Below are 57,396 nucleotides of genomic sequence, written 5' to 3' on the forward strand. Positions count from 1 at the left end.
ACGCGCCGCTGAGCGCGGCGTAGACGGTGAACGTGGTGAGGTTCGCGCCGGTGAACTGCCGCGAGGCGAACAGGTTCAGCGGCAGGATCGGGTCCCGGGTGCGGCGTTCGATCAGCGGGAACGCGACGAGCCCGGCGACACCGGCGGCCAGCGCGAGGACGGTGAGCGGGTTCCAGCCGCGCGCGGGCAGTTCGATGAGCGCGTAGATCGCACCGGCGAGTCCGAGCGTGACGCTGCCCGCCCCGGCCAGGTCGGGTGTTCCCGCGCGACCGCTGCGCGTCTCCGGCACGTGCTTGGCGGTGACGAACAGGGCGACCGCGGCCAGCGGCACGTTGATGAAGAACACCCAGCGCCAGGACACCGCGTCGACGAGCCAGCCCCCGACGAACGGTCCCAGCGCCGAGGACACCCCGGTCAGCCCGGCCCAGGTGCCCACGGCGCGGCCCCGGTCGTTGGCGGCGATGGTGGAGTTGATCAGCGCGAGGCTGCCGGGGACCAGCAGTGCACCGCCGACGCCCTGCACCAGTCGCGCCACGATCAGCGCCTCCCCGCTGGGCGCGAGCCCGCAGCCGAGGGAGGCGGCGGTGAACACGACCAGCCCGGCCTGGAACACCCGGCGGCGGCCGTAGCGGTCCCCGAGCGCGCCGCCGAGCAGCAGCAGCGAACTCAGCGTGAGCAGGTAGGCGTCGAGCACCCACTGCAGGACGGCGAACCCGCCGCCGGTGTCGCGCCCGATGGCGGGCAGCGCCACGTTCACCACCGAGCCGTCCAGGAACGCCACTCCGGAACCGAGGATGGTGCCGACGATGATCCACCGGCCGGCGCTGCTGGCCAGCGGGATGGACGCGGTGGGATCCGGGCTGCTCATGCGGTCCTCTCCAGGAGCTGGACTGGAACCTCCTCGACCCACCGAGAATAGGTGTCCGCACTCTTACCGGCACTGTTCTTGGCCTGGGTAGGGGTCGGGTGGCGGAACCTCAGTTGCTTCCTCGCTGCGGGATCTTTTTCCCAAGTGGCTCCGCCACGAGGGAAAAAGCTGTCCTCGCGAGGAAGCAACTGAGAACCCGCTGGTGGTCGGCTTGCTCTGGCTGGTCGCTGCTCAGCGGCTTCGCCGCTGACAGGACAAAGACAACAACGTCGCTCCCAGGGCAAGATCAACGATAGGCGGGTTTCGCCATCCGGCCGCCCGGGCGAGCCGTGTTTATCCATTGTGGACGATTGACGGCGGGCGTGGTGGTGCGTAGAACACTGGGCGATGACCGGTGGGGCGATGTGCTGGAGTGGCCGATGACCGGAATCCGCCCGGAGAACCCGCGCATCGACGGGCGGCCGGGGCCGCTGCTCGGCGTCGACGACCTCGCGCCGGTGCTCAGCTGGTCCTTCGTACCGGAGGACGACGAACCCGGCGGCGTGCAGACCGCCTGCCACGTGGTGGTCACCGATCCGGACGGCGCGGTCTGGTGGGACACCGGGATCGTCGAGTCCGGCCTCGCCCAGGTCCGCTACGCCGGGCCGGAACCCGGCGCCCGGCAACGGCTCCGCTGGCGGGTGCGGGTCCGCGACGAGCACGACCGCTGGTCGACGTGGAGCGCTTGGTCCCACTGGGAGCTGGGGCTGCTCACCCGGTGCGACTGGGCCGAGGCGAGCTGGATCGCCCACCCCGAACGGGAACCCGGTGATCCGCTGCCGATCTTCGCGCGGTCGTTCACCGCGCGGGCGCCGGTGAGCCGGGCGCGGCTGCACGTGTGCGGGCTCGGCGTCCACGTCGTCACCCTCAACGGGCGGCCCGTCACCGACGAGGTGCTGGCGCCGGGCAACTCGAACTACCAGCGCTCCGCGGAACACCGGGTGCACGACGTGACGGAGCTGCTGCACGACGGCGAGAACACCCTGGGCGTCGCGCTCGGCCACGGCACCGCGCACGTGCACCGGCACGGCACCAACGGCGGCGCGCGCGACCCCTACTCGTGGTGGACGAGCGAGGAACCCGCCACGGGTGCGCTGCTGGTGCCGGTGCACCCGGGAGCCGACCGGATCCGAGTGGCCGAACCCGCGGCGCACCACGTCGGGAGCTCCGTCACCGTCGGTACCCGGCAGTGCTGGGAGAGCAGGCAGATCGCGGCGGTCGACGCCCGCGGGCTGATCATCACCCCGCCGCTGGAGCACGGGCATCCGGCGGGTGCCCCGGTGGTGGGCTCCGGCGATCCGGTCGCGGAGTGGGAACCGACCGCGGGCGCGGCGGTCTCGCCCCGGCTGCTCGCCAGGCTGGAGATCACCGGCCCGGACGGGTGCAGCGCGGTGGTCAGCGGGCCGGACTGGCGCGTCGCGCTGGGGCCGGTGGTGACCGACAACTGGTTCTCCGGCACCGACCACGACGCTCGCCGCGAACAGCCCGGCTGGGACCTGCCGGGCGCCGATCATTCCGCGTCCGCGCCGCGCCGCGACGGCACGCCCACGGGCTGGGTCGACGCGGTCCGCACCACCCCGCCGAACGGCACCACGGAACTCGTGTGGCGCCAGGCCCCGCCGGTCCGCGTGGTCCGCGAGTGGCGGCCGGTCGCGGTGCACGAGGTGTCGCCCGGCCGCTGGGTGTTCGACCTCGGGCAGAACATCGCGGGCTGGCCGCAGCTGCGGCTGCCGCCGGTGCCGCCGGGCACGGTGGTGACGCTGCGGCCCGGCGAGTCGCTGCACCCGGACGGCACCGTGGACCAGACCTCGATCCGCAACGATCAGCGCGGCACCGACGTGTTGCACACCTACACGGCGTGCGGCCTGCCGCGCGGGGAGCGGTGGCGCCCGTCGTTCCAGTACTTCGCGATGAGGTTCGTCGAGGTCACGGCTCCGGTGCGGCCCGAGGTGCTGGGCTTGCAGCTGCGGGCGGACGCGCCGCGCGCCGGAGCGGTCCGCACCTCCGACGAACGCCTCGACCGGTTGCACCGGATGGCGCACTTCTCGGTGGCGTCCAACCTGATGTCGGTGCTCACCGACTGCCCGGGACGGGAGAAGCTGGCCTACGGCGCCGACTACACGCATCCGATGGGGGTGCTGTCGCGGCACTTCGACCTCGCCGCGTACCTGCCGACGATGCAGCGCCACCTCGCCGAGGGCCAAGCGGGCCGCGGGCCGGACGTCGGCAACGTGGCGCTGAAGGCCCCCGTCTACGACTGGGGCTACCAGGGCGCGTTCGGCGACGAGGTGAACTGGGGCAACGCGATCGTGCTGGTGCCGTGGCTGCTGCACCGCATCTACGGCGACACCCGCACGATGGCGGACCACTACCCGAACATGACGGGCTTCCTCGACTACCTGCGCCGTCGCAAGGCGCACGCGAACCTGGTGACGGGGGAGCTGGGAGACTGGGTCGCCGCGGAGGAGACCTCCGGTGAACTGACCGGAACGTGGGGTTATCACGCCACGGCCCGATCGCTGGCCGAGATGGCGCGAATTCTGGGGAATCACGCGGATTCCCGGGAATTCGGGGAGCTCGCCGACGAGATCGCCGCGGCGTTCCACCGGCGGTTCTACGTCCCGGAGCTCGGCCGCTACAGCGGGGACGGCACCGAGGCGGGCGCGACGCAAGCGGCGCAGGCGATGCCGCTGGACGCCGGTATCGTGCCTTCGGCCGAACGCGAGCGGGTGCTTGCGGCCCTGGTCGAACGGATCCGCACGCCGGACGGCCCGCACCTGCGCGCAGGGCACCTCGGGCTCGGCCCGGTGGTGCGGGCGCTGCGCGACGCCGACCGCGACGACGTGCTGTGGGAGGTGTCCCGGCAGGACGCGGAACCGAGCTACGGGGCGTTCCTGCGGGACACCGCGGCGAATCCGGGCGGGCTCACGACGATCCCGGAGCAGTGGGACATGCGGAACTCGCTCAACCACATGATCCTCACGCAGCTCGACGAGTGGTTCCACACCGGACTCGCCGGGATCACCCAGGCGGCGGGGTCCGCCGGGTTCCGGACGCTGCGCATTCGGCCGAAGGTGGTGGGCGAACTGCGCTGGGTCGAGGGCCACTACACCACTCCGGCCGGGCGCGTCGAGTCCCGTTGGCGCCGCGACGGCCGGGAATTCACCCTCACCGTGCGGATTCCGCCGAACACCACGGCGCAGGTGCACGTGCCCGGCCGGATCGCCGGGGCGAGCCGGATTCGGGACGGCCGCGGGATCTTCGAGGTGGGGCCGGGGGTGCGCACGTTCCGCTCGACGCTCCCGCGCGCGGACGCGGGGGAGGAGCGGTGAATTTCGCGAGCAATGCCGGAATTCACCCGCAGTTGCGGTGGAATTGATCCAACCGTGGTGGGAATAACGCGATCTGGCGAGAAATGGTCACCGGGGTTCTCCCGCACGGTCGTCTCGGCCACGGTATGGATCCAGTCGGCCCCGAACAGCGGACAGAGGTGCGTGTGAGCGCGAACAGAGCGGAGCCTGAATGTTCGGACGACCTCGCCGAGGACGTGACGGTCCTCGGCTGGGTGCCCGAACCCGCTGAGCTGTCCGATGTGGAACTGCTGCTCGACGGTGCTTTCCCGCCGCTGGGCGGATTCCTGGACGCGGCCGAGGCCGAATCGGTGCGCACCCGGCGGCGGTTGAGCGACGGGACGCCGTGGCCCGCGCCGATCACGCTGCCGGTCCCTGCCGAGGTCGCCACCGCCGACGAGATCGAACTGCGCGACGCCGAGGGCGCCCCGGTCGCGCTGCTGCGCAACATCGCCCCCTGGTCCGACGGCACCACCTGCCACGTCTCCGGTCCGCTGCGCCCGGCCGCCGCACCCGGTGGAGCGCTGCGCCGGATGCGCCCCCCGGCCGCGGAGGTCCGGGCGGGACTGCCCGCGGGCCCGGTGCTCGGGCTGGTGGCGGACGAGCCGCTGCACCATCGGGAACTCGCGCAGGTCCGCGAACTCGCCGCCGAACTCGACGCGCACGTGCTGCTGCTGCCGCGGATGACGGGGCCGCGACCGGAGATCCTGGTGCAGGCCCTGCTCGCCGCCCGCCCGCACCTCCCGGCGGGCACCACGATCGTGCCGGTCCCGCTGGCGCGCCGCGCCGACCCGGACGGCGATGCGGCGCTGGCCGCCCAGGTCGCCGCCGCCTACGGCGCGACCCACCTGATCACCGAGCGGCAGGTGGACGGCTGCCCGATCCCCGTGGTCGAACCGCCCGAGATGCTCCGGGACTCCGAGGACCGCTGGACCCGCGCCGGCATCGGGCCCGGCAGCGGCGGCCTGAGCACCGCCGAACTGCGCGCCCGCCTGGACGACGGTGCCCCGCTGCCGTCCTGGTTCACCACCCCGGAGATCGCCGAGCAGCAGCGGCGGCTGCACCCGCCGCTGAACCGGCGCGGGTTCACGGTGCTGTTCACCGGGCTCTCCGGCGCGGGCAAGTCCACCTTGGCCCGCGCGCTGCGCGACGAGCTCAGCCAGCACGACCACCGGGCGGTGACGCTGCTCGACGGGGACGTCGTGCGCCGGACCCTGTGCGAGGGCCTCGGGTTCTCCGCCGCCGATCGCAGCCGCAACGTGCGGCGCATCGGCTTCGTGGCCTCCGAGGTGACCCGCCACGGCGGCGCCGCGATCTGCGCGCCCATCGCGCCCTACGAGGACGACCGGGACGCGGTGCGCCGGATGGTCGCCGAGTGCGGCGGGTTCGTGCTGGTGTACGTGGCGACCCCGCTCGGCGAGTGCGAACGCCGCGACCGCAAGGGCCTGTACCGCAAGGCCCGCGCCGGTGCGCTGCCCGAGTTCACCGGGGTGTCGGCGCCCTACGAGGCACCCGCCGACGCCGACCTGGTGCTCGACACCTCCGGACTGTCCCAGGACGAAGCCGTCGGCCGGGTCGTGGCGTTGCTGCGGGAGCGGGGCTGGGTGGGGTCGTGGACCTGGGAGTGACCCTGACCGGTCTGCTGACCGGGTTGCTGGTCGGACTGACCGGGATGGGCGGCGGAGCTCTCACCATGCCGCTGCTGACGCTGGTGTTCGGCGTGCCGCCGCTGGCCGCGGTGTCCACGGACCTGGTCGCGAGCGCCGTGATGAAACCGGTGGGCGCCGCGGTGCACCTGCGCCGCCGCACGGTGCACCTGCCGACGGTGGGGCTGCTGTGCCTCGGTTCGCTGCCCTGCGCGGCGGTCGGCTCGGTGCTGGCGGGATCGCTGGGCGCGGGCACCGGATCGGTGCTCAAGGCGGTCAGCGCCGTGGCGGTGCTGTTGGCCGCGGCGACCCTGGTGGTCCGGATGTACCTGGACCGCGGTCGTGGCAGCGCGAGCGGCGGGCCGCGGGTGCGGCCGGTGCCCACGGTGCTGCTGGGCGCGGTCGCGGGATTCATCGTCGGCACCACCTCGGTCGGCTCGGGTTCGATCGTCATCGTGTGCCTGCTGCTGCTCGACCGGGCGATGAGCTCGGCCCGGCTGGTCGGCACCGACCTCGTCCAGGCGGTCCCGCTGGTGCTGGTCGCGGCGCTCGGGCACCTGCTGCACGGTGAGGTCCACTTCGGACTCGTCGGGTCGTTGCTGGCCGGTTCGCTGCCGGGCGTGCTCGCCGGCGCACTGCTGTCGGCGCGCATCCCGGACCGGCCGGTGCGGGTGCTGCTGGGCGGGATGCTCGCGGTGACGGGCTCGATGCTGCTCGGACTGGGGGCGGTCCTGGCCGCCGCACTGGGGACGGTGGTCGCGTTGGCCGCGGCGATCACGACGTCCGGGAAGTTCTCCCGCGATCGGGCGCCGGCCCCGGCGGGAGACCGAATCGACGCCGGCGCAGAAGGAGGAACCGGGTGAAGGCGGACGATGATCACGAACTCGCCGCGCGGCTGGCGAACGAGGCGGGTCAGTGCCTCCTGGAGCTCCGCGAGCGCAGACAGTCCGAAGTGGACGGCAAAACCCTCGGCGACGAGGGCGACGCCGCCGCGCACGAACTGCTGGTGAACGCCCTAGCCGCGCAGCGCCCGCACGACGCGGTGCTCTCCGAGCACGGCGAAGCCGGGCCCGCGCGGGAACCCGCGGGCCGGGTGTGGATCGTGGACCCGCTCGACGGCACCAGGGAGTTCTCCGAGCCGGGCCGCACCGACTGGGCCGTGCACGTGGCGCTCGCCGAAGGCCACGACGTGCTCGCCTCCGCCGTCGCGCTGCCCGCCAGAGGGCTGGTCCTCGACACCGGCGCGCCGCCGAAGCCGCCCGCGCGGCGGGCCGGCGCGCCGCGCGTCGCGGTGAGCCGCAGCCGCCCGCCGGAGTTCGTCGGCGAGGTCGCCGCCGCCATCGGCGCGGAACAGGTGCCGATGGGCTCGGCGGGCGCGAAGATCGCCGCGGTGGTCCTCGGCGACGTCGACGCCTACGTGCACGCGGGCGGTCAGTACGAGTGGGACAGCGCCGCCCCCATCGGCGTCGCCCGCGCCGCCGGGCTGCACACCAGCCGCCTCGACGGTTCCCCGCTCGTCTACGACCGGCCCGACCCGTGGCTGCCGGACCTGCTGGTGTGCCGTGCGGAACTGGCCGAGCCGCTGCTGACGGCGTTGTCCCGCTCGGCCGCGACCCGTCCCGAGGGGAGCTCGTGATGCCCGCCGAACCCGCACTGTCCCGCTTGGACATCCTCGAATCCGAGGCGCTGCACCTGATCCGCGAGGTCGCGGCCGAGTTCGACCGGCCCACGCTGCTGTTCTCCGGTGGCAAGGACTCGGCCGTGCTGCTGCGCCTGGCGGAGAAGGCGTTCTGGCCCGCGCCGATCCCGTTCCCGGTGCTGCACGTCGACACCGGCCACAACTTCGACGAGGTGCTGGAGTTCCGGGACCGCCGGGCCGCGGAGCTCGGCGTGCGCCTGGTCGTGGCCTCCGTGCAGGACTCCATCGACGCCGGGCGCGTCGTGGAGCAGGAAGGCCGCGGCGCGAGCCGCAACCGCGCGCAGACGGTGACGCTGCTCGACGCCATCGGCGAGCACCGGTTCGACGCGCTGTTCGGCGGGGCCCGCCGCGACGAGGAACGGGCGCGGGCCAAGGAGCGGATGCTCTCGTTCCGGGACGCCTTCGGCCAGTGGGATCCGCGCAACCAGCGCCCGGAGCTGTGGAACCTCTACAACGGGCTGATCTCGCCGGGCGAGAACGTGCGCGCCTTCCCGCTGTCGAACTGGACCGAGCGAGACATCTGGACCTACATCGACCAGGACGGGGTGGAACTGCCCGGCCTGTACTTCGCCCACCGGCGCAAGGTCTTCGAACGCGACGGCATGTACCTCGCCGACAACCCGTTCGTGCACCGCGACCCGGACGAGCCGCTGGTGGAGAAGTCCGTGCGGTTCCGCACCATCGGCGACATGACCTGCACCGGCGCGGTGCCCTCCACGGCGGCCACGGTCGCCGAGGTGATCGCCGAGATCGCCGCCACGAAGGTCACCGAGCGCGGCCAGACCCGCGCCGACGACCGCGCGAGCGCCGCGTCGATGGAGGACCGCAAGCGAGAGGGATACTTCTGATGAGCCTGTCCACCGACGCCGAGCAGCAGGTCTTCGCGCCCGCCGACAGCCTGCTGCGGTTCGCCACCGCCGGTGCCGTCGACGACGGCAAGAGCACCCTGATCGGCAGGCTGCTGCACGATTCCCGCTCGCTGCTGGCCGACCAGCTGGAGATGCTGGAGCTGGCGGGCAAGGAACGCGGCGACGAGGTGCTCGACCTGGCGATGGTCACCGACGGGCTGCGTGCGGAACGCGAGCAGGGCATCACCATCGACGTGGCGCACCGCTACTTCGAGACCGCGCGCCGGGCGTTCATCATCGCCGACACCCCGGGCCACGCCCAGTACACCCGGAACATGGTCACCGGGGCGTCCACCGCGGACCTGGCGATCGTGCTCGTCGACGCCCGCAACGGGCTCACCGAGCAGAGCCGCCGCCACGCGGTGCTGGCCGGGTTGCTGCGGGTCCCGCGGCTGGTGCTGGCGGTGAACAAGATGGACCTCGTCGGCTACGACCAGGGCGTGTTCGACGAGATCACCGCGGAGTTCGCGCGCTTCACCGACGAACTGGAGCTGCGCGACGTCGCGGCCATCCCGATCTCGGCGCTGCGCGGCGACAACGTGGTGCACCGGTCCGCGGAGATGCCGTGGTACGACGGCCCGGCGCTGCTGGAGCACCTGGAGCAGGTGCACATCGACGATGACCGGTCGGCGGGCGACTTCCGGCTGCCGGTGCAGTACGTGATCCGCGCGCAGGGGCAGGACTACCGGGGCTACGCGGGGCAGATCAGCGGTGGCCGGGTGCACGAGGGCGCCGAGGTGCTGCACCTGCCCTCCGGGCTGCGCACCAGGGTGACCTCGGTGGACACCGCCGACGGCGCGCTGGCGGAGGCGCGGGCGCCGCAGTCGGTGTCGGTGCGGCTGGCCGACGAGATCGACGTGGGCCGCGGTGATCTGCTGTGCGCGCCGGACGCCGCGCCCGCCGCGGCCACCGAGCTGTCGGTGCGGGTGTGCTGGATGAGCGCGAAGTCCGCGCTGCGGCCGGGCGCGCGGCTGCTGCTCAAGCACACCACGCGAACCGTCAAGGCCGTGGTCACCGAGGTGCACCACCAGGTCGACGTCACCACGCTGCGGCGCGATCCGGCGCGGGAGCTCGGGCTCAACGACATCGGCGAGGTGGGGCTGCGGCTGGCGCAGCCGGTGTTCTGCGACCCCTACGAGCGCAACCGGCTCACCGGCGGGGGATTGCTGATCGACGAGTCCACGCACGCCACCGTCGGCGCGGTGATGATCACCGAGGCGCGCTGACCGCGCACTGGGAACAGCGGGAAGGCCCGACCGCTCGGGCGAGCACAACAAGGAGCAACACCATGGTGAAGATCATCGGGGCCGGGTTCGGCCGCACCGGAACGGCGTCGATCAAGTCGGCGCTGGAGCACCTCGGCTTCGGGCCGTGCTACCACATGTTCGAGGTCATCGCGGAACCCGAGCGGATGCAGGACTGGGCCCGCGCCCTGGACGGCCCGGTCGACTGGGACCAGGTCCTCGGCGGCTACAAGTCCACTGTGGACTGGCCTGGCTGTACGTTCTGGCGGGAACTGATGGCGGCCTACCCCGACGCCAAGGTCCTGCTGACCACGCGCGACCCGGAGCGCTGGTACGACAGCACCTACAACACGATCTACCAGTTCGTGCAGGACCCGCCCGGCGACGCCGACGACGCGTTCACCACGAAGCTGCGCCCCACCATCGAGCGGATGATCTGGAACGGCACCTTCGACGGCCGGTTCGAGGACCGCGCCCACGCCATCGAGGTCTTCGAACGGCACAACGCCGAGGTCCGCGCCGCCGTGCCCGCCGACCGGCTGCTGGAGTACCAGGTCGGCCAGGGCTGGGAGCCGCTGTGCGACTTCTTCGGCGTCGACGTGCCCGCCGAGGACTTCCCGCACATCAACGACAGCGCCTCGATCCGCGACCTCGCGGAGCAGGTGCAGTCCCAGGGCAGGTTCCCCTCACCGTTCACGACCGCCTGAGAAGGCTTCGAAACCTGGTCGCGCAGGGCAACGGGTAGCGCACGTCGGCCGCCTCCTCGCGGCGGAGCGATTTCACGAGCGGCGCCGCCGCACGAGGAATCGCCGCCCACGCGAGGAGGCGGCCGAGAACCCGCCAGTGCTCGTCACCGCGCGGCGGCCCCTCCGCTGCGACGACGGCACCCGCGTGCACCCTTCCCGCGCGGCCGGTTTTCAAGCACGTCACCGAAATTCCGAGGAGCCGACCGATGACGACCACCCCCGACCCCGCAGTGGGGCGGCGCAGCGTGCTGCGCATGATGGCCGCTGCAGCCGCCGTGCCCGCGCTCGTGAGCACCGGCACCGCCGCGGTCGCCGCCGCCGCGCCGCGCGCCGGGACCCTCGCGGGCCACACCTTCGTGAGCCGCCCCGACCTGAACCCGCCGCAGGTGGAGATCAGCACCCCCGCCGCCGGCGTCGAACCCGGCTACGTGCTGCTCACCCCGGCCGGGGCCAACAAGCTCAACGCGGCGGCCCCCGCCCCGCGAGCCGACTTCCAGCCCGGCGCGCTGATCATGGACGACCTCGGTCAGCCGGTGTGGTTCTCCCGGCCCGCCGAGGGCGTCATCGCCGACATGAAGGTCCAGCAGTACCAGGAGAAACCGGTGCTGACCTTCTGGGAGGGCGCGATCCACATCCCACCCGGCTTCGGAGAGGGCCGGTTCGTGGTGCTCGACGAGAACTACGAGCGCATCGCCGAGGTCAGCCCGGCCAACGGCCTGCAGGGCGACATGCACGAGTTCGTGATCACCCCGCGCGGCACCGCGCTGGTGATCGTCTACTCCGAGGTGCGCGCCGACACCACCCCCGTCGGCGGGGCGCCGGACTCGAAGGTCCTCGAAGGCGTCATCCAGGAGATCGACATCGCCACCGGCGACCTCGTGTTCGAGTGGCGCAGCCTGGAGCACGTGACGCTGGACGAATCCTTCTACCCCGTGCCGAAGGACCCGGAGGAGTGGTTCGACTACATCCACCTCAACGCGGTCTGCGAGGACGGTGACGCGCTGCTCGTCTCGGCCCGCTGCACGCACGCCGTGTACCGGATCGACCGCGCCACCGGCGAGGTCAACTGGCGGCTCAACGGCAAGAAGAGCGACTTCGTGATGGGGACCGACGCGCCCTTCGCCTGGCAGCACGACTGCCGGCGGCAGGCCGACGGCGTCATCAGCCTGTTCGACAACGCCGCCGCCGCACCCGGCCGCGGGAAGTCCCGCGCGCTCACCCTCGCCGTGGACGAGACGGCGCGCACCGCGGAAGTGGTGCGCAGCAACGAGAGCCCCGAAGGGCTGCTCGCGCCGAACCAGGGCAACACGCAGGTCCTCGCCAACGGTCACCTCTTCGTCGGATGGGGCGGCGAGCCGTACTTCACCGAGTTCGACGAGAACGGGACCGCGCTGTTCCACGGCAAGTTCGTCGATTCCATCACCTCCTACCGCTCGTTCCGGTCGGCGTGGGTCGGCAGGCCGCTCGACGCGCCCGCCGTGGCCGGGCAGGCAGGCGACGGCGTGACCAGCGTGTACGCCAGCTGGAACGGCGCGACCGAGGTCGCCGGCTGGCGGGTGCTGACCGGCCCGGACGAGGCGAACCTGACCCCGGTGCAGGACGCCGAGCGCGCCGGGTTCGAGACCAAGGTGGACGTCCCCGGCGGCGCCGCGTTCGTCGGCGTGCAGGCGCTCGACCGCGACGGCGCGGTGCTCGGCACCTCCCCCGCGGTCGCGGTCAGCTGACGCGGCGGTCCGCGACCCGGCCGGGGTGCGGCCGGGTCGCGGACCGGACGGCAGGCGGGAACGCGCCGACGACGCGGCTCATAAGGTGTGCGGGAGCCCGTCGACCCGCCCTACCGATCGTGAGCACGCGCATGCCCCATGCAGCCCCCGCGGGGACTCCCGCCTCCGAGGTCGTCATGAACGACCGCCTCACCGACCTCGTGTGCCTGCGCTGCGAACGGGCCTACCCGGTGGCCGACCACACCGCGGGCTGCCCGCGCTGCCTGGAGCAGGGCTTCCCGGCGAACCTGCGCTGCCGCTACGACGGCGACCCCGTCGGGCAACTCGCGCTGACCGGGGCGCGGACCCTCGGCGAAGGCGCCACGCCGCTGTTCCCGCTGCCCGCCGGGCTCGCCCCGGACGGCGTCGAGGTGTGGGTGAAGAACGAGTCCGCCAACCCCACCGGTTCGCACAAGGACCGCTTCAGCTGGGGAGCGGTGGGCCGTGCCGCCGCGGCCGGGTACGAGTCGGTGGTGGCGGCCTCCTCCGGCAACGCGGCCGTGTCGCTGGCCGCCTACGCCGCGGCCTACGGACTCGGCTGCGACCTCGCGGTCACCCGAGAGGTGCCCGCCGCGATCAGCGCTGCGGTGCGGGACACCGGCGCCCGGCTGCACGTGTTCGACAGCGCCGAGCAGCGCTGGGACTTCGTGCGCGACCACGGAGCCGACCCGGCGCGGCTGCCGGTGACGAACTACGCGCGCCCCGTCGTGGGCAGCAGCCCCTACGGCGTTGACGCGATGCGCCCCATCGGGTGGGAGATCGTCGACGAGCTGGGACGGGTCCCGGACCACGTGCTGCTGCCCACCGCACGCGGCGATCTCGCCTACGGGGCCTACCTCGGCCTGCGCGAGAGCGCGCGGCGCCACGACCGGCCCTGCCCGCGCATCCACCTGGTCGAACCGTTCCCGCGCCTGCGCGCGGTGCGCGCCGGGGCGGACGTGCGCAACTCCTTCGCGGGCGACGCCGCCGCGACCCCGTCCATCGGCGGCGACTCCACGACGCTGCAGGCGCTGCGGGTCCTGGAGGACACCGGGGGCGTCCCCGTCGTCGTCGACACCGGCGTCGAGCAGGCCCGGATCGGCTTGGCCCGCAACGGCATCCTGCTCGAAGGCGCCAGCGCGATCGTGCTGCCCGCACTGCACTCGCTGCACGAGCACATCGCCCCCGGCGAGACCGCGGTCCTGCTCGCCACGGCTCATCCCTTCAAGGGCCTCTGAGAATCCTTCTTTGTTCTGGCCCGGGTAGGGGTCGGGTGGCGGAACCTCAGCTGCTTCCTCGCTGCGGGATCATTTTTCCAAGTGGCTCCGCCACGAGGAAAAAGGCTGTCCTAGCGAGGAAGCAGCTGAGAACCCGCGGGTGGTCTTCTTGCTCAAGCTGGTCGCTGCTCAGCGGCTTCGCCGCTGACAGAACAACGACCACGAACGCTGCTCACGTCGAAGGGCGAGAGCAAAGGCAGGTGGTCAGCGGCGTTTTCGTTGCGGGATCGATTGTTCGTGCGTGTTCGACGCGCAGCGAATTCGCTGTTCTCGCGCGGAGGCCGCCGAGAACCCGCCGTGATGCCGGTTGCGCGTGATCACACCTCACCGGGAACGGGTCGTGTACACGCCGTGGGGGTGCTGGTGGTAGCCCTTGGCTCCGACGGCGCGGGCGAGCGGGCTGCGGATGTCCTCGTCGGCGCGGACCAGGTCGAGCACGTGGCGGAAGTCGAACCGGGGGGTCCAGCCGAGGTCGGCGCGGGCGCGGTCGTTGACGTACACCCGGTCCAGGCCGGGGAACATGCGCCAGCCGCGGCGGGCGAACTCCGCCACGTGGTCCGGGAACAGCCGCCGCACCACCGCGGGCGCGTCGGACCGCAGCTGAGCCAGGTCCTCCGGTGCGAACGGGGGAGTGGCGCTGACGATGTAGCGCCCGAACCCGAGCTGCGGCGCCCGCGCCAACGCGAGGCGGTGCGCGTCCACCGCGTCCTGCAGCTCGACGCGCCGGTACAGGAACTCGTTCACCTTCGTGTTGAGCCCGTCGTAGGCGGCGCGCACCTCGTCCCGGTCGTCGTCCTCCGGGAAGAACCGCGAGGTCCGCAGCACCACCACCGGCAACCCGAGCTCGTGGTGGAGCAGCTCGCAGACCTGCTCGGCGGCGATCTTGGTGACGCCGTAGATGTTGCGCGGCACCGGAACCACGTCCTCGGTGATCCAGGCGGCGGGTTCGTCCGCGGCGGGCGTCAGCGCACGGCCGAACGCGCTGGTGCTGCTGGTGAACACGAAGCTCCGCACCCCGGCCGCGGCCGATTCCTCCAGCAGCGCCAGGGTTCCGGAGACGTTGGTGTCCACGAACGCCTGCCGGTCGTGCGAGCTCACGTGCGGCTTGTGCAGCGTCGCGGCGTGCAGCACGCCCGTCACGCCGTCCAGGCAGCGGCGCAGCACCTCCCGGTCGGTGATCGACCCGGTGGCGGTGGTGAACCGCGAGTCCAGGACGTCGAGCCCGACCGCGTCGCGGCCCTCCGCGCGGATGCTCCGGACCAGCGCCTCGCCGAGGTGCCCGGCGCTACCGGTGACCAAGATCTTCTCATCGTTCACGGGCCACGACGCTAGTCGTCGTGCTCCGTCGGCGAAATCGAATTCGCCGCGCGCTCATTCGCGGACGATGACCACCGGGCACTTGGCGTGCACCGCGCACCGCTGGCTCACCGAACCGAGCAGGGTGCGGTAGAAGCCGCCGTGCCCGCGGCTGCCGACCACCAGCAACTGGGCGCCCTCGGCGGCTTCCAGCAGTGCCTGCGCCGAATGCCCGTGCACGACCACGCGTTCCACTTCGGCGCCGCCGCCGGTCACCACTTCCACGGCGTCGTTCATGTTGCGCTGCGCGGCGGCCTGGAAGTCGTCCGGCGGCATCGGGCCGCCCTCCCAGCTGTAGAACGCCGGGTACTCCCAGGCGACGACGGCGCGCACGGTGGCGCCGGTGAGCTCGGCCTGCCGCAGCGCCCAGCGCAGCGCCGCGCGGGACGGTTCGGAACCGTCGACTCCCACGATGATCGCGTTCTCGGTCGTGCTGCCCATGCGCCACCTCGACTGGTGTGGTCCGCCGCGCTCGGCGGCGGAAGGACGGCTTCGCACTCCGGTGCCCCGGTTCCTCCAGTGTGCGATGAACGCCGCGCCGGCCGGAACCCCCGGTTCACCCGTCCGGCGGCGCAGCGCCGCGAGCCGGACGGTGCACGGCGAACGGAACGTGATCGAGCAGGAACGGAACTCTCCGTGTCCGAGGCTCCGATCAGGGGTCACTCGGCACGGTGGGGTGGCGCGTTTTTCCGCTCGATAAAGGGAAATCCGGCCGCTGATCCACACACGACCGGCGTCTTGCCGTGACGGGTGTGGCGGGGGTTACCTCATGGGGCACGTTTCACCGAGAGCAAGGGGGCGATCATGACGACAGCCGCGAACGGAACCACGGGGCGCTACCTGGTCCTGCTGGAGGACGACGCGACCGTGCTCGGCGCCCGGGAACTCACCCGGCTCGCCGGGATCCGCACCGCCAGCACCGCCGACGCGGCCGGAGCCGGGCCCGGCGAACTCTTCAGCGGCGCGGGAGGCGTCGTCCTGCACGAACTCGGCGTCGCCCTCATCGACGCCGCCGAGGACCAGATCGCCGCGCTGCAGAACTCGGTGCGCGAACGCGGCACACCGCTGGTGGCCATCGAGGCCGAGCGCGAGGTGTTCGCCATCGGCTCACCGCAGCCACCGGCCGACGGCGAGGTCACCTGGGGCCTGCGGGCCGTCCGCGCCGACCGCAGCGCCCCCACCGGAGCCGGCATCCGGGTGGCCGTGCTCGACACCGGTTTCGACCAGGCGCACCCGGACTTCGCGGGCCGCGACATCGTCACCGCGTCCTTCGTGGACGGCCAGGACGTCCAGGACGGCCACGGCCACGGCACGCACTGCATCGGCACCGCGTGCGGACCGCGCAGCACCCAGGCCGGTCCGGGCTACGGCATCGCCTCCGAGGCCTCGATCTACGCGGGCAAGGTGCTCGGCGACGACGGTTCCGGCGGGGACAGCGGAATCCTCTCCGGCATCCAGTGGGCCATCTCCAACGGCTGTTCGGTCGTGTCGATGTCACTGGGCGCGGCGACCCAGCCGGGCCAGCCGTTCTCGGACGCGTTCGAGCGGGTCGCGCAACGAGCGATCCAGCGCGGCACCCTGATCGTCGCCGCGGCCGGCAACGAGAGCCAGCGCTCCGCAGGCAGCATCGCGCCCGTGGGCCACCCGGCGAACTGCCCGTCGATCCTCGCCGTCGGGGCCGTCGACGAGCAAGGCGCCATCGCTGACTTCTCCTCCGGGACGGTCGACCAGATCGGGCAGGTCGACGTCGTCGGACCCGGCGTCGACGTGTACTCCAGCTGGCCGGGCCAGGAGCGCTACCGCAAGATCAGCGGCACCAGCATGGCGACCCCGCACGTCGCGGGTGTCGCCGCGCTGCTGGCGCAGCAGCACCCGGAGCGGGCCTGGGGCCTGTGGGCCCGGCTCGCGCAGAGCGCGCGGCGGCTCCCGCTCCCGTCGACCGACATCGGCGCGGGCCTCGTGCAGGCCCCTTGATCCGCTCCCCGCGCTGAGCGCGTGATCCGGTAGGTGCGGCGAGTGCGCTCCGGCGTGCTCGCCGCATCGTCGTGCTCACGGCGGCACGTGTGTCGTTCCCCCGATCCGGGTAATCCTCGCGCAGCCGGTCAGGTGCGCTGAACCGGTCAAGCACGATGGGGTGATCGCTGGCGACGGTCGCACGCGATCGCTCGGGGGGACGGCACAGATGAGCACAGGCAACGCCACCGGGGGAGAAGGGGACCGGAACTCCGGACGACTCGGCAGAGGTGAACCGGGCCCGGCGCGGCGTCCGAGATCGACCGCGGCGGCGGTCGACGAGGCCGTCCGGGCTCGGGAGGAGATCGGCGGCGCGCTCGACGACGCGCAGCGCACCGGGGAGACCGCCATCCCGGGCGCCCGCGCCGAACCCGCCGTCGAGGCCGCGGACCTCTCCGCGCGGGACGCGCTGCTCGACGTCGCGGTCCGCGGCCACCGCCTCGCGCAGGTGCTCGACGGCCTCGCGCACCGCTACGCCACTCCGGGCACCGCCCGGCCCAACGACGCCCACGTGGCGCTGGACCAGGCCGCGGCGGCGGCCGAAGACCTGGGCAACTGCGCGAAAGCGGCCGCGGCCGCCATCGCGGAGCAGGCCGACCACCGCGACTGATCCGCCACGGCCCGCCGGTTCCTCGCGAGGAGGACGAGTCCCGCCGAAGAACCGGCCGAGGCCCGCTGGAGGCGTTCAGCTTCGCGACAGCGCGCGTTCCAGTTCGGCCTTGTTCATCTTCGAGCGGCCGTCGATCCCGGCCCGGCGCGCGTCCTGGTACAGCTGGGCCTTCGTCCGCCCGAGGGGACCGGTGCGGTTGCCGGAGCGCAGCCCGCCGCGGCGTTCCGGGGAGAGGTCGTGGACCGAGGTCCTGCTGCGCCGCTTCGCCTGGCCCTGCTGGGCCCGCTCCTTGTTCACGGTCCGGGCCGCGATCTCCTTCGCCCGGGCCTTGCTGCTGCCGTGCTGCTCGGCGTTGGACTTGATGTGCTCGTACTGCCGCTCCTGCTTGCGGTTCGCGCCTGCAGGCATGAGGCCTCCTCCGACGGGGTCGTTCCGGTTCCGCGTTACCCGGTTGCGGGCACCGGCACACTCGTTCGTCGTGATCCGGCGGGGTTCCGTTGCGCGATCGGTGGAATCGCGGCGCGCGGGCGGATCGGGAGCGGGCTCGCGGCGGTCGTTCGCGGCTACCCTGCACCGCTGGACGAAGGGGGAGCGTCATGACCGCTCAGGACCGACGGGCGTTCCGCGAGCGCTTGCCGCTGCGCCGGATCAGGGCGCCGCGGTGGGCCGAGCAGGAGGGGACCTGGCGGCAGGCTCGTCCGGAGCTCATCGACGCCGCGCTGCGGCGAGCGCTGGAACGGCCGTCGGGCAACTGGTTCGTGCTCGCCGCGAGCCGGGAGATCACCGGTGACCGCCCGTTCGGGCGCACCGTGGCGGGCGTGGAACTGGTGGCGTGGCGGGACGGGCGCGGAACGCTCCACATCGGACCGGGAGCCTGCCCGCACCTGGGCGCGCCGTTGAGCGAGGCGCGGGTGCACCGGGGCCGGCTGGTGTGCCGCTGGCACGGGATGTGCCTGGGCGAGAACTCCCCGCGGTGGCCGACGCTGCCCGCGCATGACGACGGGGTGCTCGCCTGGGTGCGGCTCGACGCCGTCGGCGGTGAGCCGCCGCTGCCCGCACCGGTGCTGCCGACGCGCCCCGCGCCGGAGCGGAGCATCCACGCGGTGGCCACGGCGATCGGGCAGTGCGAGGCGCAGGACGTCGTGGCGAACCGGCTCGACCCGTGGCACGGCTCGTGGTTCCACCCGTACTCGTTCGCGAACCTCACCGTGCTGCGCACGCCGGACCCGGATGCGGACGACGACTTCGAGGTGGCGGTGTCGTTCCGCCTGGCGCGGGGCATCGGGGTACCGGTGCGGGCCACGTTCAGCGTCCCGGAACCGCGCACGATCGTGATGCGGATCGTGGCGGGGGAGGGCGTGGGCAGCGTCGTGGAGACTCACGCGACGCCGCTGGGCCGGAACTCGGCGGGGCGCCCGACGACGGCGGTGGTCGAAGCGATCGCCGCGCACTCGGCACGACCCGGGTTCCGGGCGGCGCTCCCGGTCGCGGGCGCGGTCCGCCCGCTGATGCGGTGGGCGGCGCTGCGGTTGTGGCGCGACGACCTCGCCTACGCCGAGCGCCGCTACCGGCTGCGCACCCGCCCTCAGCCCTGATCCACGGCACGGCCCGAGCAGCGCCGGTGCGCGCCCGAATATGTTCCTGAATACTAGGGCTTCAGTGCGGAGTGAAATCAATGCTCTGAAAGCAAAGCCGACAACCGCTCGGACCAGGGAAGGGGCAACGTGGCGAACGGACCGCTCAGGCCCAGCGCGCGGCTGCCCGCAGCAGCGGGGAACGACCGCGCACGGGCACGCTCCACACGTCGTGCCCGCGCAGCCCCCACGAGTCCAGCAGCCGGTCCGCGGCGAGCATGCCGCTGGTCGCGGCGCGCTCCATCAGCGCCACCGGCAGATCGACCCGCACGTGGTCCCCGGCGAGCACCAGCGCCGGTTCCGGGGTGCTGATCGACGGTCGCAGCCCGAAACCGCCGGGCGGGAACAGGGGGCAGTCCGCGCGCAGTTCGTGGCGTTCGTCGACGATCTGGGCCGCGGCGGTCTCCGGGTACACCCGGTGCAGCTGTTCGAGGGCCTGCCCCCGCATCCCGTCCGCGGTGGTGTCGGCGGGCAGCGCGTAGCAGTGCACTTCCACCACCGAGCCGCCGTGCTCGCCGGCCCAGCGCGCCGCGCTGCGCTCGTAGCGCTCCAGCACGCTGATGTTGTCCACCGGCCCGAACCCGCTGGTGCCGAGGAACGCGTGCCGGTGCCCGGCCACCGGGCGGTCCAGCCAGAACCGCGAGACGAGGAACGCCGGCGCGGTGCGCGCGGACCCGATCCGCTCCCGCCAGTCGCGGTGGCCGAGCGCCGGAGAGCGCCGCACGATCCGCTGCGCCGAGCCGAGGTCCGCCGCGAGCACCACGGCGTCCGCGCCGATCGCCTCGCCGTCGTCGAGGTGCACCGCGAACTCGCGCGGCCCCTCGTGCGACACCGACTCCACGGTGGTGCCGAGGCGGAACCGCACGCCGCGCTCGTCGAGGTGGTCGCGCAGCGGGTCCCACAGGGCGGTGGGGAAGGAGTCCGCGGCCACGTCGAACAGCAGGCCCTCGCTGGAGCCTAGGAAGTACAGGTGGAACATCAGTGCCAGCTCGGCCGCCGACAGGTCGGTGGGCGGGGCGAAGAAGCTGCGGGAGAACACTTCGAACGCCAGGTGCCGCGCGGCTTCGGGGAACCCGATGCGGCGCAGGTACTCGGCGGCGTCGATCTCGTCGAGCCGTCCGTAGCCGCCGGGGATCCGCACGTCGGCCAGCGTCGCGGCCTCCCGCAGGTTCATCCGGGAGACGTCGCGCCAGCGGAAGGTGGGGCTGCGGGCGACGAATCCCAGCGCGTTCCACGGCGGTGACTGCGGCAGTCCGGCGAAGGTGTCGGTGCGGCCGTCCGCGCTCAGCAGCGGGTATTCGGGCAGCGCGACGAGCCCGGTGAGTTCCGGATCCGCGCGGCGCAGCAGGCCGCGCAGGTTGTAGTACTGGCGGAAGAACGCGTGGAAGCCCCGGTTCATCGGCACCTCGGAGCCGTCCCGCAGCGTCGTGCTCCAGCCGCCGACGCGTCCGCCGAGGTGGTGCTCGCGTTCCAGCAGCACCACGTCCACGGCCCGGTCACGCAGGCAGGCGGCGGCGGAGAGTCCGGCGATGCCGCCGCCGATCACGACGACGCGGGGCGTGGTGGTGGCGGGGCGGTCCGCGCCGGGGTGGCCGGGGTGGCGCACGGCTAGGGGGTCACGCATCGGGTCGGACTCCGAGGAAGGTGTGGGTGAGCGTGCGCTGCCACCCGGACATCGGTTCGCGGCGCACCCGGTCGAACCCCGCCTGCCGCAACCGTGCCTCGATCCGCGGTGGGGAGTCGAAGTCGAGCACGCTGCGCCACAGGTACCGGTACAGCGCGGCGTCGCCGGTGACGAGGCGACCGGCGGGGATGATCACCGTCCAGCAGACGGCGTGCCACAGCAGCCGGTCCGGCGTGCGGCGCGGCAGGGAGTAGTCGTGCACGGCCAGCGGGGCGCCGGGGCGGAGCAGGTCGTGCAGCAGTCGCAGTCCGGCGTCGGGTTCGGGCAGGTTGCGCACGAGGTAGGCGGCAAGGATTCCATCGAACGGGCCGTGCACTCCGGCTTCGGGCAGGCGGCGCGCGTCGGCGTGCACGAAGCGCACCGCGCTCGGCCAGGTCTTCTCGCGCGCTCGGGCCAGCATGCGCGCTGATCCGTCGACGGCGGTGATGGACGCGTCGGGGAACGCTTCGTGCAGCGCGCGGGTGGAGGCGCCGGTGCCGCAGCCGACGTCGAGCAGCCGCAGGCCCCGGCCGCCGTCGGGGAGTGCGAGCCGTCGCGCGGAGCGGGCGAGGTCGCGGTGGTAGCCGGGGTTGGCGGAGACCAGTGCGTCGTAGTCGCGTCCGCCTCGGTCGAACAGTGCGGTGACTTCGGTGTTCATCGCCGGTTCCTCCCGTGCGTGGTGGTGCGGGCTCGGGCGGCGCCCGCGGCCAGCAGTGCCGGGGTCGCGACCGCGAGGCGCCTGCCGGTGGGGACGGCGAGGCGCTCGCCGAACACCCGGTATCCGGACTCCACCACGCGGTCCAGGATCTCGCCGTAGAGCACGTGCGCGGTGGCCACGCAGGGGCGTGCCACCGGGTCGAGCATCGGGATTCCGGCTTCGGCCTGCCGGTACAGCGCGCGGGTGCGGGCGACCTGGTCGGCGAGGGCGCGGCGGACGGGGCCGTCGGGGCGTCCGGTGCGGTGGCACCAGTGCAGCCGGTCGGCGTCGACGCCGAAGGCGGCGAGTTCGTCGGCGGGCAGGTACACGCGGCCGCGGTCGAGGTCTTCGCCGACGTCGCGCAGGAAGTTGGTGAGCTGGAAGGCGTGGCCGAGGGTGGCGGCGTGGGGCGCGGCGGCGTCCCGGGCGGTGGTGCCGAGCACGGGGAGCACTTGCAGTCCGATGACTCCGGCGGAGCCGTGGACGTATTCGTCGAGCGCGGCGCGGTCGGGGTAGCCGGTGACGTGCAGGTCCATGCGCATGGAGTGCATGAAGTCGGTGAACAGCGCTGCGGGGAGCCGGTACCGGTGGGCGGTGTCGGCGACGGCGGCGAGCACGGGTCGGTCGGCGGTTCCGCCGGTGAGGGCGCGGTGCAGGGAGGTGTCGATCCGGGCGAGTTCGGCGTCGCGGTCGCCGTCGGGGGTGCCGGGGGTGTCGACGATGTCGTCGACCCAGCGGGCGAAGCCGTAGAGCGCGTGGACGGCGGGCCTGCGTTGCGGTGGGAGCAGGCGGGTGGCGAGGAAGTAGGTGCGGCCGTGTTCGGCGTGGAGTTCGCGGCAGCGGTGGTAGGCGGCGCGCAGGGCGGGGTCCTGGACGCCGGCGGCGTCCAGCTCGCGCCGTGCCGTCGGCGATGGATCTCGTCCGGGGCGCCGGAAAATCCTGTTCGCAACGTCCACAGAGGAGATCGAAACACACGTCGTGCGGGCAGCGCTCGGCAGCGCTGCCCGCACGTGTGCCGGGCCACCCCGGTGGACTGGCTCGGGTGGCGCGTGCGCGCCGTGGCGAGCCGGGTGGGTCACTGGCCGGGCATCAGGACCTTGTCGACGACGAAGACGGTGGCGTTGGCGGTGGGGACGTTGCCGCACAGCACGGAGGCGCCGTTGACCTTCAGGTTCTCGCCGGATCCTTCGATGGTGAGCTGTCCGCCTTGCGCGGTCGGGACGGTCTTGGCCTGCGCGAGGCCGTCGGCGTCCAGCCGCTGGGGGACCACGTGGTAGGTGAGGATGTCGGTGAGCTGCTGCTTCTTCGCGGGGTCGGTGAGCAGCGCGTCGAGCGTCTCCTTGGGGAGGGCGTCGAACGCGGGGTCGGCGGGTGCGAACACGGTGTAGGGCGTGTCGGCCTTGTTCAGGGTGTCGCCGAGTCCGGCGGCTTGGACGGCGGCGGTGAGCTTGGTCAGCAGCGGGTTGTTGCTGGCGGCGGTGCCCACCGGGTCGTCGACCATGCCCTGCACGGAGCCGGGGTCGTTGGGGTCGGTGGGGACCTGGGCGCAGCCGGGTCCGAACACGTCGTCGGCGGTGGTGACGCCCTCGGCCGCGGGCTGCGCCTCGGCGGGGGCGGGCGCCGGCTGCTGCGCGGCCGGTTCCGCGTCCTGCTCGCCCTGCCCGCACGCGGAGAGTGCGAGTGCGAGTGCGGCGGCGGTGCCGGTGATCGCGGCGGTGCGTCGGCGGATCCTCATGCTGTGTCCTCCTGGATGTCAGGGATCTCGCGGGGCGCGGATCCCTTGGCCTCACCAGGTATTCGGTGCTCCTGCGGTGGGGGATTGGTGGGTGGTCGACTTTTTTTCGGAGTTTCTCGGGAATCGTCGGTGTTCTGGCTGCGATCGGTGGTGGTGATTCTCGTTTGATCAGTGCGGGAGTGGCCGAGCGGTGGCGCGCATGCTCTCCCGAAGCGTTAGGCGCGCAATGCGGCGGTGCCGAATTCCCGCATGCCTTCGGCGAAACCGATCTCGGCGCGGAATCCGAGCTCGTCGGCCGCGCGGCTGGGGTCGGCCACGATGTGGCGGACGTCGCCGAGCCGGTAGTCGCCGGTGGTGATCGGTGCCGGGCCGTTTGCCGCGTCGGCGAGGGCGGTGGCCATGTCGCCGATGGTGCGGGGTTGTCCGGAGCAGATGTTGTAGGCGGCGAATCCGGGTTGGTCGCGTCGCATCGCGGCGAGGTTGGCGGCGGCGATGTCGCGGACGTGGACGAAGTCGCGGCGCTGGGCGCCGTCTTCGAAGATCCGTGGTGCTTCGCCGCGGGCCAGGGCGGAGCGGAACAGGGAGGCGACTCCGGCGTAGGGGGTGTTGCGTGGCATTCGCGGGCCGTAGACGTTGTGGTAGCGCAGGCTCACGGCGGAGCCGCCGGTGTTGCGGGCCCACACGGCGGCGAGGTGTTCCTGAGTGAGCTTGGTGGTGGCGTAGGTGTTGCGGGGGTCGACGGGGGCGTCTTCGGGAACGGTGCCGGGTTCGAGCAGGCCGTCGCAGGTGGGGCAGCGGGGTTCGAAGACGCCGCGTTCGAGGTCGTCGGTGGTGCGCGGGCCGGGTCGTACGACGCCGTGGGCGGGGCACAGGTAGCGGCCTTCGCCGTAGACGACCATCGACCCGGCGAGCACGAGCCGTCCGATGCCCGCTTCGGTCATGGCGGTGAGCAGGTGCGCGGTGCCGAGGTCGTTGTGCGCGACGTAGTCCGGCATGTCGGTCATCCCGGCTTCGAGTCCGACCATGGCGGCTTGGTGGCAGACCACGTCCACATCGGACAGCGCGGGGCGCAGCACGTCCGGGTCGCGGACGTCGCCGATGACGAGTTCGTGGTCGCCGAGGTAGTCGGGGGCGCCGCCCGGGCCGTGCGCGGCGGGCAGCAGCACGTCGAGCAGTCGCACGGAATGTCCTCGTGCGGCCAGCAGGTCGGCGATGTGCGACCCGATGAACCCCGCACCACCAGTGACCAGTACTTGCATGATTGCCTCCGGGATGGGCGGTGGTCGTTTTGCTTGGGTGGTCGGGTGGTGGAACCTCAGTCGTCTTCTCGTTGCGGGATCTTTTTCCCGAGTGGCTCCGCCACGAGGGAAAAAGCCGTCCTCGCGGGAAGAACGCTGAGGACCCGCTGCGGTGCCGGTTGCTCTGGTGGTCGCTGCTCAGCGGCTTCGCCGCTGACAAGATACGGATCAAGGGCGTTGCCCTTGCTCTCGAACTCTCGGGTTCTGGTCAGCGGGCTGTGCAGAAGACCGAGTGCCAGCCGGTGGCGCCGTCGGGGAGGACGGGGGCGCGTTGCGGTGTTTGGGTGGTGCCGTTGTGGTCGGTGGCGCGGCATTCGATGGTGTGCCCGCCCGGTGCGAGGTCGACGTCGGTGCGCCACATCCGCCAGGTCTGCCGGTTGACCTCGGTGGACAGTTGCGCTTGCTGCCACGGTCCGCGGTCGACGCGGACTTCGACGCGTTCGATGCCGATGGGCTGCGCCCAGGCAATGCCGGCGACGGTGGTGCGTCCGGCGGGGATGCGGCCGAAGCCGCCGGGGCGGTCGATGCGGGACTGGACCTTGATCGGGCCGAAGCGTCCCCAGCCGCGTTCGATCCAGTAGGCGGGTTTGTCGAAGGTGGTCAGTTCGAGGTCGGTGAGCCATTTCGTCGCCGACACGTAGCCGTAGAGGCCGGGGGTGACCATGCGGACGGGGAAGCCGTGTTCGGCGGGCAGCGGTTCGCCGTTCATCCCGTAGGCCAGCAGCGCGCCGCGTTCCGGGTCGAGCAGTGCCTCCACCGGTGTGCCCGCGGTGAATCCGTCGGCGCTGGTGCTGAAGACCTGTTCGGATCCGGGGCGGACCCCGGCGGCCAGCAGCACGTCGCGGAGGAAGACGCCGGTGAACTCGGCGGTGGAGATGTAGGGCCCGCCGACGTCGTTGGACACGCAGGTCATGGTGATCGTCCGGGTGACCTGGGGGAATCGGCGCAGTTCGGTGAAGCCCAGGTCGAGTTCGCGCTCCACCATGCCGTGCACCCGCAGCCGCCAGTCGGCGAGCTCGACGCGCGGGATGCTCAGCGCGGTGTCGATGCGGTAGAAGTCGCGGTTGGCGGTGAGGAACGACGGGGTGCCCGCGGCGGCGAAGTCGGCCCCGGCGGGCACGGTCTGGGCGGGGGAGGCGGCGAGGGCTTGCGCGACGGTGCGCCGGGATGCTTCGGCGTCCCGGCCGCCGGTGAGCAGGGAGCCGGCGGCGCCGGTGACCCCGGCGGTGGCGGCCACCGCGACCGAGGACACCAGGAACCGGCGCCGGTCCGGGGTTGTGGTCTCGGGGAGCAGTTCGGGGTCGTAGGGCTCTTCCAGCGTGTCGTGCGGGTCGTGCTCGGTGCGCGGCGGCGCGGGGAGGTCGGTGGCGGCGAGGGCGGTGCGGTGCAGCAGCCGGAACGCGGCGATGCCGGCGAGCGCGGCGATCAGCGGTGCGAGCACGCCGAGTGCGCCGACGTCGGGCCGGGACAGCACGGCGGCCACGCCGAGCAGCCCGAACGCGCCGATGAGTGCGACTCCGGGGCGGGCGTCGCGGCGGGAGAGCAGTCCGGCCGCGGCGGCCAGCAGCGCGATGACGATCGCCATCCCGCCCAGCAGGGCGATCTTGTCGGCTTGTCCGAAGGTGCGGATGGCGAACTGCTTCACCGGTTCCGGGGTGAGGTCGATCGCCGAGTTGCCCACCGCGAGGAACGGGGACGCGCGGGGTTCGAGCAGGGCGGCGAGCAGGTGACCGGTGCCCAGCGCGACCGCGGCCGCCAGGACTCCGCACCACGCCGCCACCGGGAGGCGCAGACGGTGCAGGGACTTCGTGTTCACACCGTCCATTCGTAGCCGTCGCGCGCCTGGATCGGTCGTTGCGGCGGGTGTCGGTTCTCGTTCCGTAAGAACTGCGGTCGCGTCCCGGTGCCCGCGTCCCGGTGTCAGGGCAGCTGTGCTTCCCGGACGGCTTCGTCGAGGCTGTCCAGCAGCACCACGCCGAGCGTGTTCGCCATCGACCCGGTCGCGAGTTCCCCGCGCAGCTTCGACGCGAGCGTCCGCACCCGCCGCGGGTCCGGCCGGGTGCTGCGCGCCGCGTCCCACAGGCGTTGGGCGGTGCGCTGCACGAGTTCGTCCTCGCCGTAGCGGGCGTGCACGGTGGGCAGCGCCAGCAGGCACACCTTGGCGACGCGGGCGATCCCGTCGAGCGAGTCGGGGGGCACGGTCGTCGGCTCGGCCGATTCGCGCGGTGCGACGACTTCGGGGGCGCGTGCGGTCAGCACTGTCCCTGGGTCCGCGTTCCGCCAGGCGCGGGTGTCCCCGTCGTGTTCGCTCACGCAGATCAGTCCGGAGCCGGTGAGTCCGGCGCGCAGCGGCAGTCCGTCGTCGTGTTCCGCGCCGGTGGCCACGAGTTCGTCGTCGCGCAGCGATTCGACGACCGCGCCGAGTTCGGCGCGGTCGGGTGCCGGTGCGAGCGCGCCTGCTTGCGCGCTGTCCAGGAATGCGGCGACCTCCGGCCGGAAGTGGTCTTCGGCGTAGAGGTAGCGCAGGAATTCCCGTGCGACCGCGTCGATCCTCGGCAACGTCATCTCCCGGTTCCGCGGTCCGGCAGGTGATGGCCGCCGCGCGAGTGCGGTGATGCTTGCGCGGGACGGCCCGAATGGCCGTCACCGCTCCCCAGTCCTGCGGCGTCCGGTGCCCCCGCACCGTTCGGCCCGGACGTCGTCCGAGCCGTGCCGCCGCAGTCAGGTTACGGGCGTGGGCGCGCAGATCGCAGGGTCTTTCGTCACTCACATGGCGCGTGAGGAAGGGGGAATTCTTCGTGGGATGTCGACGAGTGCGGGCCATTACGTCACATCGGTGACTCGGCTCGCGGGACGGCCGGTCGGGGTGCTGGGGTAGGTTCGCCGCCGAAAAGCCAGGAAATCACGATCGTCATGGGAAGGACCGCCTTGGCTCCCACCATCGCCACCAACAAGCGCGTCGAGCGGCCGGAGCTGCTGGAGTTCCTCCGCCCGCGTCACCACGCCCTGCTGGTCACCGAACGCGGCAGCGGACGTCCGCAGATCTCGCCGGTGACGTGCGGCGTCGACGCTGAGGGCCGCATCGTGATCTCGACCTATCCGGACCGGGCGAAGACCGTCAACGCGCGGCGCACCGAGCAGGTGTCGGTGTGCGTGCTCTCCGACGAGTTCAACGGTGCTTGGGTGCAGGTCGACGGGCGCGCGGAGGTGATCGATCAGCCCGACAGCGTGGAGCCGCTGGTGGACTACTTCCGCAGCATCTCCGGTGAGCACCCGGATTGGGACGAGTACCGGGAGGCGATGCGCAAGCAGGGCAAGTCGCTGATCCGCGTCACCATCGACGACTGGGGTCCGATCGCCACCGGCGGTTTCCCGGCGCGCCTGGTGGAGTGACGGGTTCGTTCGGTGAGGTCCCGGCGGGGTAATCCGGCTGCGGCGCGCGGAATCCGGTGCGTCGACTCGGCCGCGCGGGTGCCGTGCTGCTGGGGGAGGGGATGACGCCCAGGGCTTGCTGGGGGTTCAAGCCCTGGGCGTCCCTCGCCGCACGAGGGGGAAGTGCGACGGTCACCACAGAGTAACCCATCGGCCCGGAATAGTCACCCTCCGTGCCGATGGGAGGTGTGCGGGTCGCCGGACGACCGCGACCATCACCGCAACGGGCGCGACGGTCTCACGCGGTCTCGCCGGGTGCGGCCGGTTCCGCCCCGCACGCGCGTCCGCTCCCGCACCGGGAAGTGCGGGAGCGGAGCGGTCTTGGCCGATCAGGACGTCCCGGCGCCCGCCTCCAGAGCGGGCCGGATCTCGAAGGTCAACCGGTCGCCCGAGGTGTCCACCTCGACCCGCTGGCCCTCGCCGAGCCTGCCCTCCAGCAGCAGCTCCGAGATCGAGTCGTCGACCTCGCGCTGGATCGTGCGCCGCAGCGGCCGTGCCCCGTAGTCGGGCTGGTGGCCGTGCTCGGTGATCCAGTCCACCGCCGAGTTGCTGAAGTCGACTTCGATGTCCTGGGTGTGCAGCCGCTGCCGGGTGTCGCCGAGCAGCAGCTCGGTGATCCGGTGCAGCTGGTCGGTCTCCAGCTTGCGGAACACCACGACCTCGTCGATCCGGTTGAGGAACTCGGGCCGGAACGATTCCCGCAGCCGCGCCATCAACCGCTCGCGGGCCGGTTCGTCGGCCTGCTCCTGGTCGCGGCTGGAGAAGCCCAGCACCCCGGAGCGCTGCGAGATGATGTCCGACCCCAGGTTGCTCGTCATGATCATCACGGTGTTGGTGAAGTCCACCGTGCGGCCTTGGCCGTCGGTGAGCCGGCCGTCGTCGAGCACCTGCAGCAGCGTGTTGAACACGTCCGGGTGGGCCTTCTCGATCTCGTCGAGCAGGATCACCGAGTACGGGCGGCGCCGCACCTGCTCGGTGAGCTGACCCGCTTCGCCGTAGCCGACGTAGCCCGGTGGTGAACCCACCAGCCTGCTGGCGGTGTGGGCTTCCTGGAACTCGCTCATGTCCAGGCGCACCATCCGGTCCTGGTCGCCGAACAGCGACTCGGCCAGCGCCCGCGCCAGCTCCGTCTTGCCGACGCCCGTGGGCCCGAGGAACAGGAACGTGCCGACGGGGCGGTTCGGGTCGCCCATGCCGGTGCGGGAGCGCCGCACCGCCCGCGAGATGGCGTGCACCGCCTCGTCCTGGCCGACGACCCGCTTGTGCAGCTGGTCCTCCAGCTTCATGAGGCGGCTCTTCTCCTCCTCGGTGAGCTGGGTGGCGGGGATGCCGGTGGCGCGGGAGACGACGTCGGCGATCTCGTCGCGCCCGACCACCGCGATGCCGCCGTTGCCCTGCCGCTGCGAGCGGATGTGGTCGCGCACCCCGATGAGCTCGTCGCGCAGCCCGGCGGCGCGCTCGTAGTCCTCCTCGGCGATGGCCTGCGCCTTGTCCCTGGCCAGCTCGTCGTAGCGCTGCTCCAGTTCGCGCAGGTCGGTGTTCGGGGTGCCGGTGCGCAACCGCTTGCGGGCCCCGGCCTGGTCGATCAGGTCGATCGCCTTGTCCGGCAGGAAACGGTCGGTGATGTAGCGGTCGGCGAGCTCGGCGGCGGCGCGGATCGCGTCGTCGCTGAACCGCACCTGGTGGTGGGCCTCGTAGCGGTCCCGCAGCCCGCAGATGATGCGTTCGGTGTCGGCGACGCTGGGCTCGTCGACCGTGATCGGCTGGAAGCGGCGTTCCAGCGCGGCGTCCTTCTCGATGTTCTTGCGGTACTCGTCGAGGGTGGTGGCGCCCACGACGTGCAGTTCGCCGCGCGCCAGCTTCGGCTTGAGCATGTTGCCCGCGTCGACCGCCCCGTCGGAGCCGCCGGCGCCGACCACGGTGTGCAGCTCGTCGATGAAGATCACCAGCTGGTCGCGGTGCTGGCTGATCTCGTCGAGCAGCTTGGTCATCCGCTCCTCGAAGTCGCCGCGGTAGCGGGTGCCCGCCACGACGCCGGAGAGGTCCAGCTGCACGACCCGCTTGTCCTTGAGCGTGTCGGGCACCTGGCCGTCGACGATGCGGGCCGCGAGACCTTCGACGACGGCGGTCTTGCCGACGCCGGCCTCGCCGATGAGCACCGGATTGTTCTTGGTGCGCCGCGAGAGCACTTCGACGGTCTGCTCGATCTCCTCGTCGCGGCCGATCACCGGGTCCAGCCCGCCGTCTCGGGCGCGGGCGGTGAGGTCCTGGCCGAACTGCTCCAGCGTGGGCGTGCTCGACGCCTCGGCGGATTCGTGCTGGCGGGATTGGGCGTCGGCCGGGGCCGCCTGCAGCGATTCCAGCGTGACGTGCGCGGCGGCCAGCAGCCGTCCGGCGCGGGAGTCGGGGTTCGCGGCCAGCGCCAGCAGCAGGTGGTCCGGGCCGATGTAGGAGGCGCCGACCGCGCGGGCGATCTGGTGCGACTCCAGCAGGGTGCGCTTGGCGGCCGGGGTCAGCGCCGGTGGCACGTCGATGGCCTCGCCCTCGGGCAGCTGCTGCTCGATCTGCCTGCCGAGCGCGTCCGGATCGGCCCCGGCGCGCTCCAGCATGGCCCTGGTCGTCTCCGCGCGGGTCGCGGCCCACAGCAGGTGGTGGGTGTCGAGGTCGCGGCCACCGTGTTCGACGGTGCAGCGCGCGGCGGCGGCCACCATGTCCTGCGCGTGCCCGCTCATCAACCGGGTCAGGTCGACGCGCTGCGGTTGCTGCGGGCCGTCCCCGCCGGAGAGGTAGCGGGCCAGGAAGTCGTCGAACGGGCTCGAACCGAACCCTCCGGAACCGAAGAAGCCGGTCATGGTCACCTCTCTAGTCCGAGAAACTCCTCGTTGTCTTCCCGCGGGTATCACCGCCTCAAACACGCAGCGTCCGCAACGGCATTCCGCTGCGGGCGTGGCGTATGCGCCATCCCACAGATCGGCGCGGACGGGAATGCGCGTCGCCCCGGATCACAGCGGGTGCGGATCGGTGTGCAGCTCGGCCAGCAGGTCACCGTCGCGCCGCACCCGCTCCAGCACGTCCTCCGCGGTGAACCGCAGGTCGTCAGGGGTGCGGCAGGAACGCACCTCGTCCCAGGTGATCGGGGTGGAGGCGGTGGGCTGTTCGCGGGCGCGCAGCGAGTACGGCGCGACGGTCGTCTTCGCGGTGTTGTTCTGGCTCCAGTCCAGGAAGACCTTGCCGGTGCGGGCGGCGCGGCTCATCTTCGCCAGCAGCGCGCCGGGGTGCTCGGCGGCCAGCCGCAGCGCGAGTTCCTTCGCGTAGGCCGAGGTGCGGTCGGATTCCTCGGTGCGCACCGGGCAGTAGAGCTGCATTCCCTTGGCGCCGCTGGTCTTCGGGTACGCCCGCAGGCCGTCCGCGCGCAGCCGCTCGTGGAGCAGCTCGGCGGCCCGGCAGCACTCGACGATCGTGGCGGGCGGGCCGGGATCGAGGTCGAACACCAGCAGGTCCGGGGTGTTGCGGGAGTCGTGCTCGCCGACGGTCCACTGCGGAACGTGCAGTTCCAGCGCGGCGAGGTTCGCCGTCCACACCAGCGTCGGCAGGTCGCGGATGAGCACGTGGTGGTTGACGGCCGTGCCGGATCCGTCGGCGCCGCTGACCAGCCGTGCCGTGGGCACCCAGTCCGGGGCGTGGCGGGAGACGTTCTTCTCGAAGAACGAACCCGAATCCACGCCGTCCGGGAACCGGATCAGCGTGACCGCGCGGCCCCGCAGGTGCGGCAGCAGCACCGGGGCGACCTGCCGGTAGTAGTCGATGACGTCGCGCTTGCGGAACCCGGCGGCCGGGTAGAGCACCTTGTCCAAGTTGGACAGCGTCAGTTCGCGGTCCTCGACGCGGACGCTCACCCGCGTGGACACGGCCGCCGCCTCACGAGGCCGCTCGGGAACCGGAAGCGGCGTCGCGCACCGCCGCTTCGAGGTCGGAGCGGTTCATCTTCGACCGGCCGCGCACCCCGAGCTCCTTGGCCCGCTTGTCCAGCTCGCCCTTGTTCAACTCGCCGAGGTCGTCGCCCCCGGTCCTGCCGCCGCGCTTGCCGCGGGCCTGTTCGACGCTGCGGCGCAACGCGTCGGTGAGGTCGATGACGTCGGTGGCCTGCGACGGTTCCTCCGCCGCCTCGGGGCTCACGCCGTGCGCCTTGTCGGCCAGCAGCTGTTCGACGCGTTCGGTGTAGGTGTCCTCGTACTCCTGCGGGCGCCACTCGCCGGTCATCGACTCGATGACCGTCTCGGCCATCTGGATCTCCTTGTCGGAGGGCGCGGTACCGCCCGCGTCGCCGATGATCTCGCCGGGTTCGCGGATCTCGTCGTCGAAGAACAAGGTGTTCAGCGCCAGCGCGGTCTCGTCGGCGCGCACCGCGGTGAGGTATTCCTTGCCGCGCAGCACGAACCGCGCGATGCCCACCTGGTTGGTCTGCTCCATGGCGCGGCGCAGCAGGTCGTAGGGGCGGTGGTTCTCCTTCGCGTTCGGCGCGAGCCAGTAGGTGCGCTGGAAGTACACCGGGTCGATCTCGTCGAGGTCGACGAACGAGGTGATGTCGATGGTGCGGGAGCGGCCGGGTGCGATCTCGTCGAGCTCCTGCTGGTCGACGGTGACGAGCACGCCTTCGACCTCGCGGCCCTTCACGATCTCGCCGTAGTCGACCTCGTCGCCGGTGCGCTCGTTGACGCGCTTGTAGCGGACCCGGTCGGTGGTGCCGCGCTGGTACTGGTGGAACGACGGGCTGTGGTCCTCGGTGGCCGCGTACAGGCCGACGGGGATGGTGACCAGGCCGAAGTTGATCGAGCCCGTCCAGATCTTGCGCGCCATGACGTGCCTCCCTCACCGCCGGGCAACCCGGCCCGCCACCACCCAACGATGCGCCGCCCCCGCCCTGATCGCAGGGGAGCACCGGCACCCACCCGCACCCCCTCACCTCGAACGACGATCACGCCACACCGTGTTCAACTCCGCGCGATTTCGCGAGAACGTGAAACACCCCCGAAACAGGATCAACGGTTATGAAGCCTGGTAGGGGGGTGTTTTTCGAGGCGTCTTCGGAGGTCGGGTCGCGCAATTTCTCGCGAAATCTCCGACGTCGTCCACAGGACCGATTCGTTCACAGGGCCCGTTCAGCGCGCTGAAGGGAGGAATGGTGCCGGGACCGGTCGCGTGGGGTCAGTCGTGCGTCGATGGGAGGGCGCGGTGGGTGCCGTCGGGGAGGAGTTCGGTGCGGCCCTCGCGGGCGAGCAGCTCCAGGAGCGGCACGGCCACGCGACGGGAGGTGCCCAGCGCCTGGCGGGCCGCGGAGAGGGTGAACGGCTCGGGCAGGCCCCGCAGCACCTCGAGCGCCCGCCGCTCGGCCCCCGGCAGCAGCACGACACCCGGCGCGAGCCGCAGCAGTTCCCCGGCGCGGACCGCGGCGGCCAGCGGCTCCGAACCCAAACCCAGCTCGGCGAGCTCCGCGGCGGTGGGGGCCGCGAACGGGGCATCGGCGAGCCGCCCGCGCAGGCGCTCCAGCGCGGCGGCGATCTCCGGCGGCCAGGGCGCGGTACCCACCCGCAGCCGCCCCCCTCCGGTGCGGATCTCGCGGGCGGGACCGGCGCGCAGCAGCACCTCCAGCAGCGCCGCATCCGGCAGCGCGAGCGCGCGCCGGGCCGCTTCGGCGGGCAGGCCGTCGGCCAGCGGTTCCCGCTCGCGGTGTTCGTCGAGCAGCCGCACCAGCCGCTCGGCCAGCTCGTCGCGGTGCCCCGGATCCAGCACCCACCCGGCCGCCTCCGGCGCGCCCGCGGGCACCTGCGCGCCCATCGCGCGCAGCTGCTCGCCGCGCACCATCCGGCGGCGCCGCAGTTCCCCCGCACCATCGGCGACGCCGTCCATGCCCGCGAGTTCCCGCGCCCGCTCCCGCGCCGCGCCCCGCCGCCGCAGCGGGCGCGGACGCACGTCCAGCAGCACGGCGCCCCCGGCGACATCGTGGGCGCCGGGATCGCGCAGCAGCACCCGATCGCCGATGCGCACCGGCAGCGGTTCCCGCAGCGACAACCGCGCGGTGTCCGCCCCCAACGGCCGGACGCGCACCGCGACGGCGGCCGATCCGAGGTGCAGCACCAGCTGCCGCGGCAGGTCGGCGGCGAGGCGGTCGCACAACCGCACGTCGAACAGGTCGCTGCCGAGCCACGTGCCGGGGGTGAGCAGCGCGTGCCCGCGCCGCACCTGCTCCAGCGGCACGCCGCGCAGGTTCACCGCCACCCTCGCCACCGCCGACGTGCGCTCCACCGGCTCACCGAGCGAATGCAGCGCCCGCACCGCCACGTCCTGCCCGCCGGGGTGCAGCCGCAACCGGTCCCCGGTGCGCAGCGAACCCGCGGCCAGCGTCCCGGTGACCACGGTGCCCGCGCCGCGGATCGTGAACGCCCGATCGATCCACAACCGCACCGCCGCCGCGGAATCCGGCGCGGGCAACCGTCCGGCGAGCGCGCACAGCGCGGCGCGCAGCCGCCCCAGGCCGGCGCCGGTGCGCCCGCTGACGTGCACCGCGGGCAGCTCGCCCAGCGCCGAGTCCCGCAGCCGCCGCCGGGCCTGCTCGGTCGCGGCGGTGGGGTCGGCCAGGTCGCAGCGGGTCACCACGAGCAGCCCGTGGCGCACCCCCAGCGCGTGCAGCGCGTCCAGGTGCTCGGTCGACTGCGGCTGCCAGCCCTCGTCGGCGGCGACCACGAACAGCACCGCCGGTACCGGGCCGACGCCCGCGAGCATGTTCGGCACGAACCGCTCGTGGCCGGGCACGTCGACGAACGCCAGCACCTGCTCACCGATCGTGGTCCACGCGAAGCCGAGGTCGATCGTCATGCCGCGTTCGCGTTCCTGCGCCCAGCGGTCCGGTTCCATCCCGGTGAGCAGCCGCAGCAGCGTCGACTTGCCGTGGTCGACGTGCCCGGCGGTGGCGAGCACGTGCATCAGCCCACCGCCGTGACGGCGTCGAGCAGCACCGCGTCGTCGGCGGGCGCCACGGCGCACAGGTCCAGCAGGCACTGCCCGTGCTCGACCCTGGCCAGCACCGGAGTCCGCCCGGTGCGCAGCGCCGCCGCGTACCGGGACGGCAGCGTCACCGCGGCGCTGGGCAGCTCGACTCCCGGTGCCCCACCGCCGCCGACGGTGGCCGTGCTCGTGCGGGCGTCGGCGTCGATGCCGCGTTCCCGCAGGCTCGCCGCGAGCCTGCGGGCGCGGTCGAGCAGGTCGGCTTCGCCGCGGTCCAACGCCTGCGCGGTCGGTGTGGCCGGGCCGCGCACGGTCGCCTCCAACGCGGCGAGGGTGAGCTTGTCGACCCGCAGCGCTCGCGCCAGCGGATGCCGTTCGAGCCGCCGCACCAGCTCCGCCGACCCGAGCAGCAACCCGGCCTGCGGACCGCCGAGCAGCTTGTCCCCGCTGGCGGTCACCAGGTCGGCCCCGGCCGCCAGGGTGCGCTGCGCGTCGGGTTCGTCCGGCAGCGCGGGATGCGCCCGCAGCAGCCCGGACCCGATGTCGGCGATCACCGGCACCGGCAGCTCCCGCAGCGCCGCGACCGGGACCTGCGAGGTGAACCCGGTGATGCGGAAGTTCGACGGGTGAACCTTGAGCACGAACCCGGTGTCCGGCCCGATCGCGTCCCGGTAATCCTCGAACCGCACCCGGTTGGTGGTGCCGACCTCCCGCAGCCGCGCGCCGGTGGAGGTGAGCAGGTCGGGGATGCGGAAGCCGTCGCCGATCTCCACCAGCTCACCGCGGGCCAGCACGATCTCCCGGCCCGCCGCCAGCGCGGTGGCCACCAGGGACAGCGCGGCGGCGCCGTTGTTGACGACGTGCGCGGCCTCGGCCGCCGGTACCGCCTCGGTCAGCGCCGCGCGCACCCCGCGTCCGCGCGGGCCCCGGCGACCGGTGGTGAGGTCGAGCTCCACGTCGGTGGTGCCCGCCGCCGCGCGCACCGCCTCCACGGCGGCGTCGGAGAGGGGAGCGCGGCCGAGGTTGGTGTGCAGCAGCACTCCGCACGCGTTGACGACTCGCCGCATGCCGCCCGCCGATGCGGGCAGCGCCTCCCGCGCGGCGGCGATCACCCGTTCCGGGTCGAGCTGCCCGTGCCGGGCCCTGCGCTGGGCGTCGTGGACGACGGCGCGCACCACGTCCCGTCCGAGCCGTTCGACCGCGCCCGCCAGCACCGGATCGTCGAGCACCCGGTCGGTGGCGGGAATCCGGCGCCGCGCGTCCATGCGGCGCAGCTTAGGAGCCGCCGTGAAGATCCGCTATCGAGACGATCCCGGCGCGGGTCTCACCGCTGCTCACCGCGCCACACGGCGCGGTAGCGCGCGGCGGCCTCGGCGTCCATCCGGTTGCGCACCGCCGACGCGTGACCGGGTGGGAAGCCGTGCCTGCTCAGCCGCGCGTCGACGCTCTCCACCGAGCTGGTCAGCACGATCCGCAGCACCACCAGCACCCCGAGCAGCACCGAGCCCAACGCGATCGGCCAGGACCCGCCCGCCCAGTACAGGACCCCGAACAGCAACGCGACCAGCGGCAGGATGTGCAGCATCCCGCGCACGCAGACGCGCAGCACCCACGTCGAGCACGTCGCGTCCCGCAGCACCCACTCGCGGTAGGCCTCGGGAAGGGTGCCGCCGAACTGGTAGTACAGCCACCACGCCGGATTGGGCCGCTTGATCCCCACGACCGCATGGTAAGCCCCGGCCGCGCGGACTCCCGCAGAGCCGCCGCGGCGGCGGGGGAGTGGCGGAGGCGGACGGGAATCGAACCCGCCTGACCGAGGTGCTCGGCCACGTCGGTTTTGAAGACCGCGGGGGCCACCAGGCGCCCTGACGCCTCCCTCACCCGCTCCGGGCGCCGCCAACCTACGCCCGGCACCGCCTGCTCGGCCACCGCGCGGCGATCAGCGCCGGTCCGGGGTGCGCAGGTAGGCGAGCGCCATGTCGCTGAGCTCGTCGGCGTAGCGGCTCCGGGCTTCGTCGTCGGCGGGACGGTCGGGGCGAACGGAGTTGTGGAAGCAGGCTCCGAGCAGGGCGCGCGCCGCGGTGTCCAGCGCCCGCTGCGGGTCGTTGCGCCGGATCTCGGCGGTGTAGGGGGCGGCCGCGGCCAGCAGGAGGCGGTGGACCTCGGTGATGGTGCGGGCGCCGCGGTCCATCACGTCGACCTCGCGGGCGCGCAGCAGGTCGGGGAACACGCTGCTGGTGTCGGTGAACGACTGCAGCAGCGCGTGCGCGTAGGCGTCGAGCACCCCGGACAGCGACGGTTCGGCGGCGCGCAACCGCTCGGCGAGGTCGGCCTCGCGCCGCTGCAGCATCCGCTCGGTCAGGGCGGCGATCAGCTGTTCCTTACCGGCGAAGCGGCGGTAGATCGCGCCGACGGAGGTGCCCGCGCGTTCGGCGACCTCACCGATCGTCATCTCCTCCAGGCCGACCGCGGAGACCAGTTCCTCCGCCGCCCGCAGCACGCGGGCGAGGGTCGCGGCGCTGCGGGCCTGGCGAGGTTCCCGGTAGTGCGCCTGGCGATCCTGCTCGTCGGTCATGCCCGCATCGTATCGGCGGCTCGCGCGGTGACCGTCCTTGACAACGGAGGCCGGGCCACCGCTATCGTTTGAGAACGAGAATTCGCATTCGCATTTTACCGGAGGGGTGCATGTCGACACGGGAGCACGACGCGGAGGTCCACGCCCTGCTGGCCGCGATCCGCGAACGCCGGAGCGAGCTGGCCGAGGGCGGTTTCGCCGCCGACCGCGACAACGCCGACCCCGCCGCCAACATGGCGCTGCTGGCCGAGTCGGGCGCGGCCCGCCTCGCCGTTCCCGCCGAGTTCGGCGGGCTGTGGGACGGCGCGGAACGCGGCGGGTGGGGCGCGCTGATCCGCGCGGTGCGGGAGATCAGCGCCGGCGACGGCCCCACCGGGCAGAACTGGCTCACCACCGCCCTGGTGGCCCGCGAACTGTTCGGCCCCGCAGGCGGCTTCCCGGAAGCGACCCGGGCCGCGCTCGCTCGCCGGATGCTCGACGACGGGCTGCGCTTCGTGTCCTCCGTGGCCGAAACGGGCGGACCCGGCCGCGTGACGGCCCGGCCCGTCGAGGGCGGCGTGGTGCTCAGCGGCACCAAGACCTTCAACTCCAACAGCGGTGGCCGGGGCATGGCCCGGGTCTCCTGCCTGCTGGAAGGGCCGCGATCCGCCCACCAGGTGCTGGTGGACTTGAACCACGACCAGGTCGAGTCGCACGACGACTGGGACAACATGGGTCAGCGCGGCACCCGCAGCCAGACCCTCACCTACCGGGACGTGTTCGTGCCCGACGGGTGGCACCGCCCGGCGGAGGAAACCCCGTCGCCGGTCTTCCTCGCGGCCGTGATGCTGCTGCACGCGGCGTTGATGCAGGGCATCGGCGACGGCGCGCTCGACGCCCTGGTGGGGCACGCGCGCACCATGCACCGCGGCTCGCTGCCCCGCTTCGCCACCCCGGCCGAGGACCCGCTGGTGCTGCGCCGCGTCGGCGCGCTCTCCAGCGCGCTCGCCGCTTCCCGCGCGCTGCTGCACAGCGCGGCCGACGCGCTGGAGGACGGCGCAGGCGGCGACGACGTCACCGCCGACTGCTTCCGCGCCAAGGTCGCCGCCGTCGAAGCCTCCCTCGCCGCCACCACCGAGATCCACGAGATCACCGGCGCCCGCAGCACCTCCCACACCCACCGCTACGACCGCTTCTGGCGCAACGCCCGCACCTTCGCCTCGCACGACCCGACCGACGCGAAGAACGTCTACATCGGCGGCTACGAGCTCACCGGCCACCTCCCGCCCCTGTCCACGATCATCCGCCGCTAGGTTCCGGACGAGGGAACCACGGCGGCGGTGGATGCTCTCCGCGATCACCCGCACTACGGTCGGTGAGATGACCGAACTCGACGCGCCAGCCCGGTACCGGCTCACCCAGTACGCGCACGGAGGGGGCTGCGCGTGCAAGATCCCGCCCGGCGAACTGGAGACGATGGTCGCCGACCTGCGGGGAGTGCCCGACCCGACGCTGCTCGTCGGACTGGACCACGGCGACGACGCCGCGGCCGTCCGCATCGGCTCCGCACCCGAAACCACCACCGGCGGGCAGGCCGTGGTGAGCACCGCGGACTTCTTCACCCCGGTCGTCGACGACGCCTACGACTGGGGCCGCATCGCCGCCGCCAACGCGCTGTCCGACGTGTACGCGATGGGCGCCCGCCCGATCCTCGCGGTGAACCTGCTGTGCTGGCCGCGCGACCTGCTCCCGATGGAGCTCGCCCGCGAGGTGCTGCGCGGCGGCCTCGACGTCGGCGTCCTCGCCGGGTGCCCCGTCGCGGGCGGGCACAGCGTCGACGACCCGGAACCCAAGTACGGCATGGCCGTCACCGGCATCGGCGACCCGGAAGCGTTGCTGCGCAACGACTCCGGGCGTCCCGGCACGCCGCTGACGCTGACGAAACCACTGGGCATCGGGGTGCTCAACACCCGGCACAAGGCCACCGGCGAAGTCTTCCCGCAGGCGGTCGCGGCGATGACCGAGCTCAACGCCGCCGCCTCCACCGCCGCGCTGAAGGCGGGCGCGCGGTGCGCCACCGACGTCACCGGCTTCGGACTGCTCGGGCACCTGCTGAAGCTGACCAGGGCCAGCGACGTCTCCGCGGTGCTCGACCCCGCGGCGGTGCCCTACCTCGACGGGGCGCGGGAGGCGCTGCGCGACGGCCACGTCAGCGGCGGCACCCGGCGCAACCTCGACTGGGTGCGCCCGCACTGCGACCTCGACGGGATCGACGAGGACACCGCGCTGCTGCTGGCCGACGCGCAGACCTCCGGCGGCCTGCTGATCGCAGGCGAGATCCCCGGGGCACCCGTCATCGGCGAACTCGTCCCGCGCGGCGAACACCTCATCGCGGTGCGCTGAACCCGATCGCGCGTCACCGCCGGGCGCTGAGCCGCCCGGCGCGGAACGCGCCCGGGGTGATGCCGTAGCAGCGGCGGAACCAACGCGTCAGGTGCGCCTGGTCGGCGAACCCGCAGCGCGCCGCGGCCTCGGCCGCACCGGCGCCGGCCCCCAGCAGCCGCCGCGCCTCCCGCAACCGCAGTTGCCGCTGGTAGGCGCCCGGTGCGAGACCGTGCGCGGCGGTGAACGCGCGGCTGAGCGCGAACCGGCTGCACCCGGCGACCTCCGCGAGGCGCTGCGCGGAGAAGTCCTCGGCGACGTGCGCGTGCAGGTAGTCCCGCGCCGCCCGCACCCCCGCCGGAATCGGGCGCACCGCCGGTTCCCAGTCGATCGGCGGCGCGCGCAGCGAACCGCGCCGCACCATCGCGTACACCGTGCGGCGCAACGCCTCGTCGCGGGTGAGGGCGCTCTCCTCGTCCAGCAGCGTCCGGTTGAGGTCGCTCACGGCCCGCGCCAGCAGCGGATCGTGCAGCACCGGCTCGGCGAACAGCGGCAGCGCGCCCGCGGCGTGCCCGGCCGCGTCGGCCAGCACCTCCGCGACGACCTCCGGTCCGATGTGGACGATGCGGTAGGTGAAGCCCTCCGCGATGGCGGAGTGCCCGTCGTGGGTCTCGTCCGGGTTGAACGCCATCACCATGCCCGCCGCGCTGATCCGCGCCGCGCCCCGGCAGCGGAACGTCTGCGCCCCGGTCTCGGTCCGCCGAACGAGTACGCGTCGTGGCTGTGGCGTTCGTAGGTGTGGTCGCGGAAGAACGCGTGCATCGCCTCCAGCGACGTGTCCGGCCGGCGCCGGTAGTGGATCCATTCGAGCTCGTCTCGCACCCCGCCAGTCTGCCCCCGGCCCGCATCGAGCCCGCGCACCAGCGTTCAAGACCGCGGCGCCGCGACCGCCGCAGGATGCGCTCATGGCAGCACAGACCAAGATCGCCGTCGTGGTCCGCAAGGACCTCGCCGCCTGGCAACGGCTGAACGTGACCGCTTTCCTGACCAGCGGTATCACCGCCGCGAATCCCGGCCTCGTCGGTGAGCCGTACGCCGACGCCGACGACGTCGGCTACCTTCCGCTACTGGGCGAACCGGTGCTGGTCTACGCGGCCACCACCGAGGGGCTCAAGCAGGTGCACCGCAAGGCGCTGGACCGGGAGCTGCGGCTCGCCGTCTACACCGCGGACATGTTCCGCACCGGCAACGACGAGGACAACCGGGCGGCGGTGCGCGCCGTGTCCACCGCGGACCTGGACCTGGTGGGCGTCGCCCTGCACGCGGGGCGCAACGCGGTGGACAAGGTGTGCAAGGGCCTCAGCCTGCATCCGTGAGCGCGACGCAGATCAGATGAGGCGTTCTGGCAGATGGGCAGGCCCCTCAGGCCCCGCTCGTGAACCCGGCGCCGTCGCCTTCGGAGATCATCCGCATCCCCGCGGTCGTCTCGTCGAGCAGCGCCGCGAGGATGTCGGGCAGCTCGGTGCCGTCGGTGCACACCAGCCATTCCCGCATCGCGGAGCCGAAGCACGTCATCATCAGCATCGCCCACGTGTAGAGCCGGGGCTGCGGGCAGGCGCCGTCGCCGCAGTGCTCGGCGAGCGCGGCGGCCACCTCGTGCACCCAGCGCCGGTGCATCAGGTGCGACTCGTAGTCCCCGGTGGCCTCCAGCGAATCCAGCAGTTGCGCGCGCATCAGGTGCTGCTGGCGGTCGGCCTGGATGCGGCGGGCCGTGTCGAACATGGCCGCGGCGAGCTTGCGCATCGGGTGCTCCCCGGCCGGCCGGGACAGCAGCACCTCGCGCAGCCGCTCCTGCTCGCGCAGTGAATCGCCGAACAGGACGGCGTCCTTGCTGGGGAAGTGGCGGAAGAAGGTGCGCGGCGCGATGTCGGCGGCCTCGGCGATCTGCTCCACGGTGGTCGCGTCGAAGCCCTGCTCGGTGAACAGCCGCAGCGCCGCCTCCTCGATGCCCGCGCGGGTGCGCGCGGTCCGGCGCCGCCTGCGGTCGGCGGGCTCGGCGGGGGACACGGGGGCGGCGGTCATGCGACCCAGGTTCACCCGGAGTTCGGGCGGCGTCAACGGTGACTGATGTCATGAGTGACAAATGGCAGTCGTGACATAACGTGGACCGGCAAGCCCTACGCCTGTGAACAAGGAGAACGTCGTGTCCGGTTCCCACCCCGAGTCGGGCGGTGCGCATCCCGCCGCCGACGGCCCGGTCACCGAAGGCGAGCGCCGCGCCATCGCCGACGGCATCGACCTGCGGGTGTACCGCAGCCGCTGGGCCACCTTGCTGGTGCTGTGCCTGGCGCTGTCGACCACGATGCTGGCGAACACCTCCCTCGGCGTCGCGCTGCCGTTCCTGTCCCAGGACCTCGGCTCGTCGCTGTCTGACCAGCAGTGGTTCAGCAACGCCTACGCGCTGGTGTTCGCGGGACTGCTGTTCACCACCTCCACGCTCGCCGACCGCTACGGGCGCAAAGTGATGCTGCAGGCAGGCCTGATCCTGTTCGGGGCCGTCTCGCTGTACGTGTGGCTGTTCGTGGCCTCCAGCGCCGAGCTGATCGCCGCGCGCGGCCTGCTCGGCCTCGGCGCCTCGATGATCATGCCGGTGACGCTGTCCATCCTGACCAGCGTGTTCCCCAGCTCCGAGCGCACCAAGGCGGTCGGGGTGTGGGCCGCGGTCTCCGGTGCGGGAACCGCACTCGGCCCGGTGATCGCCGGGCTGCTGCTGGAATTCACCACCTGGCACGCCGTGTTCGCGATCAACATCCCCGTCGTGGTCGTCGCCGTGCTCGCCGGCATCCGGTACGTGCCGAAGAACGCTGGCAGCGCCGCACCCGTCGAAGGCGGTCACGGCGGCATCGACATCGGCGGCGCGATCCTGTCCACCGCGGGCATCACCGTCGTCGTCTACGGCCTCATCGACGCCCAGCACGTCGGCTGGACCGCCCCGCGCACCCTGATCATGGTCGCGGCCGGCCTCGTGCTGGTCGGGCTGTTCGTGCTGTGGGAGCGCCGCGCCACGGACCCGATGCTGGACGTGAACCTGTTCCGCAACGCCGGGTTCTCCTCCTCGGCGGTGGCGCTGACGCTGGTGTTCTTCGCGATGATCGGCGTGTTCTTCTCGCTGAGCCAGACGCTGATCCTCGTGTTCGGCTACTCGCCGCTGGGCTCCTCGGTGGCCATGCTGCCGATGTCGGTGATGATGGTGCTGGTCGCCCCGCAGGTCGCAGGCATCGTCGCCCGCTTCGGGCCGCGCGCCACCATCACCACCGGCCTGGTGCTCGCCGCCTGCGGCATGGCCGGGCTCAGCACGCTGACCGTGGACTCCGGCTACCTGAACCTGCTGCTGCCGCTGGCGCTGACCTCGGGCGGCATGTCGCTGGCGATGGCCCCGGCCACCGACCAGCTGATGGCGAACGTGCCGCGGGCGCGGGCGGGCATGGGCTCGGCCACCAACGACGTGACCCGCGAGGTCGGCGCCTCGCTGGGCGTCGCCGTGCTCGGCAGCGTCCTCGGCAGCGTCTACTCGACGCAGCTGGGGCCTGCCGTCGCCGGTCTCGCGCCGGAGGCCCAGGCGATGGCGAAGGAATCGCTGCCCGGCGGCCTGCAGGTCGCCGCCTCCCTCGGGCAGCAGGGCGCGGCCCTCGCCCAGGACGTCATGATGTCCTGGATGGGCGGCATGCGGTTCGCGAACCTCGCCGGTGCCGGGCTGATCCTGGCCGCCGCGCTGGTCGCCTGGATCTGGATGCCCCGCAAGGCCGCCCACACCGACGCCCCGGCCGACTCCGCCGCCGAACACGGCGACGACCGGCCCGCCGAGAACGTCGGCGGCTGACCGGCGAACACCACCGGCTTGCGTTGATCACGCGGCGGGTGTCCGATGGGAGACCACCGGGCACCCGCCGTCGTCGTCGCGGGAGGAGGTCGCCGATGCCGCAGTGGCTGAACTGGCCGCTGGTCCGCCAGCTCACCGGCTCCGACCCGCTCGGACGCGGCACCGCCGCCCGCTCCCGCCGCACCGAGGACCTCCGCGCCCGCACCGAGCAGGCCGACGAGGTCGTGCGCTCGGTGTGCCCGTACTGCGCGGTGGGCTGCGGCCAGCAGGTGTTCGTGCGCGACGGCGAGATCACCCAGATCGAAGGCGACCCGGACTCGCCCATCAGCCGCGGCAGGCTGTGCCCGAAGGGCTCCGCGAGCCGCGAACTGGTCACCTCGCCCGGCAGGCAGACCAAAATCCGCTACCGGCGCCCGCACGGCACCGACTGGGAGGACCTGGACCTCGACACCGCGCTGGACATGATCGCCGACCGCGTGCTCGCCACGCGCGACGCCACCTGGCAGCGAACCGACGATCAAGGCCGGACGCTGCACCGCACCATGGGCATCGCGAGCCTCGGAGGAGCGACCCTCGACAACGAGGAGAACTACCTCATGAAGAAGCTCTACACCGCCCTGGGCGCGATCCAGGTGGAGAACCAGGCGCGCATTTGACACTCCTCCACGGTTCCCGGTCTGGGGACCTCGTTCGGGCGCGGAGGGGCCACGACCTTCCTGCAGGACCTGGCCAACGCCGACTGCATCCTCATCCAGGGCTCCAACATGGCCGAAGCGCACCCCGTCGGATTCCAGTGGGTGATGGAGGCCAAGCGCCGCGGCGCGCACGTGATCCACGTGGATCCGCGGTTCACCCGCACCTCGGCCGTCGCCGACAAGCACGTGCCGCTGCGCGCGGGCAGCGACATCGCTTTCCTCGGCGGGCTGATCCACCACGTGCTGGAGCACGACGCCTACTTCCACGACTACGTCGTGAACTACACCAACGCGGCGATGATCGTCGGCGAGGACTTCGAGGACACCGAAGACCTCGACGGCCTGTTCTCCGGGTTCGACGCCACCGAAGGCGCCTACGACCCGGCGAGCTGGCAGTACGAGGGCACCGACGCCGTGCCCGCGGTCTCCGGGCACGGCCCGGAGACCGCACCCGGTGACTCCACCGCGCACGGCCGCGAACGGGCCAGCAGCGGACCCGAGCGCGCCGGCTCCGGCGGACCCGTCTACCACGGCCGCCCCGAGACGGACCCCACGCTGCGGCACCCGCGCTGCGTGTTCCAGCTGCTGCGCAAGCACTTCGCCCGCTACACCCCGGAGATGGTCGAGCAGGTCTGCGGCGTGCCCGCGGCGGACTTCCGGCACGTCGCCGAGGCGCTGACCGCGAACTCGGGGCGGGAGCGCACCAGCACCATCGCCTACGCCGTCGGCTGGACCCACCACACGGTGGGCGTGCAGTACATCCGGGCCGCGTCGATCCTGCAGCTGCTGCTGGGCAACGTCGGCCGGCCCGGCGCCGGAATCCTCGCGCTGCGCGGACACGCCAGCATCCAGGGCTCCACCGACATCCCCACCCTGTTCAACCTGCTGCCCGGCTACATCCCGATGCCGCACGCGCACACCGACCACGACCTCGACGCGTTCGTCGCCCAGGACGAGAGCGCGCGCGGCTACTGGGGCAACATGCGCTCCTACGTGGTGAGCCTGCTCAAGGCGTGGTGGGGTGAGACGGCGACCGCGGACAACGACTTCCGCTTCGGCGACCTGCCGCGGCTCACCGGCGATCACGGCAGCTTCCAGACCGTCGCCGACCAGATCGACGGCAAGGTCAAGGGCTACTTCGTCATCGGCGAGAACCCCGCGGTGGGCACCGCGAACTCCCGCCAGCAGCGGCTGGGGCTGGCCAACCTGGACTGGCTGGTGATCCGCGACCTCAACATGATCGAGACCGCCACGTTCTGGCGCGACGGCCCGGAGATCGACAGCGGCGAACTGTCCACAGCGGACATCGGAACCGAGGTGTTCTTCCTGCCCGCCGCCGCCCACACCGAGAAGGACGGCACCTTCACCAACACCCAGCGGCTGCTGCAATGGCACCACAAGGCCGTCGAACCGCGCGACGACCAGCGCAGCGACCTCTGGTTCTACTACCACCTCGGCCGCAGGCTCCGGGACAAGCTCACCCAACGGCAACCGCAGCGCAACGCCGAGCAGCGCGCCGACGACCGCGCGCTGCTCGACCTCACCTGGGACTACCCGACGCACGGTCCGCTCGACGAACCGAGTGCCGCGGCGGTGCTGCGCGAGATCAACGGCACCGACGCCACCGGCGCCGCGCTGCCCGGCTACACCGCGCTGGAACCGGACGGCTCCACCTCCTGCGGCTGCTGGATCTACAGCGGCGTGTTCGCCGACGAGACCAACCAGTCCGCCCGCCGCAGACCCGGGCGCGAGCAGAGCTGGGTCGCGCCCGAATGGGGCTGGGCGTGGCCCGCGAACCGGCGCACCCTCTACAACCGCGCCTCCGCCGACCCGCAGGGCAGGCCGTGGAGCGAGCGCAAGGCCTACGTCTGGTGGGACGCCGGCGCGGGGGAGTGGACCGGGCACGACGTACCCGACTTCGACAAGGCCAAGCACCCCGGCTACCGGCCCGCCGACGACGCCACCGGACCCGCAGGCATCGCGGGCACCGACCCGTTCATCATGCAGAGCGACGGCCGCGGCTGGCTCTACGTCCCCGCCGGACTCGTCGACGGGCCGCTGCCCGCGCACTACGAACCGCAGGAATCACCGCTGGCCAACCCGCTGCACGACCACCAGCAGCGCAACCCCGCCCGCCAGACCTACCAGCGCCCCGAGAACCGCTACCAGCCCAGCGGATCCGAACCCGGCGCCGAGGTCTACCCGTACGTGTTCACCACGTTCCGGCTCACCGAGCACCACACCGCGGGCGGCATGAGCCGCTGGCTGCGCCACCTCTGCGAACTCGCCCCCGCCATGTTCCTGGAGGTCTCCCCGGAACTCGCCGCCGAACGCGGGCTCGACCACCTCGGCTGGGCCACCGTCGTCACCGCCCGCAGCGCCATCGAAGGCCGGGTGCTGGTGACCCGCCGGATCAGGCCGCTGCGCTTCGGCGACCGCACCCTGCACCAGATCGGTCTGCCCTGGCACTGGGGACCGAACGGGATCACCACCGGCGACGCCGCGAACGAGCTGATCGGCGTGTCCCTGGACCCCAACGTGCACATCATGGAGACCAAGGCGGGCACCTGCGACATCCGGCCCGGCCGCCGCCCGCGCGGACCGGCGCTCGCCGCCTACGTCGCCGCATACCGCAGGCGCGCGGGCATCACCGAACGCACCGGAACCGAACACGCCGACGACCCCCGCGAAAGCGGGCGATGAGAAGGGAGCGACGCGTGGCCGACCGGACCGAGCAGCACCGCCTCAGCGGCCCGCTGGCCGACCCCGCCGCCGACGCCGGGTACACCGAACACCCCGAGCGCGTCGGGTTCTTCACCGACACCAGCGTGTGCATCGGCTGCAAGGCCTGCGAAGTCGCGTGCAAGGAGTGGAACCTGCTGCCCGAGGACGGCCTGGAGCTCACCGGCATGTCCTACGACAACACCGGGGACCTCGGCGCGAGCACCTGGCGGCACGTCGCGTTCGTCGAACAGGAGGTCACCACCACCGACCTCGGCCTGCCCGGCATGGCACCACCCGGCGAGGACGCCGCCCACGAAGCGGGCGGCGTGCGGTGGCTGATGTCCTCCGACGTGTGCAAGCACTGCACCCACGCCGCCTGCCTCGACGTGTGCCCGACCGGTGCGCTGATCCGCACCGAACACGGCACCGTGTTCGTCCAGGACGACATCTGCAACGGCTGCGGCTACTGCGTGCCCGCCTGCCCCTACGGGGTGATCGACATCCGGCCCGGCGACGGCGGCGCGTTCAAGTGCACGATGTGCCAGGACCGGCTCGGCGCCGGGCTCGCCCCGGCCTGCGCCACGGCGTGCCCCACCGAGTCCATCCAGTTCGGGCCGCTCGACGAACTGCGCGAACGCGCCGCGCTGCGCGTCGACGAGCTGCACGGACGCGGCGAGACCGGTGCGCGGCTCTACGGCCACGAACCCGACGACGGCGTCGGGGGAGACGGCGCCTTCTTCCTGCTGCTCGACGAACCCGAGGTGTACGGACTGCCACCGGACCCGGTGGTGACCACCCGGGACCTGCCGTCGATGTGGCGCCACGCCGGGGCCGCAGCCGGTGCGGCGGCGGCCGTCATCGCGGCCTGCTTCGTCGGAAGGCGCCGGTGATGGGCCGGCGCAGGGGCAAGGGCCGCGGCGAATCGATCGTGCCGGACGCGGAGTTCCGCTCCTACTACGGCCGCCAGATCATCAAGACCCCTACGTGGAAGGTGCCCGACGTCCCGGCCTACCTGTTCCTCGGCGGCCTCGCCGGAGCCTCCGCCACCATGGCGGCGCTGGCGGACCTGACGGGACGGCCTCGACTGCGCGGAGCCGGGCGGCTGGCCGCGGCCGCCGGAGCGGGCGCCAGCGTCATCGCGCTCATCCACGACCTGGGCAGGCCCGCCCGGTTCCTGCACATGCTGCGGGTGTTCAAACCGACCTCGCCGCTGAGCGTCGGCTCCTGGATCCTCGCGCCGTTCTCCGGGGTCGCCGCCGCAGCCGCCGCCAGCGAGGTCACCGGGCTGCTACCCGGACTCGGCAGGCTCAGCGGACTCGTCTCCGGGCTGGTGGCGCCCGCGATGACGACCTACACGGCGGTGCTGCTCGCCGACACCGCCGTGCCCGGCTGGCACGAGGTGCACCGGGAACTGCCGTTCGTGTTCGCGGGCAGCGCCGTGTCCACCGCGGGCGGTCTCGCGCTGCTGAGCGTTCCCGTCGGCGAAGCGGGCCCCGCGCGGCGCATGGCGGTCGCGGGCGCGGTGCTGGAGCTGGGCGCGGAGGAACTCATGCTCCGCGACGCCGGGCTCGTCGCCGAGGCCTACCGCACGGGCACACCGGGCGCGGTGCTGCGCGCGGCGAAGGCGCTGACCTGCGTGGCAGCGGTCGCGACCGCGGTGGCGGGCCGGGACCGGCGGGTCGCGGCGGTCGCGGGGCTGTGCCTGGGAGTCGCCGGTGCCGCCACCCGCTACGGCATCTTCGAAGCCGGCCGCGTCTCGGCGCGCGACCCGAAGTACACGGTCGTCCCGCAGCGGGAACGGCTCGCCCGCACCGAATCCGAGTGATCTCGCGAAACCGCCCGGACCGCACCGCAGCGCCGTGTAGGGTTCGCCCATGCTTGATCGGCCGGAGCCCGTCGACCGGCCACGCCGGTGCTCACGACGTGCCCTCGGGCCGATCCGCGCGGTAGCGGCCGATCGCTTTCGCACAAGGGGAATCCCTACCGGTGTCCCGAACCGGCCGTGGAGCCGCGGACGCCGTCGTAGCGTGGGGCGTCCCGCACGCCCGGCCGCGCGCGGGACGTGACCGTCTTCGACCGGCGGCAGGCCCGACACGTCAGTTCGCACGAGGAGAATCACCATGACCGCCGCGTCGAGGTCCGGGACCGAATCGATGCTCACCGGCACCGACCTGGTCTGCTCTTTCGGACCCACCCCAGCGCTGCGCGGGGCCGAGCTCGCGGTCGACGCCGGTGAGGTCGTCGCCGTCGTCGGCGCGTCCGGCTCCGGGAAGTCGACGTTGCTGCACTGCCTGGCCGGCGTGGTCCCCCCCGAATCGGGCACGGTCCGCTTCCGCGGCCGCGACGTCACCGCCATGACCGACGACGAGCGCAGCGCCCTGCGGCGCAGCGAATTCGGCTTCGTGTTCCAGTTCGGCCAGCTCGTCCCCGAGCTCAGCGTGCTGGAGAACATCGCGCTGCCGCTGCGGCTCAACGGCGTCGCCCGCCGCAAGGCGGAAGCCCGCGCCCGCGACTGGGCGGAGAAGCTGGAGGTGGCCGGGCAGTCCGACAAGCGCCCCGGCGAGATCTCCGGCGGGCAGGGACAGCGCGCCGCGCTGGCCCGCGCCTTGGTGGCCGACCCCGCGGTGATCTTCGCCGACGAGCCGACCGGCGCGCTCGACTCCGTCGGCGGTGAACAGGTGATGCGGCTGCTCGCGGAGACCGCCGCCGAATCGGGCAGCGCCGTGGTCCTGGTGACCCACGAGGCCAGCGTCGCCTCCTACGCCGACCGGGAGGTCGTGATCCGCGACGGCCGGACGCTGCTGGAGGAGACCGCACGATGAGCAGGCTGCGCACCTGGGCCGCCGACCTCGTCCTCGGTGTCCGGCTCGCCATCGGCGATCGCCACACCCCGTGGGGGCGCCTCGCGCTGATGACCGTCGGCGTGGGCATCGGCGTCACGGTCCTGCTGGCCAGCGCGGGGCTGCCGACGTGGCTCGACAACAGGGACCAGCGCTTGGCCGAGCGTGCCATGCCGGCCACCTCCAGCGTGACCGCCGAGACCCCCGCCGCGGTGCTCGGCATGAACGGATCGACCTCGTTCCACGAACATTCGATCCAGGGCAGGCTGCTGCAAGCACAACGCCCGGACGCGCCCGTGCCCCCGGGCTTGGACCGCGTGCCCGGTCCGGGCGAGCTGGTGGTGTCCCCGGCGCTCGGGGAACTGCTCGCCCAGCCCGAGTCCGAACTGCTGCGGCAACGACTGGCCGGGCACGTCGTCGGCCACATCGGCGACGCGGGCCTGCTCGCTCCCGGCGAGCTGTACTACTACGCGGGCACCACCGGCCTGACCGAGTGGAACGCGACCTACCGCGTCGACGACCACTTCGGTGAGCGCCGCGACAACGACGGCATGTCGCAGGACGCCTGGCTGCTGTGGATGACGGGCATCTGCGTGCTGCTCGTACCGGTGATCGTGTTCGTGGTGAGCACGGCCCGGCTCGCCGAAGCCGCCCGGCAGCGGCGGCTCGCCGCCCTCCGGCTGGTCGGCGCGGGTGCCTGGCAGGTGCGCCGCATCGCCTCCGGGGAAAGCCTCGTCGGAGCGCTCGCCGGGGTCGTCGCGGGCTGGGCGATGTTCCTGGGCGTTCGCGCGGTGGCGGGGAACGTGGAGGTGGCCACCAACTCCGTCTCCACCCAGGACCTGTCCCCGGTGTGGTGGCTCGCCGTCCTGATCAGCATCGGGGTGCCCGTGATGACGGTGGTCCTGTCGCTGGCGTCGCTGCGCGGCGCGGTCGACGACCCGCTGCGCTGGGTCCGGCAGGGCATGCCCGTGCGGCGACGGCTGTGGGTGCGTTGCGTGCCGCTGGTCGCCGGCGTCGCGTTGATCGGCCTGACCGCCGCGATGCGCTGGACCAACGACGGGCTCTTCGTGTACATGCTGGTCAGCGCGGTCACGTTGATCCTCGTGTCGGTGCCGCTGCTGCTGCCGTGGACCGTGGACGCGCTGGCCCGCTCGTCGAGCGGGGGCCCGGTGGCCTGGCAGCTCGCGGTGCGCAGGCTGCACTTCACCAGCGGTACCGCCGCTCGTTCGGTCAGCGCCATCGCAGTGGTGGTCACCGGCGTGATCGGCCTCCAGACCCTGATCGCTTCCGTGGAGGCGACGGTGGGGGAGGACCGGGCGGTGCCGCTGCCGACTCCGGGGATCACGGTGTCGGCCCAGGAGGACCTGCAGGGCCGTGACGGGCTCGCGTCCGCGCTCACCGAGATCAGCTCGCTGCCCGGCGTCCACGCCGTGGTCGGCGGGCACTCCGCGAGCCTGACGTCCGGCGACGAGTCGCCGCATCGCTCGGTGGCGATCGCGGACTGCGCCACCATCGCCCGCGACACCGAGCTCGAGCCCGAGGAGTGCGCGGACGGAGCGGCGTACCGCACCGCGACCGGACGTGGTGAGAACGTCCAGGGAGATGGGGCTGATCGACCGCTGCGCGAGGGCGAGCTGTTCGAGATCTTCGGTCGCGGCTCCCAGGCCACCGGGCCGGGCACGGTGGCCTGGCAGGTGCCGCCGCACCAGGACATCGAGGAGCCGACCGACGACCTGAAGTCCGCGGACCTCGTGCTCACACCCGCCGCGGCCGTCGGCATCCCGATGGACATGCGCTCGGTCTGGCTGGACATCGAGACCGATGGCCCGGTCGCGCCGGAACTGCTGGAGTCGGTGCGCAACGTGGTGGCCGCGAACCTGACCGGCGGATCGGTCAACACCTCCTACAGCGACCAAAACCTGACCGAGACCGTAGAGCAGATCCGCGCGGTCAAGCACGCGCTGCTGCTCGGAGCGCTGGTGACGTTCTCCCTCATCGGGTGCAGCCTGCTGGTCACCGCGATCGAGCAGATCCAGGAGCGGACCCGGCCGATGGCGGTGCTCGGGGCCGTCGGCGCCCGGCGCAGCACGCTCGTGTGGTCGGCGTTCCTGCAGAACGCGGTGCCGATGCTGCTCACTGCGGTGCTCGCGGTGCCGATCGGGCTGGGGCTGGGGACGTTGCTGATCGTGACGCTGTTCCGGATCTACCCGGTGTTCGACCTGGCGGGGATGGGCGTGGTGCTCAGCTTCGCCGCCGTGTCGGTCCTGGTCGTGACCGCGCTGACCGCTCCCGCGCTGTCCCGCGCCATGAGCTCGGAAGGCCTCCACACCGAGTAATTCGCACGCAGTCCCTCCCTTTGCCGAGCGCCGCGCAAATTCTCTACAGTCACGATTCATTCAGTGTCGAGTGAAATTAACGCTCGACAGCAACAACCACACAACCGGCAACAGAGCAGAAAAGCACGCGCTACTTCAGGCGCCTGCGGCGCAGGTCGGAACGGACGTCCCACACCGTCCACCAGACGCCGGCCAGCGCCACCGCGCCCAACAACAACAGCAGCAGGTACTGGGCCATCGCAGAACTCCCGGAAAGGCCTCGGAGAGAGCGCCGGCGGACTCGGTCGCAGCCGCGCCGCGGGCACCGCGTCCGGTGGTCTCGGCACCTGACGCGGCTCCGAGCCTAGTGAGGTTCGCCTCCTGATCGCCGGACGAGCGCACCCGCCCGCGATCACCACGGACGACCGGATCGGGCAGCCCGGCCGGGTGACGCCCCGGCATGTCCGCCCCGGTCCGTGACCGCCGGACTCGGACGATGGTGGGTCGCCGGGCAACGAACTCGACCGACCCGGGGATGGAGGTGCTTCGCAGTCATGTCCCCCGCGCACCAGGTGGTGTTGGCCGAGGCGATGAGCACGCACGGCGAAGTCGGCGCGATGACCTTGACCGCCGGTGGCCTGCTCGGATTCGTCGCGCTGTATCGCCGACGGCGGGCCACACTGTCGAAGCGGCGGGCGAGGGTGGTGAGCAGGTCGGACCTGGCCGACCCCCTGGTCCCGCGGCAGTGAGGTGACGCCGGCGACCGGCCACCGCACCACCGCTGTTCGTCAAGGGGGAGTGACGAATGACCGGAACCAGAAGGGACGGCGAACGGGCGACGGAGCAGGGCGAGGCCGACGGGGATCGGGCCGCGGCGGGCGGAGCGACGACGCCGCGGCCTCGTGAAGCCGAAGGCCCGCCGACGTCACCCGACCCGTCCGCGCCGACCGAGCCGATCTCGCCGTGGCGGGTGATCGCCCCGCCGCGCCCGGCACCACCGGCACCGGGCGGCCCGCTGCGCACGTCGCTGGCGCTCGGCGCCGGACGGGTCGTGGCGAGCATGTCGCGCCGGCTGCGCTTGGGCAGCGGCGGCATGATCGGCGGCAGGCTCGCGCTGAGCCTGCAACCCGGACTGCTCGCCAAGCTCGCCGCGGGCCGCCGGATCGTCATGATCACCGGGACCAACGGCAAGACCACCACGACCGCGCTCGTCGCTGAAGCGCTGCGCAGCCGAGGCGCGGCCACCAGCAACGTCACCGGGGCCAACATGCTCGACGGGCACGTGGCGGCGCTGATGACCGACCTGTCCGCGCCGTTCGCCGCGCTGGAGGTCGACGAGCTGCACCTCGCGCAGGTCACCGCGGAGTTCGCCCCCTCGGTGATCCTGCTGCTCAACCTCAGCCGGGACCAGATGGACCGGGTCGGCGAGATCCGCACCGTGCAGCGCAGCCTGCGCACCGCCCTGGAACGGGCACCGCAGACCCGGGTGGTGGCCAACCGCGACGACCCGAACATCGTCTCCATCGGCGCCGGGCACCCGTCGGTGACCTGGGTGTCCGGTGGCGCGCGGTGGACGCACGACGCGCTGAACTGCCCGCGCTGCGGAGCGTTCCTCACCGACCTCGACGGGCCCTGGCACTGCGAATGCGGGCTCTCGCGCCCGGACGCCGACTGGACGGTCACCGAGACCGGCGTGATCGGCCCGGACGGCGTGGAACACCCGCTGGACCTGGCGCTTCCCGGCCACGTGAACCGGATCAACGCGACGTTCGCCGTGGCGGCGGCCGCCGAGCTCGGCTGCGACCCCGCCGAAGTGCTGCGCCGCGTCGCGGACCTGCGCCAGGCCAGCGGGCGCTACTCGACGGTGCTGCTCGACGACCGGGTCGTGCGGTTGCTGCTGGCGAAGAACCCGGCGAGCTGGCTGGAGATGCTCGACCTCGTCTCCGGGCACGACCGCCCGCTGATCCTGGCGGTCAACAGCAGGGAAGCCGACGGCTACGACGTGTCGTGGCTGTGGGACGTGGACTTCGAGGCGCTGCGGGGGAGGTCGGTGCTGGTGACCGGGGACCGGGGATTGGACCTGGCGGTGCGGCTGCGGTACGCGGGGGTGTCCTGCGAGGTGACCGCCACCGCGCAGGACGCGCTGGTCCGCAGCGGGCCGGAACCGGACGTGGTCGCGAACTACACCGCGTTCCGCGACCTGCTGGCCCGGAGCGTGGCCCGATGAGCGGCGAGGGCGTGCGGATCGCGCTGGTGCTGCCGGACCTGCTGGGAACCTACGGGGATCGCGGGAACATGCTGGTGCTGGAGCGGCGGCTGCACTGGCGGGGCATCCCGTCGGAGACGGTCACCGTGCTGTCCTCCTCCGCGTCGGTGCCCGACTCCTGCGACGTGTACCTGCTCGGCGGTGGTGAGGACGTGGCGCAGACCGCGGCGATGCGGGTGCTGTCCCGATCGCCGGGCCTGCAGCGCGCCGCGGCGCGCGGTGCTCCGGTGCTGGGGATCTGCGGTGGCCTCCAAGTGCTGGGCACCGAGTTCACGACCGGTGACGGGGTGCGCCACGAGGGGCTCGGGCTGGTCGACGCGGTCACCGAACCCGCGGGGGAGCGGGCGATCGGCGAGGTGACCACGGACTGCCTGCTCGCCGGGGTCGGCATGCTCACGGGTTTCGAGAACCACCTGGGCCGGACCCGTCTGGGTTCGGGGTCGATGCCGTTGGGGCGGGTCACCCGCGGGATCGGCAACGGCCCCGACCGCGCGGAGGGCGTGGTGCGCGGGCACGTGGTGTGCACCTACCTGCACGGGCCGATCCTGGCGCGCAATCCGGCGCTGGCGGATCTGCTGCTGGGCTGGGCGGTGGGGGCTCCGCTGCAGCCGATCGCCGAACCGGAGGAGCTCGCCGCGCTGCGCGTGGAGCGCAGCAGGATGCGCGCGCGCAACCCGAAGTGATCAGCGGCGGCGCTGCAGGGCGGCCCGGACTGGTTCCATCTCCGGGGCTTTGACCAGCAGCAGGCCGCCGAAGCTGACGGCGAGCACGACGACGCCGTCGACGACGAGCGTGAGCCAGGCACCGGCGATCACTCCGGTGGTGCCGAGCGCGGCGCTGAGGGCGGCGTCGGCGGCGACGGCGCAGCAGCATGCCACGGCGGTGACGGCGAGCGCGCGCAGGATGCTGAGCCCGGTGCGGCGGGTGCGGATGCCGCCGACCCGGGCGCTGAGCCAGAGCTGCCCGACGAGGGCGCCGACGACGAAGCTCAGCGACATGGCCAGCGCGACGCCCACCACGAGGTCCTGCGGATCGGTGGTGGCGAGGAACAGGTAGCACAGCGCTGCGCGGAAGCCGACCATGATCAGGTTGATGACGGTCGGGGTGCGGGCGTCCTTCATCGCGTAGAAGGCGCGCAGCTGCAGCATGGTGATCGCGAACGGCACGATGCCCAGCGCGCACACGCCGATGGTCGCGCCGAGCCGGTCGGCGGCGGCGATGCCGTTGTTGCCGAGCGAGAAGAACGCGATGCCGAGGGAGCCGCCCGCGACCAGCATCAGCGCGCTGATCGGCAGCAGCAGCACCGCGCTCATCCTGGTTCCCAGGGAGAGGTCGGCGACGAACTCGCGGGAGTCCGGGTCGGTCGCGGAGCGGCTGATGCGCGGCATGAGCGCCGTCAGCAGGGACACGCCGAGCACTCCGTAGGGCACTTGGGACAGCAGCCAGGCGTAGGTGAAGGTGGCGACGCTGCCTTCGGTGCCCTGCGCGCCGACCCGGGTGGTGACGATCATGCCGAGCTGGCTGATCAGGGTGTAGAGCACGACCCAGCCGGCGAGCGAGGCGAACTCGCCGAGCCGGTGGTCCCAGCCCCACCGCCAGCGGTATCGGAACCCGGTGCGGCGCAGCGCGATGGCGACCACGAGGCTCTGCGCGACGATGCCGAGCGCGGTGCCGATGCCGAGGACCAGCAGCTTCGGTTCGCCCATGCGCACCGGGTCGAGCGAGATGGTGCCGGGCAGCAGCACGAACACTCCGGCGGTGGCGAGCACGACGACGTTGTTGAGCACCGGTGCCCAGGCGGGCGGTCCGAACACGTGCCGCGCGTTGAGCACCGCTGAGAGCAGCGCGGACAGGCCGTAAAAGAGGATCGCGGGCAGCAGCAGGTAGGCGAACGCGGTGGTCAGCGCGGTGTTCGCGCGGGTGTCGGCGCCGAGGTAGAGGGCGGTGAGCAGGGGAGCGGTGGCCACGGCCAGGACGGTGGCGCCCGCCATGAGCACCCCGCCTGTGGTGATCAGCCATTGCGCGTAGGACTCGCCGTCGCGTTCCCCGCGTTGCTGCGCCCGCACGAGCAGCGGGACGGCGACGCTGGTGAGCACACCGCCGAGCAGGAGTTCGTTGACGACGGTCGGCAGGGTGTTGGCGACCGTGTAGGAGTCGTTGACCATGCCGAGTCCGAGGACGGCGACCAGCACGACCTTCGCGGCCAGGCCGGTGATGCGGCTGACGATGGTGGCGATGGCCATCGTGCCGCCCGCCCGTGCCAGCGACGGCGGCCGGCGTGCTGATTCGGCCTGTTCGACCACGGTGCCCCCAACCGTCCCCTGATCCGTGCCCTCGGCGACTGTGGCACGGATCAGGCAGGCCCGCGTCCCGGTTCACCGGGCGGGTGAGGCCGGTGGCGGTTCGTGACAGGCTGGTGGCCGTCCGCACGATCGTCGGTGCGGCGGAGAGGTGTGCGCCATGATCGCCGTGGGTGGAGTGCTCGTGCTGGCGGGCTTGATCACGCTCGTGGTCGGGGACTGGAGCGGGCAGTGGTGGTTGCTGCCCGGTGGCCTGATCGCGGCCGGGATCGGGGTGCTGGTGGCCGGGGTGGTGGCGCGGGTGCGCCGCAGGCTCGCCCCGCTGCGGGCGGCTCGCCGGGTCGCGTCGTCGGCTCCCGGCACGGGTGGGCCGGTGCAGCGGCTGCGCGCGATCCCGTCGATGATCGCGGCGCCGTGGCGCGGTGGGGAGGCGGCGGTGCCGCGGTACCAGACGGTGCTGTGGCTGGCGGGGGTGCTGTAC

Annotated in this window: 48 protein-coding genes and 1 tRNA gene (2 of these 49 cut by a window edge); 26 read left to right on the forward strand and 23 right to left on the reverse strand. The window is 72.7% G+C overall.

The window, feature by feature from the left end:
- Nucleotides 1–868: the 5' portion of an MFS transporter gene (locus BJ969_RS12935; protein WP_184479186.1), read on the reverse strand. 593 nt of this gene lie to the left of the window's left edge; 868 of the gene's 1,461 nt are visible here — the first part of the coding sequence; the start codon lies at nt 866–868; its stop codon lies beyond the left edge, outside the window.
- A gap of 419 nt (nt 869–1,287) precedes the next feature.
- Between BJ969_RS12935 and BJ969_RS12940 the strand changes: the two genes are divergently transcribed.
- The 9 genes from BJ969_RS12940 to BJ969_RS12980 all read left to right on the forward strand — a co-directional run bounded on the left by BJ969_RS12940 (nt 1,288) and on the right by BJ969_RS12980 (nt 13,480).
- Complete coding sequence (locus BJ969_RS12940; RefSeq protein ID WP_184479187.1) at nt 1,288–4,239, forward strand: alpha-L-rhamnosidase; 2,952 nt, start codon at nt 1,288–1,290, stop codon at nt 4,237–4,239.
- A gap of 164 nt (nt 4,240–4,403) precedes the next feature.
- Nucleotides 4,404–5,885 (forward strand): adenylyl-sulfate kinase, encoded by a 1,482-nt coding sequence (gene cysC / locus BJ969_RS12945; protein ID WP_343071371.1) that lies wholly within the window; start codon nt 4,404–4,406, stop codon nt 5,883–5,885.
- Nucleotides 5,870–6,766: a TSUP family transporter gene (locus BJ969_RS12950; RefSeq protein ID WP_184479189.1), complete on the forward strand. Its 897-nt coding sequence runs from the start codon at nt 5,870–5,872 to the stop codon at nt 6,764–6,766. Before cysC ends, BJ969_RS12950 begins: the two co-directional genes overlap by 16 nt.
- Nucleotides 6,763–7,539: an inositol monophosphatase family protein gene (locus tag BJ969_RS12955; RefSeq protein WP_184479190.1), complete on the forward strand. Its 777-nt coding sequence runs from the start codon at nt 6,763–6,765 to the stop codon at nt 7,537–7,539. Before BJ969_RS12950 ends, BJ969_RS12955 begins: the two co-directional genes overlap by 4 nt.
- Nucleotides 7,539–8,450, forward strand: coding sequence for a sulfate adenylyltransferase subunit CysD (gene cysD, locus BJ969_RS12960; RefSeq protein WP_184479191.1), 912 nt, complete (start codon nt 7,539–7,541; stop codon nt 8,448–8,450). The genes BJ969_RS12955 and cysD overlap by 1 nt, the downstream gene beginning before the upstream one ends.
- Nucleotides 8,450–9,736: a sulfate adenylyltransferase subunit 1 gene (locus tag BJ969_RS12965; RefSeq protein ID WP_184479192.1), complete on the forward strand. Its 1,287-nt coding sequence runs from the start codon at nt 8,450–8,452 to the stop codon at nt 9,734–9,736. The genes cysD and BJ969_RS12965 overlap by 1 nt, the downstream gene beginning before the upstream one ends.
- 62 nt (nt 9,737–9,798) lie before the next feature.
- Entirely contained in the window at nt 9,799–10,461 is a 663-nt protein-coding gene (locus BJ969_RS12970; RefSeq protein ID WP_184479193.1) for a sulfotransferase family protein, read from the forward strand.
- Nucleotides 10,462–10,706: 245 nt separating this feature from the next.
- Complete coding sequence (locus BJ969_RS12975) at nt 10,707–12,224, forward strand: arylsulfotransferase family protein (RefSeq protein WP_246456784.1); 1,518 nt, start codon at nt 10,707–10,709, stop codon at nt 12,222–12,224.
- Between the two features lie 131 nt (nt 12,225–12,355).
- Complete coding sequence (locus BJ969_RS12980) at nt 12,356–13,480, forward strand: threonine synthase (RefSeq protein ID WP_184479194.1); 1,125 nt, start codon at nt 12,356–12,358, stop codon at nt 13,478–13,480.
- A gap of 363 nt (nt 13,481–13,843) precedes the next feature.
- On the opposite strand, the gene BJ969_RS12985 is transcribed toward BJ969_RS12980, so the two are convergent.
- Both BJ969_RS12985 and BJ969_RS12990 read right to left on the reverse strand, forming a co-directional pair.
- Nucleotides 13,844–14,836 (reverse strand): NAD-dependent epimerase/dehydratase family protein, encoded by a 993-nt coding sequence (locus BJ969_RS12985; RefSeq protein WP_184479195.1) that lies wholly within the window; start codon nt 14,834–14,836, stop codon nt 13,844–13,846.
- Nucleotides 14,837–14,890: 54 nt separating this feature from the next.
- Complete coding sequence (locus BJ969_RS12990) at nt 14,891–15,316, reverse strand: universal stress protein (protein WP_184479196.1); 426 nt, start codon at nt 15,314–15,316, stop codon at nt 14,891–14,893.
- Nucleotides 15,317–15,679: 363 nt separating this feature from the next.
- On the opposite strand from BJ969_RS12990, the gene BJ969_RS12995 reads away from it, so the two are divergent.
- Together BJ969_RS12995 and BJ969_RS13000 are read left to right on the forward strand one after the other, a co-directional pair.
- Nucleotides 15,680–16,849 carry a S8 family serine peptidase gene (locus tag BJ969_RS12995; RefSeq protein WP_184479197.1) on the forward strand — a complete coding sequence of 390 codons (1,170 nt, stop codon included), beginning with the start codon at nt 15,680–15,682 and terminating at the stop codon, nt 16,847–16,849.
- A gap of 208 nt (nt 16,850–17,057) precedes the next feature.
- Nucleotides 17,058–17,498, forward strand: a complete 441-nt coding sequence (locus BJ969_RS13000) for a hypothetical protein (RefSeq protein WP_184479198.1) — start codon at nt 17,058–17,060, stop codon at nt 17,496–17,498.
- A gap of 75 nt (nt 17,499–17,573) precedes the next feature.
- Here the strand turns inward: BJ969_RS13000 and BJ969_RS13005 are convergent, their stop codons facing one another.
- The gene (locus BJ969_RS13005; RefSeq protein ID WP_184479199.1) at nt 17,574–17,906 is read right to left on the reverse strand and encodes a plasmid stabilization protein; all 333 of its coding nucleotides are present in this window, start codon (nt 17,904–17,906) and stop codon (nt 17,574–17,576) included.
- A 188-nt stretch (nt 17,907–18,094) separates the two neighbouring features.
- On the opposite strand from BJ969_RS13005, the gene BJ969_RS13010 reads away from it, so the two are divergent.
- Nucleotides 18,095–19,093, forward strand: coding sequence for a Rieske (2Fe-2S) protein (locus BJ969_RS13010; RefSeq protein ID WP_184479200.1), 999 nt, complete (start codon nt 18,095–18,097; stop codon nt 19,091–19,093).
- A gap of 145 nt (nt 19,094–19,238) precedes the next feature.
- Here the strand turns inward: BJ969_RS13010 and BJ969_RS13015 are convergent, their stop codons facing one another.
- From BJ969_RS13015 to BJ969_RS13045, 7 genes are all read right to left on the reverse strand, one after another.
- Nucleotides 19,239–20,756 carry an FAD-dependent oxidoreductase gene (locus BJ969_RS13015; protein WP_184479201.1) on the reverse strand — a complete coding sequence of 506 codons (1,518 nt, stop codon included), beginning with the start codon at nt 20,754–20,756 and terminating at the stop codon, nt 19,239–19,241.
- Complete coding sequence (locus BJ969_RS13020; RefSeq protein ID WP_184479202.1) at nt 20,749–21,453, reverse strand: class I SAM-dependent methyltransferase; 705 nt, start codon at nt 21,451–21,453, stop codon at nt 20,749–20,751. The genes BJ969_RS13015 and BJ969_RS13020 overlap by 8 nt, the downstream gene beginning before the upstream one ends.
- Nucleotides 21,450–22,448 (reverse strand): phytoene/squalene synthase family protein, encoded by a 999-nt coding sequence (locus BJ969_RS13025; protein WP_343071372.1) that lies wholly within the window; start codon nt 22,446–22,448, stop codon nt 21,450–21,452. Before BJ969_RS13025 ends, BJ969_RS13020 begins: the two co-directional genes overlap by 4 nt.
- A 119-nt stretch (nt 22,449–22,567) precedes the next feature.
- The gene (locus tag BJ969_RS13030) at nt 22,568–23,227 is read right to left on the reverse strand and encodes a fasciclin domain-containing protein (RefSeq protein ID WP_184479203.1); all 660 of its coding nucleotides are present in this window, start codon (nt 23,225–23,227) and stop codon (nt 22,568–22,570) included.
- 215 nt (nt 23,228–23,442) lie between these two features.
- Nucleotides 23,443–24,486, reverse strand: a complete 1,044-nt coding sequence (locus BJ969_RS13035) for an NAD-dependent epimerase/dehydratase family protein (protein ID WP_184479204.1) — start codon at nt 24,484–24,486, stop codon at nt 23,443–23,445.
- A gap of 247 nt (nt 24,487–24,733) precedes the next feature.
- Nucleotides 24,734–26,350 carry a molybdopterin-dependent oxidoreductase gene (locus BJ969_RS13040; protein ID WP_184479205.1) on the reverse strand — a complete coding sequence of 539 codons (1,617 nt, stop codon included), beginning with the start codon at nt 26,348–26,350 and terminating at the stop codon, nt 24,734–24,736.
- Nucleotides 26,351–26,445: 95 nt separating this feature from the next.
- Nucleotides 26,446–27,090 (reverse strand): hypothetical protein, encoded by a 645-nt coding sequence (locus tag BJ969_RS13045; RefSeq protein ID WP_246456786.1) that lies wholly within the window; start codon nt 27,088–27,090, stop codon nt 26,446–26,448.
- Between the two features lie 363 nt (nt 27,091–27,453).
- Between BJ969_RS13045 and BJ969_RS13050 the strand changes: the two genes are divergently transcribed.
- Nucleotides 27,454–27,918 (forward strand): PPOX class F420-dependent oxidoreductase, encoded by a 465-nt coding sequence (locus tag BJ969_RS13050; RefSeq protein ID WP_184485211.1) that lies wholly within the window; start codon nt 27,454–27,456, stop codon nt 27,916–27,918.
- Between the two features lie 368 nt (nt 27,919–28,286).
- Here BJ969_RS13050 and BJ969_RS13055 read toward each other — a convergent pair whose 3' ends face one another.
- The 8 genes from BJ969_RS13055 to BJ969_RS13090 all read right to left on the reverse strand — a co-directional run bounded on the left by BJ969_RS13055 (nt 28,287) and on the right by BJ969_RS13090 (nt 37,534).
- Nucleotides 28,287–30,809, reverse strand: coding sequence for an ATP-dependent Clp protease ATP-binding subunit (locus tag BJ969_RS13055; protein ID WP_184479206.1), 2,523 nt, complete (start codon nt 30,807–30,809; stop codon nt 28,287–28,289).
- A gap of 150 nt (nt 30,810–30,959) precedes the next feature.
- Nucleotides 30,960–31,865, reverse strand: coding sequence for a non-homologous end-joining DNA ligase (gene ligD / locus BJ969_RS13060; protein ID WP_343071374.1), 906 nt, complete (start codon nt 31,863–31,865; stop codon nt 30,960–30,962).
- Between the two features lie 10 nt (nt 31,866–31,875).
- Nucleotides 31,876–32,814, reverse strand: coding sequence for a non-homologous end joining protein Ku (gene ku / locus BJ969_RS13065; RefSeq protein ID WP_184479207.1), 939 nt, complete (start codon nt 32,812–32,814; stop codon nt 31,876–31,878).
- Nucleotides 32,815–33,162: 348 nt separating this feature from the next.
- Complete coding sequence (selB, locus tag BJ969_RS13070) at nt 33,163–34,938, reverse strand: selenocysteine-specific translation elongation factor (protein ID WP_184479208.1); 1,776 nt, start codon at nt 34,936–34,938, stop codon at nt 33,163–33,165.
- Complete coding sequence (gene selA, locus BJ969_RS13075) at nt 34,938–36,224, reverse strand: L-seryl-tRNA(Sec) selenium transferase (protein WP_184479209.1); 1,287 nt, start codon at nt 36,222–36,224, stop codon at nt 34,938–34,940. The genes selB and selA overlap by 1 nt, the downstream gene beginning before the upstream one ends.
- Before the next feature lie 59 nt (nt 36,225–36,283).
- On the reverse strand, nt 36,284–36,679 hold the full coding sequence (locus tag BJ969_RS13080; protein WP_184479210.1) for a DUF5313 family protein: 396 nt from the start codon (nt 36,677–36,679) through the stop codon (nt 36,284–36,286).
- A 60-nt stretch (nt 36,680–36,739) separates the two neighbouring features.
- Nucleotides 36,740–36,835: transfer RNA gene (locus BJ969_RS13085), tRNA-Sec, on the reverse strand.
- Between the two features lie 63 nt (nt 36,836–36,898).
- Entirely contained in the window at nt 36,899–37,534 is a 636-nt protein-coding gene (locus tag BJ969_RS13090; RefSeq protein ID WP_184479211.1) for a TetR/AcrR family transcriptional regulator, read from the reverse strand.
- A 110-nt stretch (nt 37,535–37,644) separates the two neighbouring features.
- Between BJ969_RS13090 and BJ969_RS13095 the strand changes: the two genes are divergently transcribed.
- Complete coding sequence (locus tag BJ969_RS13095) at nt 37,645–38,826, forward strand: acyl-CoA dehydrogenase family protein (RefSeq protein ID WP_184479212.1); 1,182 nt, start codon at nt 37,645–37,647, stop codon at nt 38,824–38,826.
- Nucleotides 38,827–38,893: 67 nt separating this feature from the next.
- Entirely contained in the window at nt 38,894–39,916 is a 1,023-nt protein-coding gene (selD, locus tag BJ969_RS13100) for a selenide, water dikinase SelD (protein ID WP_184479213.1), read from the forward strand.
- 13 nt (nt 39,917–39,929) lie between these two features.
- On the opposite strand, the gene BJ969_RS13105 is transcribed toward selD, so the two are convergent.
- Nucleotides 39,930–40,592: a helix-turn-helix domain-containing protein gene (locus BJ969_RS13105; protein ID WP_221315807.1), complete on the reverse strand. Its 663-nt coding sequence runs from the start codon at nt 40,590–40,592 to the stop codon at nt 39,930–39,932.
- Nucleotides 40,586–40,777 carry a hypothetical protein gene (locus BJ969_RS29805; protein WP_221315808.1) on the reverse strand — a complete coding sequence of 64 codons (192 nt, stop codon included), beginning with the start codon at nt 40,775–40,777 and terminating at the stop codon, nt 40,586–40,588. Before BJ969_RS29805 ends, BJ969_RS13105 begins: the two co-directional genes overlap by 7 nt.
- A gap of 83 nt (nt 40,778–40,860) precedes the next feature.
- On the opposite strand from BJ969_RS29805, the gene BJ969_RS13110 reads away from it, so the two are divergent.
- Nucleotides 40,861–41,271 carry a DUF2000 domain-containing protein gene (locus BJ969_RS13110; RefSeq protein WP_184479214.1) on the forward strand — a complete coding sequence of 137 codons (411 nt, stop codon included), beginning with the start codon at nt 40,861–40,863 and terminating at the stop codon, nt 41,269–41,271.
- 46 nt (nt 41,272–41,317) lie between these two features.
- Here BJ969_RS13110 and BJ969_RS13115 read toward each other — a convergent pair whose 3' ends face one another.
- Complete coding sequence (locus BJ969_RS13115) at nt 41,318–41,977, reverse strand: TetR family transcriptional regulator (protein WP_184479215.1); 660 nt, start codon at nt 41,975–41,977, stop codon at nt 41,318–41,320.
- 121 nt (nt 41,978–42,098) lie between these two features.
- Between BJ969_RS13115 and BJ969_RS13120 the strand changes: the two genes are divergently transcribed.
- The 9 genes from BJ969_RS13120 (at nt 42,099) to BJ969_RS13165 (ending at nt 55,298) form a co-directional block, all read left to right on the forward strand.
- Entirely contained in the window at nt 42,099–43,775 is a 1,677-nt protein-coding gene (locus BJ969_RS13120) for an MFS transporter (protein WP_184479216.1), read from the forward strand.
- 95 nt (nt 43,776–43,870) lie between these two features.
- Nucleotides 43,871–47,173, forward strand: a complete 3,303-nt coding sequence (fdh, locus tag BJ969_RS13130) for a formate dehydrogenase (RefSeq protein ID WP_246456788.1) — start codon at nt 43,871–43,873, stop codon at nt 47,171–47,173.
- A 14-nt stretch (nt 47,174–47,187) separates the two neighbouring features.
- Nucleotides 47,188–48,084 carry a 4Fe-4S dicluster domain-containing protein gene (locus BJ969_RS13135; protein WP_343071375.1) on the forward strand — a complete coding sequence of 299 codons (897 nt, stop codon included), beginning with the start codon at nt 47,188–47,190 and terminating at the stop codon, nt 48,082–48,084.
- Complete coding sequence (gene nrfD / locus BJ969_RS13140) at nt 48,084–49,019, forward strand: NrfD/PsrC family molybdoenzyme membrane anchor subunit (protein ID WP_184479220.1); 936 nt, start codon at nt 48,084–48,086, stop codon at nt 49,017–49,019. Before BJ969_RS13135 ends, nrfD begins: the two co-directional genes overlap by 1 nt.
- Nucleotides 49,020–49,314: 295 nt before the next feature.
- On the forward strand, nt 49,315–50,016 hold the full coding sequence (locus tag BJ969_RS13145; RefSeq protein ID WP_184479221.1) for an ABC transporter ATP-binding protein: 702 nt from the start codon (nt 49,315–49,317) through the stop codon (nt 50,014–50,016).
- Nucleotides 50,013–52,370: an FtsX-like permease family protein gene (locus tag BJ969_RS13150; RefSeq protein WP_184479222.1), complete on the forward strand. Its 2,358-nt coding sequence runs from the start codon at nt 50,013–50,015 to the stop codon at nt 52,368–52,370. Before BJ969_RS13145 ends, BJ969_RS13150 begins: the two co-directional genes overlap by 4 nt.
- A gap of 533 nt (nt 52,371–52,903) precedes the next feature.
- Nucleotides 52,904–53,098 (forward strand): MYXO-CTERM sorting domain-containing protein, encoded by a 195-nt coding sequence (locus BJ969_RS13155; RefSeq protein ID WP_184479223.1) that lies wholly within the window; start codon nt 52,904–52,906, stop codon nt 53,096–53,098.
- Nucleotides 53,099–53,154: 56 nt separating this feature from the next.
- On the forward strand, nt 53,155–54,576 hold the full coding sequence (locus BJ969_RS13160; RefSeq protein ID WP_184479224.1) for a MurT ligase domain-containing protein: 1,422 nt from the start codon (nt 53,155–53,157) through the stop codon (nt 54,574–54,576).
- Complete coding sequence (locus BJ969_RS13165) at nt 54,573–55,298, forward strand: type 1 glutamine amidotransferase (protein ID WP_184479225.1); 726 nt, start codon at nt 54,573–54,575, stop codon at nt 55,296–55,298. The genes BJ969_RS13160 and BJ969_RS13165 overlap by 4 nt, the downstream gene beginning before the upstream one ends.
- Here BJ969_RS13165 and murJ read toward each other — a convergent pair whose 3' ends face one another.
- On the reverse strand, nt 55,299–56,918 hold the full coding sequence (gene murJ, locus BJ969_RS13170; RefSeq protein WP_184479226.1) for a murein biosynthesis integral membrane protein MurJ: 1,620 nt from the start codon (nt 56,916–56,918) through the stop codon (nt 55,299–55,301).
- Between the two features lie 157 nt (nt 56,919–57,075).
- Between murJ and BJ969_RS13175 the strand changes: the two genes are divergently transcribed.
- Nucleotides 57,076–57,396, forward strand: partial view of a YkvA family protein gene (locus BJ969_RS13175; RefSeq protein WP_184479227.1) — the 5' portion only. It continues 156 nt past the right edge of the window; the window shows 321 of its 477 coding nt (coding positions 1–321); it begins with the start codon at nt 57,076–57,078; its stop codon lies beyond the right edge, outside the window.

It is taken from the genome of Saccharopolyspora gloriosae (genome assembly GCF_014203325.1).
GTDB classification, from domain to species: Bacteria; Actinomycetota; Actinomycetes; order Mycobacteriales; family Pseudonocardiaceae; genus Saccharopolyspora_C; species Saccharopolyspora_C gloriosae.

Excerpts from the sequence above, each read along its gene's own strand:
- BJ969_RS12965 (WP_184479192.1), top strand. The coding sequence starts at position 8,450 with ATGAGCCTGTCCACCGACGCCGAGCAGCAGGTCTTCGCGCCCGCCGAC.
- BJ969_RS13090 (WP_184479211.1), bottom strand. The coding sequence starts at position 37,534 with ATGACCGACGAGCAGGATCGCCAGGCGCACTACCGGGAACCTCGCCAG.
- BJ969_RS13115 (WP_184479215.1), bottom strand. The coding sequence starts at position 41,977 with ATGACCGCCGCCCCCGTGTCCCCCGCCGAGCCCGCCGACCGCAGGCGG.
- BJ969_RS13105 (WP_221315807.1), bottom strand. The coding sequence starts at position 40,592 with ATGGTGATGGCGTTCAACCCGGACGAGACCCACGACGGGCACTCCGCC.
- BJ969_RS12975 (WP_246456784.1), top strand. The coding sequence starts at position 10,707 with ATGACGACCACCCCCGACCCCGCAGTGGGGCGGCGCAGCGTGCTGCGC.
- BJ969_RS13015 (WP_184479201.1), bottom strand. The coding sequence starts at position 20,756 with ATGCGTGACCCCCTAGCCGTGCGCCACCCCGGCCACCCCGGCGCGGAC.
- BJ969_RS13030 (WP_184479203.1), bottom strand. The coding sequence starts at position 23,227 with ATGAGGATCCGCCGACGCACCGCCGCGATCACCGGCACCGCCGCCGCA.
- BJ969_RS13045 (WP_246456786.1), bottom strand. The coding sequence starts at position 27,090 with ATGACGTTGCCGAGGATCGACGCGGTCGCACGGGAATTCCTGCGCTAC.
- BJ969_RS13155 (WP_184479223.1), top strand. The coding sequence starts at position 52,904 with ATGTCCCCCGCGCACCAGGTGGTGTTGGCCGAGGCGATGAGCACGCAC.
- BJ969_RS12990 (WP_184479196.1), bottom strand. The coding sequence starts at position 15,316 with ATGGGCAGCACGACCGAGAACGCGATCATCGTGGGAGTCGACGGTTCC.
- BJ969_RS13110 (WP_184479214.1), top strand. The coding sequence starts at position 40,861 with ATGGCAGCACAGACCAAGATCGCCGTCGTGGTCCGCAAGGACCTCGCC.
- BJ969_RS13150 (WP_184479222.1), top strand. The coding sequence starts at position 50,013 with ATGAGCAGGCTGCGCACCTGGGCCGCCGACCTCGTCCTCGGTGTCCGG.
- BJ969_RS12940 (WP_184479187.1), top strand. The coding sequence starts at position 1,288 with ATGACCGGAATCCGCCCGGAGAACCCGCGCATCGACGGGCGGCCGGGG.
- cysD (WP_184479191.1), top strand. The coding sequence starts at position 7,539 with ATGCCCGCCGAACCCGCACTGTCCCGCTTGGACATCCTCGAATCCGAG.
- BJ969_RS13095 (WP_184479212.1), top strand. The coding sequence starts at position 37,645 with ATGTCGACACGGGAGCACGACGCGGAGGTCCACGCCCTGCTGGCCGCG.
- BJ969_RS13040 (WP_184479205.1), bottom strand. The coding sequence starts at position 26,350 with ATGGACGGTGTGAACACGAAGTCCCTGCACCGTCTGCGCCTCCCGGTG.
- BJ969_RS13165 (WP_184479225.1), top strand. The coding sequence starts at position 54,573 with ATGAGCGGCGAGGGCGTGCGGATCGCGCTGGTGCTGCCGGACCTGCTG.
- BJ969_RS12995 (WP_184479197.1), top strand. The coding sequence starts at position 15,680 with ATGACGACAGCCGCGAACGGAACCACGGGGCGCTACCTGGTCCTGCTG.
- BJ969_RS13000 (WP_184479198.1), top strand. The coding sequence starts at position 17,058 with ATGAGCACAGGCAACGCCACCGGGGGAGAAGGGGACCGGAACTCCGGA.
- selD (WP_184479213.1), top strand. The coding sequence starts at position 38,894 with ATGACCGAACTCGACGCGCCAGCCCGGTACCGGCTCACCCAGTACGCG.
- selA (WP_184479209.1), bottom strand. The coding sequence starts at position 36,224 with ATGGACGCGCGGCGCCGGATTCCCGCCACCGACCGGGTGCTCGACGAT.
- BJ969_RS13010 (WP_184479200.1), top strand. The coding sequence starts at position 18,095 with ATGACCGCTCAGGACCGACGGGCGTTCCGCGAGCGCTTGCCGCTGCGC.
- nrfD (WP_184479220.1), top strand. The coding sequence starts at position 48,084 with ATGGGCCGGCGCAGGGGCAAGGGCCGCGGCGAATCGATCGTGCCGGAC.
- BJ969_RS13145 (WP_184479221.1), top strand. The coding sequence starts at position 49,315 with ATGACCGCCGCGTCGAGGTCCGGGACCGAATCGATGCTCACCGGCACC.
- BJ969_RS12970 (WP_184479193.1), top strand. The coding sequence starts at position 9,799 with ATGGTGAAGATCATCGGGGCCGGGTTCGGCCGCACCGGAACGGCGTCG.
- BJ969_RS13005 (WP_184479199.1), bottom strand. The coding sequence starts at position 17,906 with ATGCCTGCAGGCGCGAACCGCAAGCAGGAGCGGCAGTACGAGCACATC.
- BJ969_RS13055 (WP_184479206.1), bottom strand. The coding sequence starts at position 30,809 with ATGACCGGCTTCTTCGGTTCCGGAGGGTTCGGTTCGAGCCCGTTCGAC.
- BJ969_RS13160 (WP_184479224.1), top strand. The coding sequence starts at position 53,155 with ATGACCGGAACCAGAAGGGACGGCGAACGGGCGACGGAGCAGGGCGAG.
- ku (WP_184479207.1), bottom strand. The coding sequence starts at position 32,814 with ATGGCGCGCAAGATCTGGACGGGCTCGATCAACTTCGGCCTGGTCACC.
- selB (WP_184479208.1), bottom strand. The coding sequence starts at position 34,938 with ATGCACGTGCTCGCCACCGCCGGGCACGTCGACCACGGCAAGTCGACG.
- BJ969_RS13020 (WP_184479202.1), bottom strand. The coding sequence starts at position 21,453 with ATGAACACCGAAGTCACCGCACTGTTCGACCGAGGCGGACGCGACTAC.
- BJ969_RS12980 (WP_184479194.1), top strand. The coding sequence starts at position 12,356 with ATGCCCCATGCAGCCCCCGCGGGGACTCCCGCCTCCGAGGTCGTCATG.
- BJ969_RS13035 (WP_184479204.1), bottom strand. The coding sequence starts at position 24,486 with ATGCAAGTACTGGTCACTGGTGGTGCGGGGTTCATCGGGTCGCACATC.